The organism is Polyangiaceae bacterium (assembly GCA_020633235.1).
GTDB lineage: Bacteria > Myxococcota_A > Polyangia > Polyangiales > Polyangiaceae > JACKEA01.
Window position 1 is genome coordinate 202,698 of record JACKEA010000010.1, and the last position, 56,827, is coordinate 259,524.

The window sequence follows — 56,827 nt, forward strand, 5'->3', positions numbered from 1 at the left end:
ACGAGGTGGGGCTCATGTGGTCCCTTCCTTGATGGTCCCCACCAGTACTGGGCTGCCATGTCGAGAACGCAAGCCAAGGACGAGACGGCTAGGTGTAAGCGCGCCTCGTAGTTGAGCCCAGCCCGGCGATTGCTGGACCAGCTGCACGAGGTGCATCGCAAGCTGGTGCGCCCGCCGATCCGCACGGGGGTGTGCAACCGGGCGAGGCGGAGGTATGCGCCCGGTCCGAAGGAGAGCACGAGCCAGAAATGGTGACGGAGAGGGCGTTTCTTTGGACGGACCCGCCCTCTCCGTCGTGCTTCGGAACCGATTCGAGGAACACGAAGCCCTACGAGATTTGTCGCAAGCCCGCTCGGGATCAAGTCCTGGAGTGAGGGAATGCCGTCGTGTGCCGCTGCGAGGCCGAGTTCCTGCCCGTGTTGCGGGGCTGCGGCCCGGCCCATTGGCGGCCGGTTCCTGGTGGTCGGGCACGGCGTGGTCGAGCGCCAGGTGCGAGGTCCCGGCGCTGCTGGGCAGGCTCCGGAGCAGGAGGTGGTGCAGCTGCGGCGGTATCGCTGCCGGGAGTGCCGGGCGGTGATCGTGGTCGGCCCGCGCGGATTGCTGCATCGGCGGTGGTACGGAGCGGGGCCAGTAGCACAGGCTCTGGCGCTGTACGCGCGGGGTGCGACGAGCGCTGCGGTAAGGGTGGAGACGAGTCCGTCGCGAGTTGTAGGCACGTCGGCGAGGGAGAGGTGGATCACGCTCAGTCGGTGGATCGAGTCGGCGCATGCTCGCCGCGACCAACCGTGCACTCGTCCTTGCTACCGCCGAGGAACGTTGCGTCAGCGTCCCTGACGAGCTCGACGAGCTCTTGGTTCTCGACGACTGGCGGCACCCCGACGTTGTCAACGGTGAGCTTCCGAGCTCACCATGGACGAGGACTTCGGCGAGCTGGTTGAACGTCTTGGAAGAGGTTGCGCGCCGGACCTCTCGCCTATCCTCATCTGCGAGACAGGCCCCACGTAGCCGAGGTCATTCGACTCGAGGCTCGATTCGCGAACGAGGTGGATGAGCGACTCGACGTTGCCCTCTGCCGAGATTGCGCCCCACTTGTTGCGCTGCGCGCAACCGTCGAAGCCGTCGATCAAAGCGTCCCGCTCGCTCCAGCGTGCGGCCGGTGCCTCCAGGAACTCACGCGTCAAGACTGACTGCCGTCTGCGAAGGACCTGACCGCCTGATTGAGTGGATGCACTCCGCACTCCCGCGGCCCGCAATGCTCGGCTCTTGCGTCCGCGTCTGAACCGCACGACATCAGTGGCCTGCAGAACCACGCCGCGCAGCCCGAATGACATGAAGCGTCCGCCCTACCTCAGCCGGCTCAGGGTCGTAACAGAGCGCCTCCCGTCGGAGAGCTCGTTCCCGTTCTCACTCCCGTTCGTCGGGCAGCTGGATCTGACCTTCACGGCTCCCGTTACCTTCTTCGTTGGTGAGAACGGTTCAGGCAAGTCGACGCTGCTGGAGGCCATCGCTGCCCTCAATCGACTTCCCGTGTCAGGGGGCGCGCGCAGCGACCTCGGCGCGCGTCACGGTCCGGATACCGACAGCGCGCTCTCTTTCGCGCTGCGTCCTGCCTTCACGCGGCGCGCACCGGATGGCTACTTCTTGCGGTCGGAGTTTCATGCCCACTTTGCCTCTTTGCTGGACCAGCGTTCGGATGACCCTTGGTTCCGGATGACGGGCGATCCGTACGAGCACTACGGTGGCGGGTCCCTACACCGTCGATCTCACGGCGAAGCGTTCCTCTCGGTCGTTCTGAACCGGTTCCAGCGCGGGATCTTCTTGTTGGACGAACCGGAGTCGGCACTCTCGCCGCAACGTCAACTCTCGCTGCTGCTGCAAATGCGAACCCTGGCTCGGGCCGGCACAGCTCAGTTCGTGATTGCGACGCATTCCCCGATTCTCCTGACGTATCCCGGTGCACAGATCGTCTCGTTCGATCAACCATCGTTGCCGACGGTCTCGCTCCACGAAACGTCCCACTATCAGCTCACGCGACAGGTCCTTCAGGACCCAGAAGGATTCTGGCGCCACCTGCTCGTTGGCGGTATCCAGTGAGCCTGCGGCGGTCCGACTCATGGGCGGAATGATCCCGAGTGTGTTTGGCGTCGCGGCGTTTGCCGGGATGCGAGTTGCTGGATACTCAGCAGCATTCGTCGTCCTACGGCGCTTCTCGGACAAGCCAGCGCGCCTTCCGGTCTTCGTTGGCGCAAAGACCGCGCTGGGACTCGTGGTCGGAGCGACAGCGATTGGAGTACAAGCCGCCGTGGGCGCGACGAATTCGCAGGCCTGGGTGGCCATGTTGCCGCTGCGCCTCGTTGCCTGGTTTGCTCTCATTCTTCTCCTCCTCCGACCCCGAGGGGGCACGGTCCACGCGTTGGGGCTTGCTGTCTCTGCTGCGCTGTGGTCGTGCGTGCTCGACGGTGTCGCGTGGCTCGCCTTCGAGCATGTTCCAGGGTTCCTCATGCCCTGGTGCTGAAAGGGATCAGGCATCGCCTCACACTTGCACCTGCGGCAGAACCGCACGATGTTGGCTTGACAGCGGAAACCGATGCGCGTGTTCACAGGCGGCGAGACTTGGACGGGCGGGTTCTATGAGCTCGCGCTCGAGTACGAGCGTGACAGCGGTGGCGTAGTGGACGGTCTGAACGCGCTCTGGAAGCTCGAAGATATCGAGGGCTGCTACCTCGATAGCGCGGTGGAACCGACAGACCAACCGAGACGCACGTTCGAGCCATCGTTGCTTGCTGCCGGTCACCTCTACGGCGTCGCTTCTTGTCCTGGTGGCCTGCAGATCGCTTGTGGCTCGTGCACCGTCGAAGAGGCTGATGGTTCGGATTGGCTGGTTTTCTACCTCCCCATGAGCGCGCTCGGGCGTGTGTACCCCGTCGGTGGGTTCCCATTCGATGCGGCCGATCACGAGAGTTGGCGGGCGCCGCTGGACAACTGGTTGGTCGAAGTTGCTCGCAGGGTCTTTTCCCGAGCCCCCTTCGCGCTGGGCCTTGTTGGTTTCGAAACCTCCGGCGACGTTCATGCGGCGGATCTGGTTGCCTCCGGGCTCCCTGCCAAGAGACATCACGGATTGCTCGTACCCGTTACCGGCAGGATCGAGTGGCACCCGCGTACCGAAGTCGAGTGATCGAGACCGTGCGATCGGGGCAGGACAACGATGCCTCGAAGATGCCAAGCCCTGGCCCGAGACATGTCAGATTTCATGTAACTCGTAGCCGAGAGCCGTTGCGCGGCGCTCGACAAGCTCTTGCTCCCGGGGCTCCGCGGCTACGAACAGGAAGCTCTCGTTGGACCAAGCCAACGTTTGGAGCAACACGCCCGCCAAACAGTGTACTTTGACTGCCAGGAGCTGCGTGCACGCGTGCGCAATCCGCCATGAGTGCGACAGCGCCACGACCAACCATGACGACGCCCACCGCGCTTCCGCAGCGGCACGCTCGCATTGCGGGGGCTGCATATTTGCTCGTCATTCTCATCGGCGTTCTCAATGGCTTCCTGGTCGACGCACGTCTGGTCGTTGCTGACGATGCGACCACGACGCAGAACATCCTCGCTCACCCAGACCTGTTTCGCGTCGGCATTGCGGCGACGCTGGTGCTCTACGTGTTGGTGTTGGTGTTGGTGTTGGCGTGGGCGCTCTACGAGATCCTGAAGGTCGTGGAACCCCGCCTCGCTCGCCTGGCGCTGTTGTTTCGCGTGGCGGAAGCTGTGGTGGGCGTATCGACCATCCTCACGAGCATTTTCGTGGCCGACATGCTCGGTAGAAGAGGCCGCGTCTCGACTCTCGGCTCAGACCAGCTCTCCGCCCTGGTGGGCGCAGTGCTGGAGGCGAGGACCACTGGCATGGACCTCGTGTTGGTGCTCATCGGTGTCGGTGGGACGGCCTTCTGTGTTCTGCTGTTCATGTCGAGGTTGGTGCCGCGAGCGCTGGCGGGCTGGGGCGTGGTCACGTACGTCTCCATGTTGGTGCTGGGATTTCTGAGCCTTGTATGGTCCGCCCACCCCAAGGCGCTGGACGTCATCTTCTATGGGCCCGGAGCGCTCTTCGAGGCTTCCATCGGTGCATGGCTGCTGGTCAAGGGCGTCAACGAAGAACGATGGAACGCACTCTCGGCGTCTTGCGCAGCCGCGGGACAAGCTTGAGATCATGTGGCTGAGCCGCGTCTAGCGCACGATCACGCGCGGCTCGCCGAGCCCGGCGCGTGCTACGACGAGGCCGTGCACCTCGTCGCTCGTAGCTCAGCAGTCCGCCTTCGATCTGCCCTGCGCGATGGCGGCGTCACCCCAGCAACATTCGGCGCTGCTCTTTCCGAGGTTCCGCCCTGGGAGCACGACCAGTGGCTCGATCTGCTGTGGGACATCGACGAGATCCCTCTCGACGATCCCGATCTTGGTCCCGGCTGCGTGCCCTATCTGCCGTGCGCCGCAGCGTCCGTCCTGGACGCCATTGACCAAGCGAACGTCACCGTCGACGACATATTCGTCGACGTGGGGGCCGGTCTGGGAAGGAGCCGCGCTACTGGCACATCTCAAGACCGGTGCGGGTTGCGTCGGCCTGGAGATCCAGCCCATGCTCGCGCGCACCGCGCAGGCGCGTGCAGACTGGTTGGGGCTGACACGGATGCGCTTCCTTCAGGGCGATGCGGCGGAACTGGTCCGCTTCATCACCACGGGAACGGTCTTCTTTCTCTACTGCCCGTTCGGCGGGGCACGCCTCGAGCGCTTCCTCGACGGCTTGGAGGACGTGGCGCGCGCCCGGCCGATTCGCATCTGCTGCGTCGACATGGCCCCGTTGGACTCTCCCTGGTTGGCTCCCGTGGCCTCGACGTCGTCCCGCGTCTCCATCTACCGGAGCACGTTCCAAAGCTGACCCTACCCCTGCGGATTCGCTAGGCCGAATTGACGCGTTCCGCACGCTGGTGCGGTACCTTGCGTACGCAAATGAACGATGGACCTCCCGCGCGCATCCGGATCAACCATGACGATTACCACGCAAGCCACATTGGTACGACTTGCGACGGACGGCAGTTCTTTCTGACGCAAGCGTTCGTGCCGGGCGTTTGCGAGTACCTTGCCGCGTATGTCTTTGACGCCAATGGTGCACTTCTGGAAGCGCGAATTGACGACCTGGGGCCGCGTGAACAGGTCGACGAGGCTGCAGCCCGTGCGCTGTTCGCGGCGCGGCTTGCCGACCTTGGCGATGTCACGCTCGGCCCGATCGAAGTCGCACCCTTCCAGCTCGAGCGATTCGGAACCGTTTTTGGATTGGTTGCGCACCCGCCCGAGGAGGAAGACGAGGACTGGTGCGTGACGCTCGAGCCGGGAGACTTCATGTGCTTCTACCCGCCCTGGGATGGCGACTACGACACCTGAAACGCGAAGGGCGATTGAGCTCCCCGCGAGCATGACGTCCGGCTCGCCGCGCCGACCGGCGATCTCGATCGCTCTGCATCCGACCGGGCTTGCTGAGGTGGTAGCATCCGGAAAATTGTCCAGCCGGCAGCAAGCTGGTGGGGCAGAAAGGGAACGAGTGAAGGCCAATCGCTGGCTGCATCTCCGGCATCCGGACGGTTTCTCGCCCGAGATGTTCGAGCGCTTCCGCGCTGGCTGCGCCCTCTGGGAGGCGTTCGTTTGCACCAGTGTCCGCGAGTGGGAACGCCTTGGCGCACCGGACGGCGCGGTGAAGTACGCTTGCCTTCCTCCTGAGCTCTCGCTCGACCGGAAGGTCGCCACGTGCCCCCTCGTGGCAACTTCCACCATCGGTTCTCGCGCGAAGTACGAGAACGCTGGGTCGTATCTCCTTCGAGCGTTCTTACCCCCGAGCTTTCACACCGGACTCGAAGAGGGACTGACCGAGGACATCGGTGACGGTCGCGGACCACAAACAAGCTGGCGAACACCCGCAGATGTTCTGCTTCGCCCGCAGGTCCCGCCGTGGGAAACGGGATGAGCGCGTCCATAACGGAAGCGCTGCACGTTCGATGGGCAGAACGTAATGCAAGGCCACCTTGGCCATAGGCGATGTGGTCGAAGTCGAGGCACATCCGAGCAACGCGGCACTGCCCGAAATCAAGGTGCATGCATTCGCGGCCTGGCTCGCGTTGCCGAACGAGCTCTGCTTCACCTCATCGCCAAGCGCGGCTCGAGGCGCGACTGATGAGCTACCTCTACCTTGACGTTCGTGCTGACGCGATCCATTCGCGGACCAGAAGCACATCCGAGCTGCGCGCGTTTCTCCGCAAGGACGCCGAGCTGATCGAGCGTAGCGCGGTGGAGTTCGGCAACTCGGCGGGAGCACCGTGGCTCAGCCTGACCATGGTCAAGGCTTCACCCGAGGGGAACTTCGCCGTGTCCGGCATCGATCCCGGAGAGCTCAATCTCGTGGAATTGATCGGCTCAGCGAGCGAAGACCCCGCGGCCTACTGGCGAATCGCGGAACGGATCGCGGCGTTCCTCGGCTGGGAGATCGTGGACGTCACACCGTGAGCCCGGTGCTACACCTCGCCGATGCACACCCTCATCTTGAACGACGTCCAGCCCTATCACTGGGCGGTGGGCGGCGTCGGGGTCGGCCTCGTCACCTTGCTTCTCATCTGGCTCACCAACCGACGCTTGGGCATCTCCACCGGCTTCGAGAGCGTCTGCTCCCTGGTGATCAAGGCGCCTTACTTCCGTCGTCCGGAGCTCACGCGCTCCAACGCGTGGCGGTTGCCGTTGCTGCTCGGATTGCTGCTCGGGGGCGTGCTGTCCGCCGTGCTCGGTGGCGGTTGGAAGCCGACCTGGGAGCTGGGCATGTTCGACACCGTCATCGGTGGCGGGCCCGCGTTCAAGATCGCGTGGATGTTCGGCGGTGGCCTGTTGGTCGGCTTCGGTACGCGCTTGGCGGGCGGCTGCACCAGCGGTCACGGCATCTTTGGTCTTTCGAACTTCGAAAAATCCGGTCTCGTCTCCACCCTCAGCTTCATGGCGGCGGGCATCCTCACCACCACGCTGATCTATCGCGTGATCTTGGGGCAGTGAGCCATGTGGATCGTGTACCTCGTGTTCGGCACCGTCTTCGGTTGGACCCTCAGCCGCAGCGGTGCCGCGGACTACGACTTCATCCAGAAGATGTTCCTGTTCCAGGACTTCCAGCTGTACGGAATCATGGGTGTGGCGGTGGTGGTCACGGCGCCTGGGATCTGGCTGCTCAAGCGCCGGGGCAAGACGCTCTCCGGCCAAGCCGTGGACCTCGGTGAAAAGCCGTCGCACCGCGGCAACATCGTGGGCGGCATCTTGTTTGGCGTGGGCTGGTCCATCACCGGCATGTGTCCGGGGCCCATCTTGGTGAACATCGGCGAGGGCAAGCTGTACGCGTTGGCGGCCTTCGCCGGCACCCTCGCGGGCGCCGCGCTGTTCGGCTCCTTCTACCCGGCGTTCGCGCGGCGCTTGCGTTTGCCGGAGCTCGCGCGGGGAACGGGCGACGGCTGACGTGCGCCCCGTGCGCCTTTCCAACGTGATGGGCGTGGACGACGCGCCGTTCGCGCGCGATCACCGCGGCGACGTCGCCATCGTCGGCACCGTGTGCAGCCGCACCCGGCTGGATGGCGTGCTCACCGGCCGCGTGCGGCGCGACGGCAAGAACGCCGCGACGCGCATCGCGGACATGCTCGTCGGGTCGCCCTTCGACGAGCACGTCCAGGCCGTCGTCTTGCAGGGCATCGCCGTGGGCGGCTTCAACGTGGTCGACGTCCACGCCCTGCACGCGCGCGTTGGCCGCCCCGTGCTGGTCGTCGCGCGCCGCAAGCCGAACCTCGCGGCCATGCGCCGCGCCTTGCTCGAGCGCGTGCCGGGGGGGCGCGAAAAGTGGCGGCTGCTCGAGAGGGCGGGGGAAATGGAGCCGCTCAGCGGCGTGTACGTCCAGCGCGTGGGTCTCACCCTGCGCCAGGCCGAGGCACTGCTCGCGAGCACCACGCTGCACGGCAATCTGCCGGAGCCGCTGCGCTTGGCGCACATCATTGCGGGCGGTCTCGCCACCGGCGTTGGCCGCGGAGGGGCGTAGTCAGTCCCAGTGCACGTGGTAACCCACGTCGTAGATCGCGACTCCGTGCGCTTCGCCCGCGCGCCGCGGCGGCCGCCACTCGATCACGCGCTTGTCCGCGCCGCTGCGCGCCATCACTTCGTCCAGAAACGTCTCCGTGACCAGCTGGTACCAGCGCAGCACCGCTCCCGGCAATCCCCGACAGAAGCCCTCGACGCTGTGCTTGCTCTCCACGCGCGTCTCCACCTTCACGAAGTCGAAATAGGTGGCGTTGATCTGCGGTACCCGCGTCGCCAAGGTGGCGGGGCTCAGCATGCGCACCAACGCGCGTCGCACCAGCCCCAGGTCCTTCTTCACCTGGTGGCGCCCGCGCCGGCGCACGAACTCCTCGAAGCTCTCGTGGGTGGCGGCGCCGCAGGCGTGCCCAGCCTGCATCAAGGGATACACGTCGTACCAGCTGGTGGCGAAGAACGGCTGCTCGAAGAACCTCGCGAGGGCCGCGTTCTCGAAATGCGCGTTCTGTGCGGCCAGGCCGCCGGGGATCTCGCTCTTCACGTATTCCATGTGGAACGCGTAGGCGATGCCCTTCACCTTGAAAGGGGCTTTCCCCGTCGCGAAGGGCCAGGCGGTATCCATGACAAGAGTTCTCGATGATCGGAAACGGACGGGATCCGCGCCGCTCCAACAAAATAATCGAGGAAACGCTATTCGGAAGTGGCGAGCGTCGACTTGATCTTGGGAGCGAGCAGCGGACCTGACGGATCCCGGGTCTCCACCGGGGGCAAGGGTACCGCCGGTTCCGGCCGCGTTTCCGGCAGCATTCCCACGGTCATGGCCACGTGCACCGCGACCGCGTCCACCACCTCGGAGGCGCCCACCGCCAGCGTGTGCCCATAGGGGAACGTCGCCCGCGAGCGGGACGCGACCTTTTCCGTCGCAAGCGGCAGCCCATCTCGAATCAGCCGCCAGGAGCCTTGTGCCGAAGCGGACCAACCCGGTCCAGCGTCGTCGGGAGGCAGCGCATCCAGCTTCAGATCCACGAGTAGGATGTAGTCGCCGGGCGCGAGATCATCGCCCTTCTGCTTCACCCGCACTTCCGGAAAAGCCGGCCACAGCACGCGCTCCAGGGAGTAGGCGAGCTGGTCGTCGACCCCGAGAAAGCACAGCGGGCGCTCGCCGCGATCCACGCACTGCGAGCCTTCGGTGTAGCCCGCGAGCTCGATCCACAGCCGCCCGGAATGGCGCTCCATCTCCACCGGCGGTGGCGACAGCGGCGCCCGCGCCAGCCGCGCCCCATGGTGGTGGCTGCAGCCGAAGGTCGCGCCGAGCGACAAGATCAGACACCCCAGCAGACTTCGCGCATGCATCGCGACGGAACGTTATCGTGACGGGGCCATGGCGGCCCAGTTCGCGACCGATCTACAAGTACATGATTTCGTTGATCATTATGTCGGTCCGCCGCGGAACCCCCCGGCCCGCCAGCCTGGGGAGGAACTGTGGAAAACCTGACAGTCCCCCGGGCCGGCCCTATATTCCGCTCATGTCAACCATCCGGCACATCCATCAATACATGACGGATCGCCGGCGGGTTCTGCTCAAAGACGGAAGAGTCGGCAAGATCGTTCGAGTCGATACAGTCTTTCCCAAGCGGAACACGACGGTGTCCGTATGGACCGGAGACGGCCCCGGTGTCGCGAAAGTCGACATCGATAGCGTCGTCGGTCCCGCGCCCAAAGCCAAGTCGGCTTGAGGCAATGACGCTTCCGGCGCCCCGAGCCCAAAAGGCTCCGGGCGCCGGGCAAGCGGCGTTCGCTCAACCCGGAGGCAGCTTCGCGAGCTCGCTGTCGCAGTCGGCGATCAGCAGTCGATTGTCCGTCGAGACCGCCATGGTGCGGGCGAGCCCGAGCTCCCGGCGTGCGGCGCGCGCGTCGCCGCGCTCCAGATAGAGCTTGCCTAGCAGATAGCGTCCGGTGAGCACGTCCCAGGTCCAGCGCTGCATCTCCGCCTTGGCGATGCGCTGCACCAGCGTCTGACGCGCTTCGTCGGAGCCCTTCAGCGCGTCCAGGTAGGCCAGCATCATGCCGTTGAGGTTCACCATGCGCTCGGAGCCGATTTCCTCCGCTACGGCGAGGGACGACTGCAACACGGCGTAGGCGCGCGGCAGGTCGCCCACGCGCATGAGCGCGTCGCCCTGGTTGTGCAGGTTCACGGCCGCCTCGTGGATCAGCCCGCACGCGCGCATCTCTTCCGCGGCGTGCTCGCTGGCGAGCGCGCAATCCGCCCACTCGCCGCGGAAGCCGGAGATCAACGCGCGCATCTTGGCACGCTCGCCGCGGAGCACCGGATCGTCGGCGCCGGCGAGGCGCTGGGCGCGGTTCAGCGCGTCGAGCGCTGCATCGAGCTGGCCGGCTCCCGCCTCCGCCTGCGCCGTGGCCACCAAGATGCGATGCTCGTCGGCGGCGTCCCCGGGGCCCAGCTCTCGAGCCCGAGTGAGCGCCTGCACCGCGAGCTTGAACTCGCCCTGCCGCGTCGCGATCTCGGCTTCCGCGGTGAGCGCCGAACGCGACAGCTCGGGCCAGTGCGCCGCGCTGTCCGCGGCACGCTGCAAGAGCCGGCGCGCCTCCTTGTAGCGATGCAGCGCGGCCAAAGACAACGCGAGGTCGATCGTCATCTGCCCCCGAAGCCGCGCGTCGATGCCCTTTGCCAGCACCAGCCAGCCGCTGATGCGCTGGATCAGCGGCGGCAGCTCGGCGCCGGCGCGCACGTGGCGCACGGCGTTGGACAGCGCGGCGACCCACTCCGACAGCTGCGTTCCGTCCCGCCCGGCGAGGTCCGCCAGATCCAGGGCGCGGGCCAGGTGCAGCGCGGCGATGTCCAGCCGGCGCGCTTCCAGATGGAACAACCCACTGGTAGCGAAGAACCCTGCAGCGCGATCGCGCTCGCCGGCCTCCGCCAAATGGTGCCCGATGAGCGCGGACTGCTCCTCCGTACGCACGCCGAGGGCGACCTGATACGCGTTGGCGGCCTGCAGGTGCAGGTCCATGCGCACGTCCGGCTCAAGATCGCTGAGCACCACCTCCGGCAAGAGCGGCGACGTGAAAGCGAGGGCGACGGGCCCCTCGCGCACCACCAGCTGGCGCGCCGCCAGGGAATCCGCCAGCTGGTTCACCTGGCCGATGGGGGAAGCGAGCATGGTGGACAGCACCGAGAGATCCGCCGGGGCGCCCAGCACCGCCGCCGCGACCAGCAGGCCGCGCTCGGCGTCCGGCAGCCGTCGCACGCGATCCCCGAGCAACGCGCGCAGCGGGCGCGGCACCGCGATGGCGCCCTCCAGCGAGAGGCCCGCGACGCGGCCTGCCTTGACCACCACGGCGCCTGACTCCTGCGCCTCGAGCAGCAGCTCCTCCACGAACATCGGGTGGCCACCGGCGCGCTCCTGCACGAACGCGGTGAGGGCCGCGGGCACTTCCACCACGCCGAGACGCTCGGCAATCAAGCGCTCCACCTCCGCCGGTTCCAGATCACCGACGCTCACCTCGCTGTAGCTCGGGAGATCCCGGAAGCCCTGTTCGTCCAGGTTGCGCCCACACAGCGCGATGAGGACCCGGGAGCCCGCGAGGCGCTCGGCGGCGCTGCGGACGATGGCAGCGCTCTCGGCGTCCATCTCGTGGGCGTCGTCCCACACGAAGACGTGCAGGCGATCTTCCGCGAGGCTCGCCATGGCGCGGGTGACGGCGCTCCTCAGAGAGGTGTCGGCTTCTACGCCGCGGGCGACCCCCAAAGACGACAGCACCGCGCCGACCTCTTCGTCGCGCAGGCCGAGGGCGCGCAGCCGCGGCTCCATGGCCACGATCAGCTCCGGCGGATCGCCATCCCGCACGCCGCACAGGGTGCGGAGCATCGCCGCGATGGCGCTCTCCGGCAGCTCCCGCCCGCGGGGCGGGCAGGCGGCCATGTACACACCGATGTTGAACGTCCCGCGGCCCAGCCGTCGTTCGGTCTCGGTGACGAGGCGCGTCTTGCCCACGCCGTGGGGGCCCACGACGCCCACCACCTGCAGCTTCTTGCGCGAGGTCAGCGACAGGAGCTCCGCCATCTTGCGCAGCTCCGCGCTGCGCCCCACGAAGCGCCCCGCGACGCTGGCCGGTCGCACGTCGCCCACGCGCCAGCCGTCGCGTCCGCCCTTGCCCAGCGGTTCCAGGGCGAAGGCGCGGCGCACGTTGCGCGCGGCGGTGGCGGAGATCGTCACCCGCTGTGGTGACGTGCGCGCCAGGGTGCGCGCGGCTTGCACCAACTCGGCCTGGGAAGCGTCGTCTCCCGCCTTGAGGCGCCCCGTCTCCACGCCCACGCCCAGATCCGCCAGCGGTCCGAGGGCGCGAGTGAGCACCAGGCCGCAGCGCACGGCGTTCTCCGTGTCGCGGCTGTCCACCGGCATCAGGCCGAACACTGCCGCGACTTCGCCCTCTGCGGCCTTGGCCTCGCGGCCACCGTAGCGCGTCACGATCTCGCGAGCGCGTTCGCGTAGCGCGGCTGCGTCGCCGGAGAGCGTGAGCACCAAGCAGGACACGTCGCGCGCGCTGCCGAGCTCCCCGAGTTGCTTGAGCGCCGGCGCCGGCTCTTCTTCCGCGGGCGGCACCTCGCTCTGGATGGGAATGCGGTACAGCCCCGACGCGCTGTCGAGGGCCGTGGCCAGGGTCGCCTCGGGGACCGGCGCCGCGGGGGCTTCTTGGCAGCGCTCGAGCAGCTCCCCGAGCTCGCTCGAGCCAAAGCGTCCGCTCGCCGTGTAGGACAACGCCAAGAGCTCTTCGTGCAGCCGCGCCGCGCTCTCCGGTCGATCGTCGGGATCCAGCTCCAGACAATGGTGGATCACGCCGACGAGCTCCAGCGGCAGATCCGGCCGCGAGCGATGCAGCGGCTCGAACTGACCGCTGGCACCCCGGACCAGCGTTTGCTCGGCGCTGGCTTCGGCGAACGGGGCTCGGCCCGCGAGCAGCTGGTACAAGAGCGCGCCCAAGGAAAACAGGTCGCTCTTGGGGCTCAGCGCGCGTCCCGCGCACAGCTCCGGGCTCGCTCGTCCGAGCTTCTCTGCAATGCGGGGAAGCTCACGCTGGTCGCTCTGCGCCAGTTGGTAGAGCGGGAGCGCCACGCAGAAATCCGCGAGCTTCACCTCGCCGTCCCAGCTCAAGAGCACGTTGGAAGGACCCACGTCTCCGTGCACCACACTCTGGCGCCGGTGCGCGTGGTCCAGCGCCTTGCACAGCTCCGCTCCCAAAAACAACGCGAGCTCCACGCTGACCGCTTCGCGGCGCTCCGCCATGGTGGTGAGCACACGACCCAGATCCAAGCCGGCGACGAACTCGCCGGCAGTGAAATAGCTGTCGTCCACGCGCCCCAGGTCGAACACTTGCGCCACGTTGGCGTGGCTCAGGCGCACGGCCTCGCGGGTGTGTGCGACGAACGCTTCTACGAAGCGCGCGTTGTGGGCCAGCTCCGGCAGCAATCGCTTGACGACGAGGGTCTTCTCGAAACCCTCGACGCCGAAGCTCTTGGCTTTGAATACCTCACCGCTGGCGCCGCGACCGATGCGCCCGAGGAGCCGGTACCTACCGTAGGCCTCGCCTTCGCTCATGGCTCGGGCTCATCCCGGGTTCTCTTCTTCGCCACCGTACATCGCTTCTGCGATCTCGAAGGTGGCGTTCTCGAGCCGGGTGTAGGCATCACGGATCGTGTCCAGATCCGCGCCTCCGCCGAGGGCGGCCCTGAGCGCTTCGAGGTCTTTTTGCATCGCTTCCACGCGGTCCTGCTCCAGGAGGTCCGCGTACGCCTCCAAGGCTTGTTCCGTGGTGTAGATCAGCGTCTCCGACTGATTCTTGATCTCGGCCATTTCCCGGCGCAGGGCGTCGGCCTCTTTGTACTTGTCACCCTCGCTCACCAGCTGCTCGATCTCGCCCTGATTCAAGCCGCTGGTCGGGGTCACGTTGATGGCCTGGGTGCGGCCGGTTCCGAGATCTTTGGCCTCCACCGACAAGATGCCGTTGGCGTCGATGCGGAAGGTGACCTGGATCTTGGGCACGCCGCGGGGGGCCGGCGGAATGCCCGTGAGCTCGAAGTGCGCCAGGCTGCGATTGTCCGCTGCCATCTCGCGCTCGCCTTGCAGCACGTGGATCGGCACGAAGGGCTGGTTGTCCACGCTGGTAGTGAAGATTTCGCTCTTCTCCGTGGGGACGGTGGTGTTGCGGGGAATCAGCTTGGTGAACACGCCGCCGCCGGTCTCCACGCCGATGCTCAGCGGCGTGACGTCCAGCAGCAGCATCTCGTCGATCGCGCCGCCGAGCGCGGCGCCTTGGATGGCCGCGCCGACTGCCACCACCTCGTCCGGGTTCACGCCCTTGTGGGGATCCTTGCCGAACAGCTCCTTGACCGCCTTCTGCACGGCGGGCATGCGCGTCATGCCTCCCACCAGCACGACCTGATCCACCTGCTCCGCGTTCAGCTTGGCGTCCTTGAGCACCGCACGACAGGACTCCAGCGTGCGGTCGATGAGGTCCCGCGTCAGGATCTCGAGCTCGCTCCGCTTCATGGTCCGCTCCAGGTGGATCGGACCGCTCGGGCCGGTGGCGATGAAGGGGATGTTGATGTCCGTTTCCAGCGACGACGACAGCTCGTGCTTGGCCTTCTCGGCGGCTTCCTTCAAGCGCTGCAGGGCCATGCGGTCCCGGCGCAGATCGGTGCCGTGCTCCTTTTGGAAGTCGTCGGCGAGCTTGTCGACGATCCGCGTGTCGAAGTCCTCGCCGCCCAGGTGCGTGTCGCCGCCGGTGGCCTTCACGTTGAAGACGCCCCCGGCGATCTCGAGGATCGAGATGTCGAAGGTGCCTCCCCCGAGGTCGTACACCGCGATGCACTCGTCCTTCGTGTGATCCAGGCCGTACGCGAGGGACGCCGCAGTGGGCTCGTTCAAGATGCGTTTGACGTCCAGTCCCGCGATCTTTCCAGCGTCTTTGGTCGCCTGCCGCTGGGCGTCATCGAAATATGCAGGGACGGTGACGATGGCCTCGCTCACCGGCTCTCCGAGATAGCTCTCGGCGATCTCCTTGATCTTCGCCAGGACCATGGCGCTGATCTCGGGGGGCGACATGGTCTTGCCTTGGATCTCTGCCCAAGCGTCGCCGTTCTCGTGCTCGATCACGGTGTAGGCCACGGCCTTCACGTGGCGCTGCACCTCGTCGCTCTTGAACTGCCGGCCCATCAATCGCTTGATGGCGCTGACGGTGCTCTCGGGGTTGGTCGTAGCCTGGCGTTTGGCGACCTGCCCGACGAGCCGCTCTCCGCTACTGGAGAAGGCCACGATCGACGGCGTGGTGCGTGCTCCCTCGGTGTTCGGGATCACCTTCACTTCCGGCTCACCGCTGGCCGTAGTCCCCTCCAGCACGGCCACACAGGAGTTGGTCGTGCCCAGATCGATGCCGATGATCTTCCCCATGATCGGGCGCAGCATACCCCGAGAGGCGCGAGGCCGGGGTGCCTTACTCCGAGGCTTCCGCGGGTGGTCCCTTCGACACGACCACCATGGCCGGTCGGATCAGACGATCCCCGGCGCGGTATCCCGGCTGTACCTCCGCGGCGACGGTTCCGGCGGGATGGTCGGGCGTCTCCATCTGCTGGATCGCTTCGTGCACGGATGGATCGAACGGCTGTCCGACGGAATCGACCCGAGTGATGTCCATGCGGCCCAGGGTGTCCTGGAACATGCGCATCACCATGCGAATGCCGTCTTGCAACCCCTGAACATCGGTTGCCGCATCCGCGTGCTGGACCGCCCGTTCCAGGTTGTCGAAGACCGGCAGCAGATCCCGAAGCAGGTCGTCGCGAGCGCGCCGCTCGGCGTCCGTCTGCTCACGCCGCGCCCGCTTGCGGAAATTGTCGAAGTCCGCCGCGGTGCGTAGCAGCTGCTCTCGAAGCCGTGCGGCCTCCGCCCGGGCCTCCTCCAGGGGGTCCGCCGGCGGGTCGGCCTCGGGCGCGACTTCCGCTTCCGCAACCTCCACCGGCTCTTCGCTTTCGGGGCCTTCGTTCACGGTGTTGTCCGACTCGTCCGCCACGGTCGCGGTACTATAGTCATTGAGCCGGGCTTGCCAACGCTCGCACACTCGCTGGTGCTGCGGAGCAGGGCGCCTGGCGCAGGGCCCACAGAGATCCCCCGCTGGAACGGGCATCCACCTCGGATTCCGGGGGATTGGGCGCAAACCAGGTGTCCACCGGTGGCAGCGCCCAAAAGCGCTCGGCCCCCACCAGGGCGCGGACCTCGGCTGGGGCGCGCGCTCTCCCGTAGTGATTCTGCTCCAACCAGAAGCAGATGGCGCTCGCCGCGGGGGCCCACAAATGCTCTGCCCCCGGTCGGATCGTGACCTCGGCGTCGTAGACGACGCGACCTTCTGGGTTCTTGGCGGTCAACGTGTGACGGCCGGACGGGAACCTCAGGGACAAGCCGGCGGCGGGGCTCTCGGCGCTGGTGGGGTCGATGCTCACCAGAGTTTTGCCGTCCACCGACACGATCAGCCGCTCCGGGGTGAGATTGAGCACCCGCACCCGAGGGTGGGTGAAGGTCCAGCCCACTGGGGCCGCCACCAACGCCAGTACCACCCCGGCGTACACCCATGGCGCCGGCGCCGGGTGGGGAACCGCGCGGGGTTCGCTGCGTCCGTCGTTGGCCCGCGCAAGCTCGTCGGCAAACCGGGGGTGGGTGCAGGCCAGCCCTTCCGGCACCCACCAAACCGCGCGTTCCGTGGCCGTGTGCCCATCCCCGCGCCGCGGTCGCCAGAGCCAACGCACCAAGATCGGCAAGACGGCCACCCCCATCACCATCACTGTGTGGGCAAAGAGGGACAGCCCTTCGAAGGTGAGCGGAAGTGCGATGGACGCAGTGGCCGCAAGCAGACAGCCGGCCAGAGACGCAGACAGATCTCGCGTCAGACCTCGCGTTGCATGTCGCAGGCAGCCCTCGCAGTAGGGTACGATGAGCGATTGGCCCGAGCTGGATTCGACGCGACTGACCCCTGCGACCGCGCCGCAACACGCGCACTCTGGTGGTACCAATGCACCGCCGGAGGAAATCACCACGACCCGGGCACTGATTCCGCCCGGCCGGCCGAACCTGATAGACTGAAGATGGGGAACGCTGCCTGCGTCATCCCCGGGGTCGACTCCGACCATCTCGGCTAGGTTTACACGTTACGAACCCCTGATGCTGGTGGAACCCGCAACCGGTCTGCTCATTGCCGGCAAGTACAAGCTGCTGGAGCGCATCGGTGTAGGCGGCATGAGCGAGGTCTACCAGGCCGAGAACGTGCTCATCGGTCGCGTCGTGGCCCTCAAGCTCCTGAACCCGGCGCAAGCGGGCGACCGAAACCAATCGGCCCGCTTCTTCCAGGAGGCGCAGTCCGTCAGCCGCATCCGTCATCCGGGCTTGGTCGACATCCTCGACGCCGGGCAAGGGGAGACCGGCCCCTACATCGTGATGGAGTACCTGCGAGGGGAAAGCGTGGCTCGGGTGCTCGCCCGCCTGGGCAAGCTGACCGTCGCCGCCGCGGTGGGCACCATGCTTCCGGTGCTCGACGCGCTGAGCGCTGCCCACGAGGCGGGCATCATCCACCGCGACCTGAAGCCCGAGAACATCTTCTACTCGATCGACGAGCGCGGGGAGCTGGTGGTGAAGCTCCTCGACTTCGGCATCGCCAAGATGCTCTGGCCCGCGGCGCCCACGCCCCGCACCAGCACCGGCGTGGTGTTCGGCACTCCGGACTATCTTTCCCCCGAGCAAGCCAACGGCGAGGTCGTGCTGAATGGGCGCAGCGACCTATTCGCCGTGGGCGTGGTGCTGTACGAGCTGCTCACGGGAACGCGTCCGTTCCACGCGCCCACCACGGTAGCCACCGCTTACAAGATCGCCCACGCTCGCACCCCACTGCTGCGGGACAACGGTGGGCCGAACGAGCCCACCATCGACGCCATCTTGCAGCGCGCCTTGGCCAAGCGCCCGGACGAGCGCTACCCGAGCGCCGCCGAAATGGCGCGAGAGATCGCGACCTTGTGCACGCCGCAGGAAATGGAGCGCGCGCTCCTTTCCGTCGTGGAGCCCGCCGCCGCCAACAGCGTCAGCGGCGTCCGGTCGCGGAACGATTTCCAAGTGGTTCCGAGCCGCACCAACAAGGGGATCGGCGAGAGCTGGAGCGAGCCGCCTCCGGCCGAAAACCCGCGCATCGGCGACACGCGCCCTTCTCTGGACTTCGTGCCGCGTCGTCCGACGCCCCCGCGGCTCTCGCGGCCTCCGGCGGAGGTGCCCACGCGAGAGTCCGCGCTGCACACGCCCACTCCCACGCCGGCGTCCCTGGGCCGGTCGTTGCCCGCTCGCTTCGTGGGCCAGTGCCACGCCCGGGGCATCGTGCTGCGCGCCTTCGATCAGTACCTGCTGAAGAGCTTCGGTCCGGTGAGCCGCAATGGAATCATCGAGTCCTTGGGCCCCGCGGCGGTAGACGACTTGGTGCAGGGCACGGTGCAGGCGATCGTGTATTACGACCTGGATCTGGTGACGCGTTACATCGAGCGCGCCACGACCAACCTGTGCCGAGGCAATCCGGCCTGGTGTCGCATGGCCGGTGAAGCATCCGTCACCGGGGAGCTGGCCCAGGTGCTCAAGATGGCGCTGCGGCCCGATCACTTCTCCACCATTCTCCGCCGGCTGGTCCCGGTGCTCAGTCGCCTGTTCGACTTCGGCATCTGGGAAGTGGAGGGTGGTGAGAAGCTCAGCACGGTGCGGGTCGCGGATTTCGAGCCCGCGTCCCTGGGACTTCGCATGTGGCTCGTGGGCGTGATCGAAGGCTCCCTCGCCGCCTGTGATGCCAACACGCTGGTGACGATTTCCCGCGGTGAAGCGGCCTTCGCTCCCCAGCTGGTATTGGACGTCTCTCCGCGCTATTGACGGGTGCGTCGCGCAAGCGGCCTCCGTCATCATGAACGAGCTAGCTCCGGAGCTGAACGAGCCGCAAGCCGAGGCGGTAGCCCACGCGGAAGGGCCGCTCCTTGTGTTCGCCGGTGCGGGGAGCGGCAAGACGCGGGTCATCACCTACCGCATCGCCAATCTGCTCGCGAACCACCGCGTACCGCCCTATCGCATTCTGGCCGTCACCTTCACCAACAAGGCTGCGGGGGAGCTCCGCGGTCGCCTCGAGAAGCTGGCGGGCGCGGACGTCACGCGGGACTTGTGGGCGGGCACCTTCCACTCCGTGTGCGCTCGCCTGCTCCGGCGCCACCACGAAGAGGCCGGTCTGGATCGCGGCTTCGTGATCTACGACGACACGGATCAGAAGGCCGTGATGACACGGCTCCTGAAAGAGATGGGCCTGGACGAACGCCGGGTGCCACCGCGCTACGCGCTCTCGCGCATCCACGCGGAGAAGCGCGAAGGGCGCCTGCCCGGCGAGGTGGACATTTCCCACGGCTTCGACGAGCTCTTGGTCGAGGTCTTCGAGCGCTACGAAAAGGCGCTGGCCACCATGAACGCGGTGGACTTCGAGGATCTGATCTTGAAGGTGATGCGCCTGGCGGAAGATCCGAACAGCCACGCCGGCCACGATCTGCGCACCCGCTTCGATCACGTGCTGGTGGACGAGTTCCAGGACACCAACATCACCCAATACCGCCTGGTTCGCGCGCTCTCCGCACGCACCCGGAACTTGTGCGTGGTGGGGGACGACGATCAGTCCATCTACCGCTGGCGGGGCGCGGACGTGCGCCTGATCCGGGGCTTCCGTCGCGATTTCCCCGACGCCACGGTGATCAAGCTCGAGCAGAACTACCGCTCCAGCGCCAACATCGTGGCCGCCGCTCTGGGCGTGATAAAGCCTTCCCGCGATCGCGAGCCGAAGCGACTGTGGACCGCTTCCGAGGCGGGGGAGCTGGTGCAGCTCCGCGCCGTGCGCGACGAGCGGGAGGAGGCCGCGAACGTGGTGGCCGCCGTACGGCAAGAGCTGACGCGCGGCGTGGAAGCCAGCGACATCGCCGTCTTCTACCGCGTGCACGCTCAGTCCCGCGTGCTCGAAGAAGCGTTCCGCGTCGAGAACATCCCGTATCAGATCGTGGGCGGCACCAAGTTCTTCGAACGCGCCGAGGTGAAGGATCTGCTCGCCTACCTGCGCTTGGTGGAAAACCCCAAGAGCGACGCGGACCTGCTGCGCATCATCAACGTTCCGGCTCGCGGCATCGGTCAGAAGACGGTGCAGAAGATCTTGGACGTTGCCGCGGAGCGCGCGCTGTCCGCCTACCGCGCCCTGGAAGCTGCTCTCCGCGACGACGAGCTCGGCACCGGCCCCGCGAAGAAGCTGCAAGCCTTCTACGATTTGATGGAAGGCCTGCGCGACGCCGCGATGCGCCTCGGCCCGCGGGATCTGGCGGCGGAGGTGCTGGAGGCCACCGGCTACCGCGACCGCCTGCAGAACGACGACAGCGCCGAGAGCGACGCGCGCCTCGAGAACTTGGAAGAGCTGCTGGGCTCCATCGCCGAGTACGAGGAAGAGACCCACGAGGCGGGGGAGCCGCCCACGCTCTCCGGCTACCTCGAGCGCGTGAGCTTGGTCACCGCCGTGGATTCGATGAAGAACGTCCCCAGCGTGAACCTGATGACGGTGCACGGCGCCAAGGGGCTCGAGTTCACCACCGTTGCCCTCACGGGAATGGAGGAGGAGATCTTTCCGTATCGCGGCCTCGGAGCGACGGAGATCGAGGAGCTCGATGAAGAGCGCCGCCTCGCCTACGTGGCCATCACCCGCGCGCGCCAGCGCTTGCTGGTGACCTACGCCAACACGCGCACGCTGTTCGGGCAGACGCGCTACCTCTCGCCGAGCCGCTTCTTGAAAGATCTGCCGCCGGACGTCGTGCGCCACGAGGGCGCGCCGAGCTTCGGTCGTAGCTTCGGCCAGCCGTCGTGGACGCCGCCGCGCTCCGCGTCCAAGCCGCGCCCGCGCCCCGGAGAGCGCGTCGTGGATCGCGACGCCTTCGACGACATCCCGCCCGACATGGACGGCGTCGTGCTCCGCCCCGGGGATCGCGTGCGTCACCGGCGCTTCGGTCAGGGCATCGTGGAATCCGTCGAGACCGGAGGCACTCCCACCGTCGTGGCGCGTTTCCCCGGCGTCGGCAGCAAGCGGATCCTGGCCGAGTACCTGGAGTTCTGAAGGTTTGTTGGTTCGGCGCGGAAACGACCCGCTCGCGACAAACTCGGTTATCGTCTCTCTACCGCCATGCGCGCTTGGATCCCCTTGATCGGACTTCTGTGGGCGTCGCCGTGCTTCGCGCAAGCGCCGCCGCCCGGTCCGCCTCAGCCTTACCCTCCACAACAGGGCTACCCGCCGCAGCAGGGCTACCCTCCGCAACAGGGCTACCCGCAACAAGGCTATCCGCAGCAGGGCTACCCGCAACAGCAGCCGTACCCGTACGGCTACCCGCAGCAGCAGGGTTACCCGCAGCAGCAGTATCCGTACGGTCACCCGCAGCAGCAGGGCTACCCACAGCAGCAGGGCTACCCCCAGGCGCAGACTTGGCAGCAGCCGCCCGTGGTGCCGGAGTCCGAACCGCCGGACTTCGCATCCTCCATCGGCTTCAAGTTCTTCGCCGGCGGCAACCTGTGGACCAGTCCCGACGCCATCGACCCCGGCTACGACGCGGCGGGCTTCGCCGGCAGTGCCGGTGGCTTCGGGTGGGGCGCGGCGCTCTACTACGAGGCACGCATCGTTCAGTACCTCGGGATTGAGCTCGATCTCGGCTACGACCACTCCGTGCTGCAGCGCGATCTCACCTACGTGATCAACGGCCAAGCGTTTCAGGTGAACGAGAAGGTCACCGCCGCCGGGCTCCGCTGGGGCTTCTTGTTCAAGGGCATCATCCCCGTGACCTTCGGCCGCGTGTGGTTGGGCCTGGGGCCGGAGTTCGTGTCCGGCAACCACGTGGACGGGACGGTAGAGGTCCACGACGGCAACCCCGACGCGGATCTACGCAAGGAGATCGAAGACTCCATCGCCGTGACCAGCAAGACCTCCACCATGCTGACCATGGCCTTCGGCATGTCCATCGACCTCGGAGATCACCTGGAAATACCGATCGATCTACGCGCCGCGCGGAATCTGTCGCAAGAGAGCGCGTGGAAGGACCGCGTGGACACGACGCAGCTGTTCGATACGCCGTCCCACTACGATGTCACGGTGCAAAGCTCCTGGGATTTCCGTCTCGGGACGGGGCTCGGCTACAAGTTCTGAACCGCGCCGGCGCGATGCGCTCGGTTCCGCGGCGGACCAACACAATCATGAACCAACGAAGCGAACGTTCGGTATCCGTTCTGGAAGGCTACGCCCAGTGGGCGGAGAGCTACGACGCGGCGGACAACCCGGCGAGAACGATGGCCCTGCGGGCCTTGGGGGACGGGCGGCACGATCCCGTCGGCTTCTCGGTGGTGGAGCTCGGCTGCGGCACGGGCGACAACATCAAGACGTTGTGCAGCTTGGGCATGACGCAATATCTGGGTGTGGACGCCTCCGGAGAGATGCTGGCGGAGGCGCGGAAGCTGGCAGCGAACATGCCGTCCCACCTGCGGAACGTGGAGGTGGAACTCGCGGAGCACGACGTGACCCAGCCATTACCGCTCTCGCGCGAGTTCGACGTGGCGCTCATCAGCTTGGTGCTCGAGCATTACGAGAACGTGCGTCCGGTGCTGGAACAGGCGACGCGCTTGCTGCATCGCGACGGGCAGATGTGGATCCTCGAGATCCATCCTTGGTTTCACGAACGGACGGGGGGAGCGCATCTGGAGACGGCGGCGGAAACGCTGCGGCTTCCGAGCTACGCGCACACGGCCGAGGAGATCCTCGCGCCGCTCGTCGAGCTGGGGCTGGAAGTGGAGCGGGTCTCCGAGTGGTACCCCACCAAGATCAACGCGCAGTCGTGCCGGAAGCTCGAACGCTACCTGGGCAATCCGGTGCTGCTCGACGTGCGAGCACGTCGAGCGAGTTGACAGGTTCCGGGGCGCGGGGCAGAACCGAGCGAGATGGGCTTAGGGGATCGTACCGCCGACCTGTCCATGAGCCTGGGCGGCTCGGGCGTTCGCGCGAAGCTCGTGGTGTTGGACGGCCCCGACGAGGGGCTCGAGCGCGCTCTGGACGACAAGCTCGTGGTCGGGGCGGACGCGGCGGCGGATCTGGTGCTTTCGGACGAAACCGTCTCGCGCAAGCACGCGGAGTTCTCCATCGAGAATGGTCGCGTGCACGTGCGCGATCTGGGCAGCCGCAATGGCACCTTCTTGGGCTCGGCGCGGGTGGTGGAGGCGGAGGTCACCCTCGGTTCGGTGCTGCGCCTGGGCGCTACGCCCATCGGCGTGCACCCCCGCTGGCACGTGCGCGAGGTACAGCCCGGGCAGCATCGGCAGTTCGGTGAGCTGCTGGGCGAGTCCGTCGCCATGCGCGAGCTGTTCGCCATGCTGGAGCGCATCGCGCCGACGGACGTCACGGTGCTGGTGGAGGGCGAGAGCGGTACCGGCAAGGAGCTGGTGGCGCGTTCGATTCATGGCGGGTCGGAGCGCAGCGGCGCGCCCTTCATCGTGTTCGACTGCGGCGCGGTGCCGGTGAACCTCGCGGAGAGCGAGCTCTTCGGTCACAAGCGCGGCGCGTTCTCCGGCGCCATCAGTGATCGCGCGGGGGCGTTTCAGCAAGCCCACGGTGGCACCATCTTCCTGGACGAGATCGGCGAGCTGCCGCTCGACTTGCAGCCGCGCTTGTTGCGCGTGCTGGAGACGGGACAGGTGCGGCGCGTCGGGGACGACACCATGCGCCGCGTGGACGTGCGCGTGGTCGCGGCCACCAATCGAGATCTGCACGCGGAAGTGCGGCGCGGCAATTTCCGCGGCGACCTCTTGTATCGGCTGGACGTGGTGAAGCTCCGCATTCCGCCGCTGCGCCAGCGTCCGGAGGACATCCGCCCGCTGGCACAGGCCATGCTGCAAGGTCGCATCACGGACGGTGACGAGCTCGCGGGGGAGAACCTCCGCCGGCTGCTCGGCTACTCCTGGCCCGGCAACGTGCGGGAGCTCCGCAACGTGCTCGATCGCGCGGTGGCGTTGGCGTCCAAGAAGCCCCCCGCGTTCGCGGATCTGGTGTTCAACCTGGGCCCCGCCGCGGACAGCCCTGCGCTCTTGGGCATGGCGTTCCCGGGGGTGCACTACCCGCTGCCCTTCAAGGAGGCGAAGCTCCAGCTCTTGGCCAGCTTCGAGCGCGCCTACATCGACGCGTTGATCGACCGGCACAAAGGCAACATGTCGCAGGCGGCGGAGGCGGCCGGGCTCTCGCGCAAGCATTTGTACGAGCTATTGCGCAAGGTTCGCGGAGAAGACCCGGAAGAGTGAGCCGCGCTTTGCGCGCTGCGCCGCTTTGGCTACGCTCCCGAGCGGGATGGCGCGTGTGACACGCTCGCTCTCGCCAGCGGGCGAGGACCTGGGGACCTCGCCCACCATCGCGGCGACGGACTCCTCCGCCGCGCCTCTGAGCTTCACCATGGGTACGGTCCTCGCGGACAAGCTCAGCGTGGTGAAGAAGCTGGGGGAGGGCGGAATGGGCGCGGTGTATCAGGTGCAGCACCTGCACACCAAGCACGAGCGCGCGCTGAAGGTGCTGCACCCGGCATTCGCCCAGCGCGGCGACGTGGTCGAGCGCTTCCTGCGGGAGGCGTCGGCGGCGGGGCGCATCGGTAGCCCGCACATCGTGGAGACGGTGGACGCGGGGTGGCTCGCTTCCGGCGTGCCCTTCGTGTTGATGGAGCTCTTGCGTGGGCAGTCTCTCGAAGAGCTGCTGGCCGAGCGCGGGCGCATTGACGCGGCGGAGGCCAGCGCCCTCGTGTGTCAGGCCTGCCAGGGCGCCCAGGCCGCCCACGACGCGGGCATCATCCACCGGGACTTGAAGCCTTCGAACTTGTTCGTCGTCACGCGGGCAGGGCAGCCCTTCGTCAAGCTCCTGGACTTCGGCATCTCCAAGTTCGAAGCCGAGGAGCACCTAGGGCTGACGACGGAAGGTACGCCGCTGGGCACGCCGTACTACATGTCGCCGGAGCAGCTCTCCGGACGAGCGGACGTGAACGCACGGGCCGACGTCTACGCCCTCGGGGTGATCTTGTACGAGTGCGTCGCAGGGCAGCGGCCCTTCGAGGCGAAGTCGCTCTCGGAGCTCAGCATTCGCATCCACGAGGGCGACTACACGCCGCTGGAAACGTTGGTGAAGGACGTGCCGGCGGACTTCGTGCAGGTGGTGCGCAAAGCGATGCATCATCGGCCCGAAGAACGCTTTGCCTCGGCGCGGGAGCTTCAGGCCGCCCTCGAGGCCGCGCCCGTGGCCGAGCGGCCACGCCGGCGGATGTTCTGGTTGCTGCCGGCGGCGGGCGTGCTCATCGCCGCGGCGGCTTATGCCGCCACGCGCTCCGCGCCCGAGAACGCTGCACCCCCAGAGCCCACGCCGGCGCCGTTGGCCTCCGCTCCGCGGCCGGCGCCGGCGGTTTCCGAGAGCGCGCTGCCCGAGGTCTCGGCGGAGCCGCCGCCCTCCGCCCAGCCTTCTCTCAGCGCGAAGCCCAGCCCCACCCGGCGCAGCGTGAAACAGAAGCTCCAGACGGAGAATCCGTATTGAGACACCTCGCCGTCGTCGCCGCCCTGCTGTGCACTTCGGCCCAGGGCTGGGCCCAGGCGGACACGACGCGGACGGAGGCACGGGAGCGCTTCGACCGCGGGCTGAAGCTCTTCGATCAGGGCGACGACGAAGGCGCGTTGGCGGAGTTTTCTCGCGCCTACGCGCTGATCCCCAACGCGCGGGTGCTGTACAACATCGGCCTGGTGCAGGCGGCGTTGCACCGGCCGGTGGCCGCCGTGGACACGCTCGCTCAACTCTTGAAGGCTCCCGGGGATCTGCCCAAGCCGCTGCTGGACAACGCGCGCGTGGTGCACGACGAGCAGGCCAAGCGCATCGCCACCTTGAACGTTACCGTGAACGTGCCGCGCGCACGCATCGAGGTCGATGGCGTCAACGTGGCCCGGGCGCCCCTCGACGCGCCGTTGCGCTTGGCGATCGGCGCGCACCACGTGGCGATCGTGGCGCCTGGGCATCGTCCGAGCTGGCACGGGCTCACCTTGGCCGGGGGTGAGAGTCAGACGCTGAACGTGGAGCTCGAGGCGATCGAGGGTGGGCTCGGAAATCTGGAGCTGGACACCTCCGTCCCGGGGGCGCAGCTCTATGTCCGGGGCAAGATGGTCGGCACTGCGCCGCTCTCCGGTCCCATCGCGCTGACCCCTGGGCGCCACGAGCTCGAAGTGCGGCGCGACGGCTATCGCACGGTGAAGCGCACGGTGGTCATCCGCGACGGCGAGGTCACTCGCCTGTCGCTGAAGCTCGAGCCCAGTGCGTCTCCCGCAGCGAGCGGCCGTCTGTCCCTGAGCATCGCCGAAGCGGGTGCCGTGGTGTTCGTGGATGGCGTGCCCACGGCGCAGCACGGCTTCGCGTTGCCCTCCGGTCCGCACCGCTTGCGGGTGGAGCGCGACGGCTTCTTTCCCTTCGAGCGCGGTGTGGAGGTACCCCGCGGCCGCACCGCGAACGTGGCCGTGGAGCTCGAGCCCACGCCGGAGTACCGCGCGCGCTATCGCGACCGCGCCGGCAGCCAGCGCTTCTGGAGCTGGGTGGCCATCGGCGGAGGCGCCGCGGTGCTGGGCGGGGGCGTCGGCTTCTTGGTCTGGAACACCAACAAGCGAGACGACGCGCAGGCCGCTTTCGATCGGGAAGCGCCGCGCCACGAGTCCACCGGCGATTGTTGGCCCGGTTCGGCGAGCCCCGCGAACGATTGCAGGGATCTGGAGACCCTGGCGAACGACATCGACGCGGCGAACAATCGCTTTGGCATCGGCTGGGGGCTGGTGGCGGTGGGCGCCGCCAGCGTGGGGGCCGGCACGTTCTTTTTGCTCAGCGGAGACGATCCGGAGCGCTACGAGCCGCGGCCGGAGAGCGACGTCTTCGGCCGCGTGCAGCTCACCCCGGTGCTGACGCCCCAGAGCGCCAGCGTCGGAGTGAGTGGCGCGTTCTAATGCGGAACGCCGAGCCCCTGGTTGCCGCGATCGTACAGCTCTTGGATCTGCGCGCCGGTGAGCGCCACGTCGTAGAGCACGACCTCGTCCGCCATGCCGAGGAGCTTGCCGCCCAACGTGCTCGCGTCACCGCCGATCCACGCCGTGCCCGTATACGGGGCCATGCTCGCGACGTTTGCCTGTGTCGCAACTTGCGCGCCGTCCAAGTACAGCACGACCATGGCGCCGTCCCATGTCCCGGCAACGTGGTGCCAGGTATCGGCAGCAAACGTGAGGCCGGGTTTGCTCGCCGACTTGTTGCCAATCACCATGCCGAAGTCGTTCGCGCCCGAGGGGCCCCACAACTTGTAGCCGTTGCCGCTGCCTTCCTTGTCGAAGAAGGGCGTCCGCACGGTGGTGTTATCCAAAGTGCTCTTGGGCTTGACCCACATGGCGACCGTTAGGGAGCTGGTCGGGTTGAGCGCGTTGGTGTTGGCGATCTCGATGAAGTCTCCGTCGTCGAGGAACTCGGCGCCCATTCCGACCTTGGCATTTGCCCCCACACAGCCACCCTTGGCAGTACCGTTGTTGCCGCCGACCACGTCCACGATGGTCGGATCGACGCTGTCTTCCATTGGGTAGTGAGCGAAGGGCTGAGGACACCCGGAACAGCTGGGCACCGAGGTGCTGGCGTTGCCGGCGGAATACAGCTGGCCGACGTCGCTCAGCGTCAGGCCGCTGCTGTAGAACGAGACTTCGTCGATGGCGCCGATGAACGGCGCTCCGAACGCTCCCGCGGAGCCGATGGTAACCGCGTTGTTGGCGGTGTTGATGGAGCCCGGTCCTACCGCGCTCTTCACCTCCGCACCATCCAGGAACAGTCGGATCATGTTGCCGTTCACCACGTCGTAGCTCCCCGCGACGTGGTGCCAGGTACCGACTGCGAGATCGACGGGATATGAAACCGCGTGATTGGCGAAGGCACCATCCACGATGTTGAACTGAATGCCTCCGTTGGAGTAGCGCAGATTGAAGCCGTTGCCGCGAAACGCGATGGTGCGATTGCCCGCGCTCGAGTTGAGCATGATGTCTGGGCGGATCCAGGCGGAGACGGCGAATGCCGTTGGCGTGATCAGTGCCGCTTCGAAAGGAACTACGGCTTGCTGATTCGTGGCTCCGAGGTTGACCTGCAGCGCTGAGCCGATCTTGCCGTTGGTGTCGATTTTCGGCGAGTTCTCGAAGGTCCCCTCCAGGTCGCCCACCGCGTCTTCCATCACACCGCCCACCGTCTCGATGGGCCAATACGCGACGGGCATGGGCAACGTCGTCGAGCCGCCACTGCCGGCCGCACCGCCAGCGCCGGCCGCTCCGCCAGCGCCGGCCGCACCGCCACTCCCGGCCGCGCCACCACTGCCGGAAGCGCCGCCGCCGCCCGACGCGCCGCCGGTTCCCGCCGTCCCGCCGGTTCCCGACGTTCCGCCGGTTCCCGACGTTCCGGCCGTGCCACCTGTGCCCGCCGTTCCGCCCGTGCCCGACGTCCCGCCTGTGCCGCCGTCCCAGCCAATCAGATGTCCGTTCTCCACTTCGTCCGGCTCGGCACACACCGAGTCCACGCACAGCTGGTCTTTCAGGCAGTCGCTCTCGTCGGTGCAGAAGTCGCGGCACTTGCCATCCAGTGCGCACACCTGCTTACCCGGGCAGGCCTTGTCTGCGTTGCAGGCGAGCTCTTCGTCCAGCTGACACACGCCCACGCCTTCGTCCCACTTCACGCAGCGCTGGGGCTTGGGACAGTCCTCGGTGGACAGGCACTCGACGTGACAGCGCTCGAACACGCACACGTACGGCGTCTCACAGTCCGAGTTGATGGCGCAGCCCTCACCCAAGTGCTTCGCCGTGGCGTGCTCGTCACTCGTGTCCGACCCGCAGGCCCACAGCAAGAGCCCCACCACCATCCATGCGCCCGCTCCGAAGACAGTCTTCCGCTTCATGTGACAAGCCCCGTTTGCAAGAGAGACCACTGCGCCAAAGCGTCGCGACGCCCCGACGTCCCGCATCCACGCTGCAACGGATGTACCACGACGCTCGAACTGTAGCCTGCGGGAAAAGCCTCGCCGGCCCGGCGGTCGAGGTAACAGGGGACCCCCGGCCGACGACCTGGAGGTAACAGTTCCGAGGGGTTGTTGGTCCGCCGCGGAACCGGATCGGCTCGCCGTCCCTCCCGCGCCAGGCTAAGCTCCGCACGTTCGCGACTGCCGTCGATGAGAAAGTCGTTCGTTCGTACTCGGGATCCCAGCGCTTTCTTCGACGAGCCCGCGCGTCGCTACATCGTCGGGGAGTCGTTCTGTTTCTGGCAGGACGACACGCGGGCCTTCGGCAGCATGTACTGGGGGCGCCCCCGGCCGCCGGACTTCGAGCTGATGACGCGGGTGTTCGAGGCCGCGGCGGATCCTCGTTGTGCGGGGCACGCATCCATCACGGACATTCGTGCGCTCGAGGGCATCGACTTCGCGGCGCTGGAAGGAATGATCCGTTTCCTGGTGGAGCGGCGCGCGAGCTGGGGCGCGACCATCGGGCGGCAGGTCCTGATCCATCGCGGCGGTGCCATGGGAGCGACCATCGCGGGCGTCTTGATGTTGGCGCGCCTTCGTTACCCGGTGGAGTGCTTCGACGCGGATCCGCGCGGCGCCTTCGAGTGGGCGGGCGCGGGTGACGTCTTCGAGGACATCGAGGCCATGCGCGAGGAAATCTTGGGCACGCCGGAAATCTTGCGCGCCGTTCGCGAAGCGTTCCGTGAGCACGGCCTGGTCGGTGTGGACCGCCTCGCGGTGCTGCTGCGCACCAGCTCCCGGTCACTGCAGCGACGCCTTCACGAGGCGGGCACCTCGCTGCGGGAAGAGCGCAAACGCTTCCTCGATCACGAGGTCGAGCGGCTATTGTCCGGTACGGATCTGGACCTGGACGCGATTGCCGCAGCCGTGGGCCTGAGCTCCACGACGCACTTGGTGCGCGCCTTCAAGGCCAGCCACGGTGTGACGCCCGGTGTGTGGCGCGCACAGCAACGTCCCAGCAAACGCTGAGGGCGTCCGCGGCGCGACGGGGCTCGCGCCGGACCGACAAAACCAATCAGCCGTCGCTGGAGGCGAGCTCGCGCTCGATGGCCTCGAGGTGCGCGTTGACCTGCGGATCCTTGGCGCGCAGCGCTTCCACCCGGCGCACGGCGCTCATCACGGTGGTGTGATCCCGATTGCCGAAGGCGCGGCCGAGCTCCGGGAAGCTGCACTTCAGGCGCTGGCGGCACAGGTACATCGCCACCTGCCGCGCGAAGGCCACGCTCTTGTGGCGATCTTTGCTGAGGAGCTCCGAGTTGGACAGCCGGAAGTGGCTGCAGACGGCGCGCTGGATGTCCTCCACGCTCATCACGTCCGGGCGCTGCGGAGCGACACGGCACAGCTCGCTCTGGGCGAAGTCGAAATCTATGGAGCGGTTGGTGAGCGACGACTTGGCCGCCAGGCGAATGAGCACGCCTTCGAGCTCTCGCACGTTGCTCTTCACGCTCTGGGCCAACAGCACTGCGACCTCGTCCGCGAGCGGGATGCCCTCGAGCTCCGCCTTCTTGCGCACGATGGCGACGCGCGTTTCCAGCTGCGGCACCTGGATGTCCGCGACCAGACCGGAGGTGAAACGGCTCACCAGGCGTTCCGGCATGCGCTGCAGCTGCTGCGGGTACTTGTCGCTGGTGACCACGATGGGCCTGTCCGCATCGCGCATGGCGTTGAACGTGTGGAAGAACTCTTCCTGCGTCTGCTCGCGCCCGGCCAAGAACTGAATGTCGTCCAAGAGCAGGAGGTCGCACTGCTGGCGATAGCGATTGCGGAACTCCTCCATGCGGTGGTTCTGCAATGCTTCGATGAACTCGTTGGTGAAGCGCTCCGCGGAGACGTAGATGACCCGCGTTTCCGGGCGCTCCTCCACGAGCTTGTGGGCGATGGCGTGCATCAAGTGGGTCTTGCCGAGACCCGTGCCGCCGGCGATGAACAGGGGGTTATAGCGGGGGCCGCCGCCGCCGGCGGAAGCCAGCGCGGCCGCGTAGGCGAGCTCGTTGGAGGGCCCCACCACGAAGTTCGAGAAGGTGTGCTTCGGGTTGAGGCTGGCGGAGAGCGCCGCGCGCTCCGCCGCAGGCACGGGGACCGAACGCGGCGGCACCGAAGAGGTGGGCGCATCGGTGTCGACCCGACGCCGGGGACCCGTCTGGTGGCGCACGCGAGGGGCGTGCTCACAAACGGGATTCTCGATCTCGGCGGAGATCCGCCAAGCCACGGTGAGACCGGGGGCGACCGGCTCGATGTGGCTGATCAGGTCGGGCAGGAAATGGGTCTTGACCCAGTCCCGCACGAACTCGTCCCTCGCCGTGAGGGTGAGCACTCCGTTTTCGAGGCCATCGAACTGAACGCTCGAAAACCACTGCTCGAAGGACGCGGGGGAGCGGCTCCGCGTCTTTTCCACTGCCTGCTGCCAGAGACCCATGTCGGTTCGCGAGCTCCGCATCTCGTTATTACTGAGACTGTCTGCGACTTGAGTTGCCAATAGAAAAAGGTTCCCCCAAGTTATCCACAGGCCTGTGGATATCTCACGCTCGACCTGATCTCCGGTGTCCCCGGTAGGAGATGGCGGGCGAGCAGTCCCGCGCCAGAATGGGGCACGGAGGCCCCGCTATGTGCCTTGGAAGACATTCCATGGCTCTTCATTGGGTGGATGGGGTTGGCCCACACCACCTTTGAAGTCGAGGCGCCGCGACCGAAGCGACGCCCCCACAACAGAGCGCGAGCTAGCACCGGTTTGTCACGGAGTTCAACCAACGATTTTTCTTCAACCGAAACCGGCTGAAAAATCGCCGGGTCAAGAATTTCGTTTCTTCTCGTGCTCGTGTTTTGCGGTGTCACGCTTTCGGCGCGGTGCAGTAACCACGCAGACACAATGCACAAACCGGTACCGCGCGAGCGAGCCCATTCTTCTCCCGCGTCAACTTCCGTGAATTCGTTCGTCAAGGGGCGCGGACGTTTTTCTGAGCGGCTCAATGATGTCCGACATCGCTGATTTGTTGCCCTCTTGTCGCACGTGGCGGTAGGCCTCGACCGGGTGTCACCAAACCGAGCTCACTCAGCGTGCCTCACGGGCGCAGTTCGTCGTGCCGTGGTGCTTCTTTGTCTCGTGAGCGCATGCGCCATCGCGCGGACCGCTCGCGCCGACAAGAGCGATCTGCCGCCGGAGGTGGGCTGGAACTACGGTGAGATCGAGACGCCCCGCAGCGCCGCCATGGGCGGCGCGCTGCGTGCCACCAGCAACTCCGTGAGCGCGTTGTTCATCAACCCGGCGAACATGGCGGTCACGCGCATCTATCACATCGGTGCACTGGCTCAGATCTGGCCGGAGGCCAATCGTCAGAGCTACGGCGGTGCGGCGGTGGACTCCATCGTGAGCAGCGCGCACCTCGCCGGTGGTCTCGGTGGCACGTGGACGCTTCAGGATCCGGACGGGATCGATCGGCGCGCAACGGACCTTCGCTTCGCTCTCGCGTTCCCGTTTTCCGATCAGTTCTTCTTGGGCGTTGGCGGGCGCTACTTGTGGCTCAAGCAAGATGGCTTGGGCCCGCTGGGAGACAGCGTGGTTTCCGGGGGTTTGAAGGGGGAAAACATCGTTCGTGGTTTCGCCTTCGATGCCGGCGCGACGATCAAGCCGTCGGACTTCTTTTCCATCTCCGTGGTGGGCAACAACCTGAACAATCCCGGTAACGGTTTTCAGCCGAGCAGCGTGGGCGGTGGTATCGGCGTGGGCACGGAAGACTTCACCGTGGAAGGTGACGTGCTCAGCGACTTCACCACTTGGGACACGACCAAGGTGCGCGCCATGGGCGGCGTGGAGTTCCTGGCGGCGAACAACTACCCGCTTCGTGTCGGCTACCGTTACGACGACGGCGCCGTGAGCCACACCGTCAGCGCCGGTGCCGGCTACGTCGACCGGTCCTTCAGCGCGGAGCTGGCCGTCAAGCGCGTGGTCTCGGGGGACGCGGCCACCGCCATCATCTTCGGCTTCACCTACCATCTCGAGTCGACGGGCCTGACCCCCTCGCCCGCGGACTCGTTCTAGTCGAAGCCCGGAGCCAACAGGCGACGGAGCGCCGCGCGGCCGCGATCCAGATCGGCGTCGCTCACCGTGGTGGCGGGGGGCAGTCGCGTCTCGGCGCGCAGTTGATCGACGGCGCGGGGATTGCGATACCAGTCTTCGTCGTGCTGCTCGGTGAGCTCTTCGTGCTTGGCTGCGGCGGTCAAGAGCCCTGCGTAGCGCTGAGCTGCGTCCACGTGCACGTGCCAGAGGGCGCCGGCGATGCGCGCGTCGGGGCAGAAGCCGAAGGCCTGCGCGCTCGTCTCTTCGAACGCTTCCACGAACGCGGAGCTTCCGGACAGCGCCGCGGTTCGGAGCTTCGCGCACAGCGCACGCGTTCGGACCTCGATGAGCATCGCTCGTGACAGCGCGCGCAGCTGGGTCTCACGCCGCTCGCCCGACAGCCCCAGGCCGCGGCGGGCAAAGGCGGGGGTCAGGGGCAACAGGGCGAAGAGCGCCGCGAGCTCGTGCTCGCGGAGCCGGAAGGGGTCCACGCTCACACAAAAGGGCTGATCCGCGGGGCCCGCCGCCCGCGCGAAGGCCGCCCCCAAGGTCGAGAAGGCGCGCAGGAAGCTGGCCCCGCCGTAGAGGCCGGGCAGGGGGTCTGGATCGAGCGGAAGGCCTTGGAGCAAGGGAGTCTCGCCGAACAGGTCGGCGAGGTTTCTGAGGGTGAGCCGCGCCGGCCAGCCTTCCGACGCGTCGCCCGCGAGGGCGCACGTGACGAGGGCGCCGAGATCGGGGGTATCGAGCTGGTCGGCCAGCTCCTGGGTGTGACGCAAGAGCTCCGTGGCGTGCTCCGCCGGATCGATGCCGGGCAGGGCGAGGCTTCCGTCTTCTTCGAGGCGCCGCGCGACTTCCGCCCGGCGCTGCCACAGCTCCCGGGTCAGCTCCGCGCACGCGCGGGCGCGAGCCACGAAGGCCGCGAGCCAGTCCTGCCGCCGCGCGGGCTCCGCGAGGGCGCGCGACAGGAGCTCCGCCAGCGTGAAGCGACCGTACTCGGGGCGCTCCACGACGTGCTGCTCGACGCGTCGCGACGCTGCCACGAGGGCCAGACCGCGGGCGTTCACGCGCTGCTCCAACAAACAAAAGAACCAGCGCCGGAGCGGAGCGCGCAAGGGATCGTAGTCCGGCAGATCCGTCAGCTGCTGGAAGGTGTCCTTGCTGACGAGCTCCAGGTACGGCTGGAAAGGATCTTCGCCGAGATGATGACGCCGCAGCCAACGGCGCCAAGCGCCGGCCACCACGGCCAGTTTGCGATCGACGGAGATGGGCTCCAGCATGGTCACAGCTCGGAGCCGAGCAAGATCGTGAGGCGAGCGCCAACGAAGATGAAGGCGTTCAGGTGGCCGCCTTCGTCCTTGGGCACGTCGATGCAGTCGCCGCTTCCACCAGCGCGACAGCGGCGGATCTTGTCGACGAAGACATGGGTGTAGCTCGCCGCGGGGCCGAGCATGAGCCCTCGGCTCAAGAAGAAGTCGATGCCGCCGCCCATCTGCAATGCCGGGCCTGCGCCGGTTTCCTCGTAGGTTTCGCCGGTGGGAACGTCGCCCGTGGTGCCCAAGGCAGCGCCGCCCAGACCGAGCTGAATGTACGGATCGAGGGCGCCTTCCGATTGGAAGTAGAAGCGACCCAGGAGGCCCAACCACGCCGCCGCGGCCTGCGTGTTCTTCAGCTGCACCCTTTCGGGCGGCTCGTAGCGAAAGCCCGCGAAGGCGAAGCCTCCGCCCCAAGCGAAGTGCGGCGTCACGCGCCAGAGCGCATCGAAGGAAAACAGCCCGCCGCCCTTCACGCCATCGCAGCGATCACTCGACTGGCTGCCCGCGGCGCAGTGAGGAAACACCAAGCCCAGAGACGGCACCAGCGCCACGGCCCTTCGCTCGTACTCGGGGCTCGGGGCCGGCGGCGGCGGCGGCGGCAGCAGCATGGGCGGAGGCGGTTGGCGCGGTGGTGGTTGCGGTGGCGCCGGTGGTGGTGGTGGCGGACCGGGAGGGGGCGTGGGCGTCGGCTCCGTCTGCGCCAGCTCTCGAGTCCCACTCTCCGCTGCGGCCGACGCGTGCGCGATCAGCAGTACGGCGACGAGGATCCGAGGGACGTGCGGCATACGGGTCTTTTAGGCTACACCAAAGTGGACGCGGGCTCTCCGCCGCCCCACGCTTCGCCCGTGGTTCGCCGACTCCCCGTGCTGCAGAACTCCGCTCCGGAAGACGCGGCCGCAGCGGAGCGCCCCAAGGGGCAGTGGATCGCGATCGGTGCGGGCTTCGTGTTCAGCTTCTGGCTACCCCTCGCGTTGGTGGCCGTGTGGCTGGGGCGGACTCTCGCTGGAGGCATCCTGGATTCGGGCGATCCGGAGGCCGTGGCCCAGGCCGGAGCCGGGGCGCGGGCGGCTTACGCGGCGGCGCTGGTGGTGCCCGCGTTGCTTTCGTTTGGATTTGCCTGCTGGGCCGGGGGCGCGGTGGTGGGTCGCTTCGGGGGGAGCTCCGGTGCTCGAGAATCCGCCTGGGCCGCCACCTTGGCCGCCCTGCTCGCTGCAATAGTGGCGGCTCTGGGCGGGGGTTTCGGGAGCTGGCCGGTGGCCATCCTCACCGCAATGGTGCTGGCGGGCCTCGGTTCGCTGTTCGGATGGCTAGGAGGACGCTGGGGCCTCCGGCGCCGGCCGACATGACATTTGTCGGCGCGGGGCAGGGTGGAATGCCTGGCGGAGGTGGACCTGGTCCAGGGTGAGGACTAGGCTTTCCGCTGACATGACCCGCCTCGACGACGAGCTGGAACAGGCCCTGGAACAGTCGGAAGCCGCCAAGGCAGAGGACGATTCGGCACCCCCGGTGGTGCGCTCCACCGAGACGCCCACCGCGGATCCCGCGAAGCGTCGTCGGATGCAGAACATCGGCCTGTTGGTCGCGCTGCTAGCGATGGGTGGCGGCATCTTGACCCTGGTCATGACCAGCTTCGAGGACGCGGCCGTGTACTCCAAGGGCGTGGACGAGCTGCTGCGGGACAAGGACCGTCTGGATGGTCGCAGCGTTCGCGTGGCGGGCACGCTGGTGAAGGGCACCCTGAAGAAGCGCGACGACCCGTGCGAGTACCGCTTCAAGATGCAGAAGAACGACGCGGTGCTCGACGTCCGTTACGCGCAGTGCGTGGTGCCGGACACCTTCCGCGACGTCCCCGAGACCAACGTGGAAGTCACGGCCGAGGGCAAGCTGTCCGAAGCTGGCTACTTCGAGGCATCGCAGATCATGGCGAAGTGCCCGTCGAAGTACGACATGAAGGACCAGCAGAAAAAAGGCGTGGGCATGCCGCACTCGGTGATGCCCGCCTCGGCTCGGAACTGATAAAGCCCCAGACCCATGTGGGATCGATTTCTCCGCGCCTGCCGGCGTGAGCCCGTGGACGCGACACCGGTCTGGTTCATGCGCCAGGCGGGTCGCTACATGTCCGAGTACCGCGCCATCCGCGAAAAGCACACGCTGCTCGAGATCTGTCGGCAGCCGGAGCTGGCCACGGAAGTGACGCTGCAACCCGTGCGCGCCCTCGGCGTGGACGCCGCGATCTTGTTCGCGGACATCTTGCTGCCGCTCGAGCCCATGGGCGCGCCGTTCCATTTCGCCGCCGGCGAAGGCCCGGTGTTCTCGGAGCCGGTGCGCACCAAACAGGACGTGGACAAGCTCCGCGTGGTGGATGCCGAGGAGGGCTTGCCCCACGTGCTGGAAGCCATCCGCATGATCCGCAAGGAGCTGGATGGCAAGACGCCGCTCATTGGCTTTGCCGGCGCGCCATTCACGCTCGCCAGCTACTTGGTGGAGGGCGGCAAGAGCTCCGGCTACGTGCGCACCAAGCAGATGATGTACCGCGAGCCGGAGCTGTGGAACGCGCTGATGGGCAAGCTCTCGGAGGTCGTGCGTCGCTATCTGCGCGCGCAGATCGAAGCGGGTGCCCAGACCGTGCAGCTGTTCGACTCCTGGGTGGGCGCCCTCAGCCCCACGGACTATCGCGAGTACATCCAGCCCCACGTGCGTCACATCTTGCAGGACGTGATGACGGCAGGGGTGCCGGTGATCCACTTCGGCACCGGTACCGCCACCTTGCTCGAGCTGCAGAAGGAAGCCGGCGGCACCGTCATCGGCGTGGATTGGCGCACGCCCTTGGCTCAGGCGCGCGAGCGCTTGGGGAATGACGTGGCCGTGCAGGGCAACCTGGAGCCCATCCTCTTGGGCGCGCCCAAGCCGCTGCTCGAACGCCGAGTGATGGAAGTGCTGGAGGCCGCCGGCAAGGCGCCCGGGCACATCTTCAACTTGGGTCACGGCATTTTGCCGGACACCCCGCCGGACGCCGTGAAGTGGGTCGCGGAGCTGGTGCACGAGCGGACCGCGAAATGACCGCGAAGCGCGCCGTCGTCGTCGGCGCCGGGATCAGCGGGCTATCCACCGCCTACGCCCTGAAACAGGCGAAGCCGGATTTGGATGTTGTTGTCGTTGAGGCGCGGAACCGCGTGGGCGGCAACATCGTCACGGAACGTCGGGAGGGCTTTCTCATCGACGGGGGCCCGGACTCCTTCTTGCGGACCAAGCCCCAGGCCGTGGAGCTGTGCAAGGAGCTGGGCATCGACGGTCAGCTGATTGCCCCGCGGGAAGAAGCGCGCAAGGTGTACCTGGTGCACCAGGGGGAGCTCGAGCTCATGCCCGCGGGCATGGCGCTGGCGGTGCCCACGCGTGTGCGCCCCATGCTCACCACGCCGTTGCTCAGCTTTCCGGCCAAGCTGCGCATGCTCGGCGATTTCGTGAAGAGCGCACCCAAAGAGCAGCCCGAGGACGAATCCGTCGCGGACTTCGTCGGGCGGCGCTTCGGACAGCAAGCCGCGGAGAAGCTCGCTTCTCCCTTGCTTGGCGGCATCTATGCAGGGGACGTGTCGGAGCTCAGCATCATGAGCACCTTTCCCCAGCTCGTGGACTTGGAGCGGAAGTACGGCAGCCTGATTCGCGGCTTCCTCACGATGCAGCTGAAGCGCGCACATCCGGAGCAGAACGGTGGAACGCCGGGCATGTTCCAGCTGCTCTCCGGCTGGCTCAAGGAGCCCACGGAAGCCGCACCGAGCCCATTCCAAACGCTGCGTGGCGGAGTGGGCACGCTCATCACCGCGCTCACGGAGCGCTTGCCCCGAGTCAAGACGGGCCACGGCGTCACCGCCATCACCCGCGAGGGCGACCTGTGGCGCGTGGTGCTCGAAGGCGGCGAGACGATCGACGCGGACGGCGTGGTGCTCGCCGCGCCGGCGCATGCTGCGGCGCGCATGGTGCCGGACGAAAAGCTCGCGGCGGACCTGGGCGGCATTCCGTATCTGTCCACCGCCACGGTGTTCTTCGCCTTCGACGAGCGCACGGTGGAGCGCGGCTTGGACGGCAGCGGATTCGTCGCGCCCAAGGGTGAGGCGAAGATCCTCGCGGGCACCTACGTGAGCAGCAAATGGGACGATCGCGCGCCGAAGGGCAGCGTGCTGGTGCGGGCGTTCCTGGGTGGCGCGCGCAACGAGGTGGACGTGAAGAGCGCGAGCGACGACGAGCTCGCCGGCGTGGCCAAGAGCGAGCTCGAGCGGCTGATGGGGCCGCTGGGCAAGCCGCTCTTCAGCCGCGTGTTCCGCTACGTGGACTCGAATCCGCAGCCCGTCGTGGGCCACGCGGCGCGCATGGCGCGCGTCCACGCGCGGCTCGCGGACATGCCCGGCGTCGTGATCGCCGGCGCGGCCTACGACGGCGTCGGCATTCCCGACTGCATCCGCCAAGGCCGCACGGCCGCCGAGAAGCTCGCCGCGCGGCTCTGAGCGCCGCCCTCGATTTTTTTCGGGCCCGAGCGCGGATCCGTGTCTAAACTGCGCGGCCCGATCCGGCGTCGTCTAAAGGCAGGACAAGGGACTTTGAATCCCTGAATCATGGTTCGAATCCATGCGCCGGAACCACTCGGAGATTCGCCAAGGGCGAATCTCCTCGCAGAGCAGGTTCGAGTCCGAGTTTGACGGTGGAGCTTGCGCTGGGCGCGGTGGCTGAGCGGGACGGTACCGCGGCGGACCAACAAATGATTTGGGGAATCGCGTTGGGATAACGGTGACTTGGGGCTTGGCTCGGGGGAGGTGGTGGACACGTTCTTTGGAATCCAGGGTTCGGTTTGCTAACGGTCGAACCATGGGAAGGCTCTTCGAGGGGAGTGGTGCGCTCTGCACCCTGGTATTGGCAACCTTGCTCGGTGGATGCGCCGGGGAAGTAATGGACGACGGCGAGATTCGCGCGGAAAGCGCTGAGATCTCGGCGGACTGCGATCCCGCTGCGTTGCCGCCGGGATTGAAAGTGCTGTGCGAGCTGAAGCGGCGGGCGGAAGGCCGGCGCTTGTTCGACCAGGAGACGTTCGGCGGCAATGGTCGCACCTGTCTGACCTGTCACTCGGTGCAGACGGGCACGGTGTCGCCGGAGGACGCGCAAGCGCGGCTTGCGGCGGACCCAAACGATCCGCTGTTCGTCCACGATGGCCTGGACTCGGACGGCGTGGGCACCACGCGTATCACCACGGACGCGACGGTGGGCATCACGCTGCCGCTGCCCTGGTACGTGAAGCTCAAGAACGACCCGAGCGCCACGCACATCACGGTGTTTCGCGGCATCCCCACCACGCAGAACACGCCGGCTCTCGACCCGGTGCTGATGACGGACCTGCGCAACACGACGCTGGAAGAGCAGGCGCTCGGCGCCATCCACGGCCATGCGCAGAACACGGTGGAGCCCACCGAGAACGAGCTGGAGCTGATCGCGGAGTTCGAGAGAGAGGGCCGTCGCTTCTTTTCTTCGCCGAAGCTCGCGCGCTACGCCCGCGGCGGGCCGCCGCCCAAGCTGCCCAAGGGTCACACCGCGTCACAGAAACGCGGGCGTGAGTTCTTCGAGGACGCGCCCTTCAATCCGCCCAGCAAGAAGGGCGTGTGCGCGCTGTGTCACAGCGGGCCGATGCTCAACTTGACCAACGAGTTCGGCGCCCAGGTGTTCCCCGCGCCGGTGGGCACGCGCTTTCATCCCATCGACGTGGATGGCGTCAACGCCAACAACTATCCGCTCTATGATTTGTTGATCGACGACGGCATGGGCAACGTGGTCGAGGCGCAGACGCCGGATCCGGGCGCGCTGCTCACCCCGGCGGTGCTGCCGCCGTTCACGGTGCTGCATCCGTCCACCTTCGTGGGCGCCTTCAAGACACCGCAGCTGTGGGGCGTGGCGGACACGGCGCCGTACTTCCACGACAACTCCGCCAAGACGCTGGAAGACGCCATTCGGCACTACCAGTTCTTCTTCGACAACGACCCGTTCCTGGCTGGTTCCGGCATCGTGTTCACGGATCAGGACGTGGACGACATCGCCGCGTTCATGCGGCTCTTGCGGTAGCGAGACGGCTCGGCATCGAGTGATACTGGGGCGATGTCGAGCCTCACGCGCACCCTCGTGATCCTGCTGGGCGTGGCGGCGACGGCGTGCTCGCGCTGCTCACCCCCGCAGGAGTTCGAGTTCTACGTCGAAGGCGTGCCCCACACGGTGGACGACGCCGAGGACATGGACGACCCGCCGGACGTGGAGGTCACGGTGAAGAAGGGCCAAAAGGCCCACTCCGGCAACGTGGCTTGCGGGCACTCTGCGGTGTGCATCATCGTGTTGCCGTTCGTGGTGGGGGAAGCGATCTTTCCCGAGCACTACCGGGTGGTGACCGTGAAGAAGAGCGGCGCCGTGTGGTACTCGGGGCTGTATCGCGGCAACGGTGAGTTCATGCACGGTGTGATCACCGAGAAGGGCCAGGCCCGGCGCATCGACTTGGTGAACGCCAGCTACATCGGGCGCAAGGTGGTGGTGGAAACCGCTCACGGTCCGCTGGGACCGGACGGCAAGCCTGGCAAGCTGGAGGACAGCTCGGTGCAGAAGCAGGTGGACCTCCTGTCCGAGTACGAGAAGGTGCTGGCCCTCGGCTGGCCGGCGGACAAGCGCGGGCGGGCGCTGGCAGAGGCGCTCCGGATCCTCCACCACGACGCAGTGCCGCTCGCCAAGAAGCAGCTCGCCGAGCACCCGGAGTACGCCTTCCGCGCGCCGGTGATCCGTAACGTGTGCAAGGACGAAACGCCGGCGCTGAGCGCAAAGGCGGATCGCGACGCAGTGATCGATGCCGTGCTGGCGTCGAAACCGGATGCCGCCACCGCGCTGGCGGCGGCAGAGTGCTACCGCCAGGACCTGGGCGACCCGCGGGCAGCGAAGCTCTTGCGCATCGTGCTCACTGAGCTGTGTGCGGAGCCCAAGGAGGGGACGTTCAACAGCTTCCAGGCCTTTGCGCTGGGCGACGTGGACGCGAAGACCCTTCCGCCGCCGGGCAAGGATGCTCGGGCGGACTCCGTGCGCAAGGTGGTGGCTCCGATGCTGGCCGAGTGCGGAGATCGCGGAGTGCAGGCGTTGCTCCAGCGAGTGCTCGGGCTGGGGGATGCCGACGCCGTCAGGGTGGCGCTGGCGGAGACCCCGCCGTGGGGGCAACGCATCGCAGCCTTTACCCTGGATCCCAAGGACGCAGACGACCACGCGACGTTGGTGTGGGCCTTGGGGCAAAAGAGCGTGAGCTTCGCGACGATCGTGAAGCGACTGGATCTCTCCGACGTGACGCCGGATGACGCGGAAACGACGGCTCTCGTCGACCGTTACCGCGAGAGCAAGGGCGAAGTGGGCGAGCGCATTCCCGCCCTGCGCCGCGTGGGCAAAGCGAAAGATCCGAAGAGTGCACGCGCGCGGGTGAGCCGCTACCTCGCGACGGAAAAGGACGCGAGCGAGCGCATTGCGCTCCGCGCGTTGCTCGTATCCCTGCAGGGCAAGGAGCACCGCGCGAAGCTGATCCGCGAGAGCGTGGACGAAGTGTGCCGCGCGCCGTCGGTGCCAGCCGCGGCGAGCGGTTCCGGCGCGCCGTCGGCCGCGACGAGCGGTTCCGGCGCGCCGTTGGCCGCGGCGAGCGGTTCCGGCGCGCCGTCGGCCGCGACGAGCGGTTCCGGCGCGCCGTCGGGCTCCGCCGCGCCGGAAGTGGCCCAGTGCGAGCTGGATGTGGGCTTCACGCCGCCGGATCTCGCCAAGAAGGTCGGCGAGCTGGCGTTTCATGCATTGCGCGACAGTGGGTGCACGTTCAGCGAGGTGCGCGCGGCGTACTCCGCGGCCCGCGCCAAAGAGACGCTGCCGGAGCCGCTGTGTGAAGCAGCGGAGCCGTGACCGCGGCGGACCGACATCAAGATGAAAACGGACTCAGTGGAGCGTGCCCCATGCGCACAGGTGGCGATCACTGGTGGCGGCGACGCTGAGCGCTGGTAGCCCGGCGGCGCTCAGCTGCGCTCGCACTTCTTCCACCGTGAAGGCCGCATGGAGGCTGGCGAGGAAGTCGCGCTTGAGCACCTCCGGCTCGTTCGCGGAATACTGCTCCACGATCGCGCGCGCTGAATCCGGGGTGTCGGGGCGCGCGAGGTCCATCACCAACACGCGGGCACCGGGGGCCGCGAGCTCTCGCACCGCGGTCCACAGCAGCTGCGGGTCGTGCAGGTGGTGGAGCAAGCTGTTGCTGAGCACGAGGTGGTAGCTGTGCGCCTTCAGCGGTAGCTCGCCGAGGCGCGCGCAGTGCAGCCGAACGCGAGCGCCGCTCGCCTTGACGGCACCCGCCCCGCAATCGAGCATGGCCCGAGAGCCATCCACGGCGTCGATCTCGAAGCCCGGATGGCGCAGCGACAGGCGCAGCGGGATGTCCGCGGGGCCGCAGCCGAGATCCACGACCTTGGCCTGCTCCGGAAGCGGCGCGAGCTTGGTCTCGACGAGCTCCACGAACGCCTGGTTCGGCTCCGCGAAGTCCGCTTCCGCGTAGGCGCGGGCCTGCTCCGCGTCGTCCATCAGCTCCGGTTCGGGGGTGCGCTCCATGGGGGCGAGAGTGTGCCTCATTTCCGTGGCATGCCGTAGATGCAGGTGAGGGCGCGCACGCACTTGGAGCCGACTTGCTTGCAGCGGTGCTCTCCCGCGCTGCAGCTTCCGCGTTGCCCTTTCCACAAGCACACTTCGTCGCGCAGGCAGTCTGACGCGCTCAGCTCCTCGCAACGGGTGATGCAGCCGATGGCCGGGCAATTGCTTGCGAAACAGCGGTCGTCGGTCATGCACGCCGCTGCGCTCTCGCCACGGTAAGAGAGCGCTTCGCACTTCGGATCGGCCTCACACGCCTTGGCGTCGGTGTGCTTGGCGCACGGGTCGCCGCTCACGGCGGTGCACCAATCGTCTGGGCGTTCTCCGCAGCTGGCCTTGCTCGTGCTTCGACACGAAAGCAATGCCGCGGCACACACGAGGAGCCCCGCCAGCGCCCGCATCAGTGCTCCACCACGCGGCGCGTGTCCACTTGCCAACCGCCCTTCTCGAGCTCGAAGGTGGCGCTGGCCGTCACGCCTTCCAGCGCATAGCCGAGCTCCACCTCCGCGCTCGGCGGCTTGCAATCGAGGCGCGTGATCACGATCGCGCTCTTGTCGTCTGGCGGTACCAGCTTCACGGCGACGTCGCGCTTCTTCAAGTTGCGTCCGTCACACGGCGAGCCTTTGGCCAGCTTCAGCGGGACCCGTGATTCCAGCTCCAGGTGCAGATACGGCTGTAGATCTTCCAAGTCGAGCACGCGCTGGCACAGCGAGGTCCACATTTCGTCCGTGCACTCCTTCGGCATCTCCGCCGTGGGCACTGCCTCTGCGGTGCGCAGGCTGCGACGCTCCGGCTCGTAGTAGGTGTTGTCCGTGCACTGCGCTCCGGGCGTGGCGGACTGGCAGCACCTGAGCACGTGGCGCTCTTCGCTATCGTCCTGGCACACCAGGGTTTCGTACTGCGCGCAGCTCGTGCCCAGAAACTTCGCGCACTCCGGGAAGCGGCCGGCCGCACACCAATGCTCACTGTTCTGCCAGCCTTTGCACACCGTGATGGGGCGCAAGCGGCCACTGTCGTCACAGACGTTGTACGCCGTCACGTCCTGGGATCCGAATAGCGCGCGGCAGTTCGCCAGCACGGGGCACGCCATGGCGTAGTCACCGAACAGCTCGCAGCGCCCGCGCGACGCCGAGAACGCCGACGGCGTGTCGTGACTCGGGCTGCTCAGGGCTCCGCTCAGCAACTTGCCCGCTGCGTTTGCCGCCTGACTTCCACCGGAGGTTCCGCACGCCCACAGGGCCAGGGCCGCCAGCATTGGCGCCAGCCTCTCAGCCGAGCTTGCCACGCTTGTCTTCTCGAATGGCATCGCAGCGCGCTCGGGTCCGCTCGAGGAGCTCGTTGGAATTCTGGGGGTCGACGTTCGTCACGGTGACGCCGCCAGGAGCAATCGCGAGCTCGAACACCACCGGTTCCGGGCACTCGTCGTCCCAGATGTACGCGCCCCAACCCTTGCCGCCATGCCGCCCGGCTTCCCACGCCAGCAAGGTGTACGCGTCGAACCAGCAGTGGAAGCTGTCGTGGCTCTGGAAGTAGGCATCGAGCTCCAGGCTGCCGCCGCGCCTGAGCGAGTAACCGAGATACTGATCGTCTTGCGCCCCCAAGTACGCGAGCAGCTCGCTGACGGTGCACGGATCCTCCTCCGGCAAGTAGCCGTCGGCGTGCGGTACGAGGTCCGTTCCCAGTTGAGCGCTCGGCCACCCTTCCGGGCGAATCAAGCGCGTCGCCTCGAACGCCGCAACGCGATCCGCGTCGAGTTGCAGCGACAGCATGCCGAACACGCCAGACCGTTCCAACTGCATCAGCTTGCTCCCCAGCATGGGTTTGTCGGGGCGGCGCGGAACCACCCGCTCGCTACTGGCACAGCGGACAACCGATGGGGCACGTCTTCTGGTTCGGCGTGGGAGTGAAGCAGATGGGCCCCATGGACGGACCGGGACCCTGGACGTCGCAGCACAGCTGCGCGTCGGTGCACACGTGCGTGCCGCAACAGAAGCCGGCGCTAGGCGGTTGCCCGAAGCAGGGCGGCTTTCCGCAAACGCCGCCGCTGCAATACTGCGGCGCCACGCCGCACACGTTGCCGCAGGTGCCGCAGTTGTGCGGATCGTTCATCAGGTTGACGCACTGGTCGTTGCAGCACGTCGTGCCCAAAGGGCACCCCGTGGGGCCGCAGTTGCCGGTTCCGCCTGCGGTGCCGCCGGATCCGCCGGAGCCCGTGCTGCAGTCCCACACCAGCGCGTCCGTGCAGGTGCACGAGATACTGCTGCCGCCCCCCGACGCGCTGGCGCAACCCATTCCTGGTTCGCAACACAGCGCGCCGCTCGGGCCGCACCCCGTGCTGGAGCAACCGCCGGCATTGCCGCTGCCGCCCATGTTGCCCATGCCGCCCATGCTGCCACCGACGTTACCAGTGCCGGCCATGTTGCCCATGCCGGCCATGTTGCCCGTGCCGCCCATGTTGCCGCCGGCGTTGCCGCTGCCGCCCACGTTGCCCGCGCCGCCCGTGTTGCCGCCGTTGGCCGAGCCACCGCTGCCGCCGTCAAGGTCGACCTTTTCCGTGGAGCCGCCGCACGCCGCCAGCATGCCGAGCACCGTGAGCCCCAACGCCACCGTGAGCTTGCGCATGCACCAAGCGTACGCCTCGGTTCCACGTCGGACAACTCCGGCGCCGACGCGCCGGGCATCGCGCCGGACCGACAAGAAGCGGCGGGTGTGACGCGGGCTCACAGGCGTTGCGCTCGTGGCACTCGAGTCGAGGTGAGAGCGCAACGCTCGGCTTGATTTCTTCGCGCATGGGCCTCGGCACGCACGTTGCAGCCTGCCAAGCATGGACTTGCCGACCGTGGCTCGCGGCATCGGTGCGCGCGCGGGGCTCACTGCCACGCCCATTTCCTTGGGCTTCGAGATCACGCACCTGTGCAACTTGGAGTGTGCCTACTGCGACCGGCACACGCCGCGACCACGGGAGATGACGCGAGAACAGATCCTCTGCGTGCTTTCGGACTTTCACGCGTTGGGCATGCGGCACGTGTCGCTGGACGGCGGCGAACCCCTCGCGCATCGCCACGTGGACGAGGTGGTGGCGTTCTTGGTGCAGCGCAAGGTGCGCGTGTACATGAACACCAACGGCATACTGGCGCCCAAGAAGCTGCCAACGTTGCGGCTCTTGTCCAAAGTGAAGATCAGCCTGGACGGACCGCCGGAATGCCACGACGCGATGCGAGGGCAAGGCGCATGGCACAAGGCGATGGCGGGCGCCCGGGCGGCTCGCAGTGTGGGAACCCAGGTGGAGCTCACCTGCGTGGTGGGTCGACACAATGCCGCGCACATCGAGGAGCTGTTGCAGCTGGTGGAGGAGGCGCGCTTCGTCGTGGTGTTTCAACCCGCGCGGAGCAGCCTGTTCTTGGGCGGCTCTCGCGACGGCTCGTCCTTCCAGCTGGAGACCGACGAGCTGCGTCGCGTGTTCCGGCTGCTGGAGGCGAGGAAGCTCGGAGGTAGCCCCGCGATCGGGAATCGCTGGGCGAGCCTCCGGCACTTTCGTTCGTTTCCGGACGACACCAGCGTTCCCTGCGCGGCGGGCACCATCAACGCGACGCTCGATCCCGAGGGCAATTTGTTCCACTGCGGGCAGGTCGAGCGCAGCGATGGTCGAAACGTGCTCGAGCTCGGAGTGCGTGAAGCGTTCGAGCAGCTCCCGCGTCAGGGTTGCACGCAGTGCTGGTGTGCCCGCGTCGTGGAAGAGAACTACGCCTGGGGCGGTCGTCTCGATCGCATGCTGCCGCCGAAGGACGTGAGCGCTCCCGAGCCGCTGCCGCCGCGCCGGCTGAAGGTGGTGGCGTGACCATGGGCCTGAACGCCGTGCCTCTGCCGGAGCTTCATCCCGCTCCGGCAGGGTCGCTGCAGATCTCGATCGACTGCAGGTACGTGCGCAAACAGGCGAGCGGTATCGGCGCCTACGTGAAGGCCCTGGTCGATCGGCTTCCCCTGCTGCGCCCCGCGGCGCGCTTTCACCTGTGGGTGGATCCCAGTGCGCCGCGACCGCTGTCCGCCGAAGACAACGTGCGGGAGACGGAGGTGCGCCCTCCGGCGAATGGCCTCTCCACGCTGTTCGTGCCTTCGCGGCTGGTGGATCTGGAAGACGCGGACGTGCTCCACGAGCCGTTCAACATCCTCGGGCGCGGCATTCCGTGCCCCACGGTCGTCACCATCCACGATTTGATGTGGCTCGAGTCGCCGGCCCACGCCGAGGGGCTCTCGCTGGCCACGCCGTTCAAGGCGGCGTTCTACGCCGATGGCATCCGCCGCGCGCTGCGCGACGCCACGCGCCTGGTGGCCATCTCTCGCGCCACGGCGGACGTCATCCGGCGTGTCGATCCCGTCGCTGCGCGCAAGGTGCGGGTGATCCCTCATGGCATCGAGGTGCGCTTTCGTCCGCCGCGCGACCGCAGCGCCGCGCGCGCCGTCTCGCTCGAGCGCCTCGGGATCCGCGGGCGCTATCTGCTGGTGGTCGGCCAGAACACGCCGAGCAAGAATCACCGCGCCGTGCTGGAGGCCTTCGCCGCGGCGCGCCTGCCCGAGAGCGTGCACTTGGTCATGCTGCAGCGCCTGTACCGCGGGCGCCGCCTCGGCGTGTTGAACGCCACGCCGTTGGATCAACGCGCGCGGGAGCTCGGCATCGCATCCCGCGTGGTGTTCCCCGAGCACCTCTCCGACGACGCCGTCGTTGAGCTCCTTCAAGGCGCAGAAGCGCTGATTCAGTTTTCCCGCTACGAGGGCTTCGGCATGCCCGCGCTCGAAGCGCTCGCGTGCGGCACCCCCGTGATCGCGAGCGACATCGCGCCCTTGGTGGAAGTGCTCGGCGGCGCTGCGCTGCACGTCCCTCTCCGCACCGGCCGTCTCGCCCTCGCCCTCGCCCTCGAGCGCCTGCTCCGAGACGCCGCCCTCGCCCACGAGCTGTCCGCCCGCGGCCCCGAGCGCGCGCGCGACTTCTCTTGGGAGCGCTCCGCCGCCCTTCACTTCGACGTGTACCGCGAAGCCGCCACCGAAGGCTGACCGCGACGCACACCGACGCCCGACTTCGTCGTGTTTGTCGGTCCGCCGCGAGCCCGTTGGGAACTCCACTCCTTAGGGTATCGCGAAGCGCGTTCAGAGGAGGGGAACCTCGCTCCCTGTCCCAGTTGCGAAAGATAGGATGTACGCATCCTATCTTTGCGCTGTGCACCCCCCACGATCCGCGGGGAGCGCGAAAACATAGGGCAACATTCTGCTCAGATCCGTGATCATTCGGAGGGGATGCTCGACCATGTACCCTCGAATGATCACCTTTCTGAGCGTTTTTTCGAGGCACTCGCGGCAGACCGACAACCTTCGGCTTCGCTCACTTGGTTGCGGTGATCCTGTTCGCAGTCAGCGGGCCTTCGCTCACTTGCTTGCGTCGATACCGAGCTTGTCGAACCAGCTCCGGACCTGTTCGGCCGTTAGCTCGGACTCGACGAAGGCGTCGGCCGGGAGCGCCGCGAGGTGCGGATTGAAGAAGCCGGAGTCCCAGCTCCGGGATCCGAGCAGGGTCGGCCACAGCAGGATGACTTGCACGTCGTCGACGAAGGGGATCGACCGCGCGGGAGCCTCGCCCCAGATCGATGCGCCGATCTCCGCCGTGGGCGAGCGCGGGTCCCCAAAGTGCCACCAGGCGGCGTCCGAGACCGACTGATCGGAATGGCCTCGCGCCGCACCAGCAACATTCGGATCAGGCTCCTTCCCTCCTGGAATGCGCGTCCCAATCGCGGTCTGGATCAGGGAGAAGAGATGAAAGCAGTGGTGCACGTTCTCGTAGCGTAGGCGGAGACCCTTGCCGGAGGGCGGATGCAGCACGACGAGAGTGCCGCTGGTGCGAAGCAGCGTCTCGCGGACCCAGGTCGCGCCCCAGCCGTAGGACTCCAGCTCTTCTAGCCGGGCAATGAAGGCGTCGTCGCTGGCGAGGGCGCGGCGTGTGTCCGGCATGTGCGCGAGGTGCGCCACGACGGCGGTGCAGATCTCCGGAAAGGATTCGAGGAGTGCGGCCTGCTCCGGGGTGGGCTCGGGGATCGGGTCGTCGTCCTCGCCCGGGGGCACGTGCGGCAGCGTGGACATCCAATGGCGGAAGTGCTCGAGGAGCGTCGGTCCGGCGATCTCCGGGCGGGCACCTTGTTCGATGGCAGTGCCCAGCGTGAGCGCAACCCACGCGGCGCCTGGCGGCGGCAACTCCCGCGCAGTGGCGGCCAGTTGCCGGAGCGCGTCGGGCTCGGCGTTTGCGTGCGCGAGAAAGCTCCGCGTGGATTGCACGAGATCGTCGTTCACGCTGGTCCCGGTGCGCGCACGGCACGCGTTCAAGAGCTGAGTGAGCATGGCGCCGGGAGTATTGCCCACGTGGGGGGCCGCGAGAACCGCGTCCTTCGGGCTACTGCACCCAGCGCAGGTTCCGCAGCAGCAAGAAGCTCAGCAGCTTGTCGTTTGGGGTTCGGTACACGGCTTGCGCTCCGAGCAGCCGCGCGGTGACGGCGGACATTTCCCAGCCATCCGTCTCGCGTGCGGGCCACATGGCGCAGGCGAGCTTGAGCAGCCGATGCTCCTCGCCATAGTCGCGAACCTGCTGAGTACTTTGCTTCAAGCGCGCGTCGTCCGAGGTGTTCGCCCAGGACCAGAGCCAGGTGTCGGAGTTCTTGGAGATGCTCCCGATGAAGTCGAAGTCGGCGCGCACGACATCTACACCGCGGTTGGAGAACACGATCTGCCCCGTGCCCTGCTCCCAGTAGAACCGTTCGTGCTCGGTCAGGCGAAACTCGCCGATGACCTCGTCCTGGCGTTCCTGGAGGTACGCGATGGACTCTTGGATCAGCTCTTCTTGATCCGCGAACGTGGCACCGGGCCAATTGAGCCGCCGGCGGTCCATGTAGCAGCCGGCGCAGAGAAGTTGGATGTCCATTGCCGCCTTCAAGCGCTCCGTCCACCCGTCTTCTTCTTCGAGGACGGCTTCGCAGGCGTCACACCACGCATCGGGAAACATCGCGTCCGGATCGTCGTCGTCGTACCCGTGATGGAAGCCCTGCCCTACACCCGCCACGAGATGGATACAGACGAAGGTGCCGTCCTGGTCGCCATGCTCGGCGCACTCGATCTTCTTGTCGGAGGTCATGCCGCAGTCCGCAACCTGCCACGGCGCGCGCTGGGCTGCACCGGGTTCACGGATCGAGCCTGCGGGAAGCCAGCCAGTCCGAAAGCTCCGTCTGATAGCGCTCGTCGAGGGCGTACAAAGACCCGTCAAACCCATGTCGAAGGGGCAGCAGGTCGAGGAGCGCCGCACTCTGACTCGTCGGGGCGATGAACCAATCGCACTGGTCGGGCGTGTCCCAGAGCAAGACTCTCCCCATGGGGCTCGAGAACCGGAGATTTCTGTCCCCGGGCCAACGGTACGTGGCGGTCCCCAGCTCGAAGTTCTCCCGCAGCTTTTGGAGCCACACTTCGGACAGTGCCTCGAGGTTTCCCGCGAATCGCGCCGCCTCCACGAGCTGATGGTCTGCGATCTGGCACATCACCCACTCCGACAGACGGTCGGCGCAACGACACCAGCCTTGCTCTCTGCCGTCTTCCGCCGCAACGAGTACGGGTGGGTCCGAGGGCCCGGCCAACGGAATCGCCCAGTGGCACACGTTTTGGTTCTCGTGCATGAATACGAGCAGCCCATCGCTCGCGGAAGTGCGTAGCTCGTCGATGGGAACGGGCCAATCGGAGTTGCTGTGCCGATGGAGCAGGGCGGGCCACCCTCCGTTCACGAGCAGCTCACGAAAGCACGCCGGCAGCGGAGAGCCGAGGTCCCGCTCCAGCACCTGCACCGCCGCCTCTGCCGCCACATCCCGAGCGCCGGCTACGCCAGCCAACGCGAAAGCCGCGTCAAGGAACTGCTTGGGTCGCTCCATCACTCGCAGCCTGCGGGCGCAGTTCGCGCGACGTAGAACATGCGCTCCACGATCAACGCGTGGGGGTACATGCCGAGATGGCCGTAGCGGCCTCTGGGCGAAACGTTGCCGTTCAGCTCGACATAGAGGCCCGCTTCGCTGCACTTAGCCACGTCGCAATCATCGTACATCGCTGCGGCTTCGCTCAAAGATGGGTCATCTCCCTCAATGGCCCACGCCTCCTTCGCGCCACATTCCCGATAAGACATCGGCTTCGAATCCGAAACTGAGGAACCCACGATGCCTGGCGCGTGGGTCTTGTTGCCCAAGCGGACTGGTGGTGCTGCATGCTGCGCTCACTGCCAGGAGCGAAACAACGAAGACGCCGACGACCCGCATGCCCACCCGAGGCACAGAGTAGCAGACGAGCGCAGTGTGCCGAAATCAGTTCGGATCCGAACGACCTTCTCGATACGGGTCGAAGTCGCTTCCGCGCCCTCGCGCGGGGCGGCGGGAAGGATCGATGGGGATGCGGCGCGCGGGCAACAGCACGTCGTTGTATTCGGGCGTCAAAGGCTTTAGCGGGTGGCGCCGCTGGAGCTCTTCGAGCTCCGCCTCACGCGCGCGGTACTCCGCCCGGAGTCGGGCAAGCTCCGCCTCCGTCTGCCGGCGGGCGTGCTCGAAACGCGCCCTGCGCCGCTCTCGAACGCGGTGGAGCTGTAAGGCGATGCCGAGCACGAGAATCGATGCGCCCGCCGCCACGAGAACGTTCCGGAGCTTCCTCCCGCGTGCCACCCGAGAAGGATACGCGCGATGCCCATCACGGGCGAGCTAGCTCCCACGTCGTGTGATCGGCACGCCGCTGCGCCGCAAGAGCCCGGCGCACAGCAAGAGCAAGAGCCAGCTGGTGCTCGTGTGCCCACTTGCGCCGGAGCTACAGCTGCAGCCGCTTTCCGGCTCACTGGCGTCAGGCGTCGAGGCCGCCGCGCCACCGGCACCCGCTGCCCCCGCCGTGCCACCGGCACCCGCCGCGCCGGCGACGCCGCCATCCAATGCGTCGCATTGGAGGAATTCGCCGCAGTCCGTGCTGCAGCTCGTTCGCTCGTCGGCGTCGCACACGCCGTCGCCGCAGGTTGCCGGGGGGCAGTCCGTTGCGCAGTTTGCCGCGTCCTCGCTGGGCGGGCTGCACACGCCGTCCCCGCAGCTGGGGGCAATGTTGCAGAGCCTCTTGCTCGGCCACTGCGCTCCACACAGGTCTGCGAGAACGGCCTGCACGTCGCTGCTCCCGCTCCATTGGGGAACGGTGACTCCGGAGTCCGGCGGGACGCCTTCGTCCGTCTTCACCGAGGGCACGCTGCAGCCGCCAGGTCCGGTGGGCACGTAGTCGCCGGTCCCCACGTTGTACACGCCCGCCACCTGTCCGAGGGAGTCAAAGGTGCCGCTGCCCGAGTTACCATTGAACCCGTCGCAGTTGGTCTTCAGGTCGCTGCCCGAGATGGCCTTGACCTCACAGCCCGCCGCGATCTTCATCGGCAAGCCGCTGGGGAAGCCGATGAACGCCATCGCGTCGCCGGCAGCAGGCGCAGCGGGAGCAACGGGTGCCGGTTCATAGGGCGGACCAACGGGGCGATCGAGCTGGATGACCACGGCATCCAGGTTTTCGTCTTGGAAGGCGCGCCGGCGGCAGGAGTACACGTTGTCGAGTGGGATCGGCTTCACGCCTTCCCCGGCGAACATTCCGTAGCCGAACACGAAGTGCATGCCGCTGCACGATCGCTCCGGATAGTCCTCGTCCACGCAGTGCGCCGCCGTGAGCACCAGGTCGTCGTCGATCAGCGTGCCCGAGCAGTCGGAGGCCAACGGTTGGTCCACGAACCGCTGGTCGGGGCACACGTTGAAGTGTTCTTGCAGCGTTTCCGCGTGGACGGGCGTCATTGCTCCAGCACACAGCTCCCACTTCGGCAGCCGTGGCTTCAGAAGTGCAACCACGGACTTTTCCGCTCGCTCACGCAGGGTGCCATCCGGGTGTTCGTAGACGTCTTCCCGGTCGTCCTGTCCAAAGATGGACCGCTGTGCAGCCGTGGACAGTTGCTCGTCGGGGCCGTGGCCGCAGGCAGCCACCACGACCCCGCACAGAGCAAACCAACCACGCCGGTGGGGCGAGGCAGTCATGGGGAACCTCAGATGACGCCGTTGCCGCCCGTGACACGGATGGTGGAGTTGTTCGTGTAACCGAACACGCCCACCAAGTCTGCCCAGCTGTAGGGCGTCGTGGCCGAGTTGCTCCAGAAGTCCACGCCGGTCTTCTGTGTGTCGTTGCACACCAAGAGACAGATCGACTTCTGGTTGTTCGCGTCCGGCGCCATGCGAACGCTGACCACGATGGACTCGCCCTGCTGGAGGGTAACGGGCGTCGTCAGGTTGACCGGAATCGTCACCTCGGGTCCGGTGGCGCCGCTGTCCGGCGGCATGTCGATGGTCTCGATGATCGTCGGCGTCGCATCCAGGGTGCTGCTCGTCGTCTTGAAGATGTCGACGGAGTGACCGAGGGAAGGATCACACTTCTCGGCGGCTACCAGATCGTATGCAATGCTGGTCACCGTGAAGGGATAGGTCGGCGGCGTCAGGATCGTCGCATAGCGGTGGTTGGCCTCGTCCGGCAACAGCGGGCCGACCAAGTTCTTGCTCGCGCACGCGGTGCCGTAGTTGGTGTTGGCGATGGTCTGCGGCCCGGTGCCGCCGGTGCCGCCGGTGCCTGCCGCGCCCGCCGCTCCTGCACCACCCGCAACCCCCGCAACGCCACCGCCACCCGCAGCTCCGCCCGTCGAGCCCGCAGCGCCACCGCCGCCCGCGGCACCCCCACTGCCCGCAGCGCCGCCGGTCGAGTTGCCCCCGGAGCCGCTGGTGCCCGCAGTGCCAGCGCTGCCGCCGGTGTTGCCATCGTTGCTGCTCGAGCTGCACGCAGCAACGCCAAGCGAGAAACAAACCAGAACAAGCAGTTGTGACTTCATGATCGTGTCTCCAAGCAGATGGGCAGGGCTTCGCGTTCAGTGGATTCGATCTCGTTCGCGTAGCTGCCAACGAGATGCGCAACACGCCTGCCGTCCGTGCTGGCACGCGCGGCTTAGCGTCCGCGTGCGCACCGAGCTAGCGAAAGCATCGTGTGAACGCGCTCAAATAATGCCGCGTAAGATCAGCAAGCATCCGAGCGGGGATCGTCCGTCGAAATAATGTCGAGTAAGATCACTCGCCGCGCGCGCATGACGACGCCAAGCCGCATGCGTCAGGGAGAATGCGAGACACGACTCGTCGTGCAGCCGCCGACCATGGGCCTGAATGTTGCCGGTCCGCCGCGGAACCTCGCGCAGAAGAAGCACGTCGCGACCGCGCGCGGAACGCGAAGACTCGCGCCGAGCCAACATCAATCGGCAGAGAACGCCGAACGCTCGCTACGCGAAGTTCCAGTGTGCGGGCAGGTCGCTGCCGCACTCGCCGCATTCGGGCATCTCGAGCTTCAGCAGGTTGATGCCGCCGCACTGAGGGCAGCGACGAAACTCGAAGGAGTGGGTCAGCTCTGTGGGAGGGCAAAGGCCCGCGTTCACGAGCGCCGGGCGCACCGCGTCCCAGCAACTGGCCTCGGGGCAGTACCCCGTCGACTGATTGGTGACGCTCACGACGGCAACGCCCTGCGCGGAAACCTCCAACACCAACTCGCCCGCGCCCTGTACGCGCGCCCCTTGGGCGCACGCAACGTGCTCCGTTCGCCGATCGGACAGCCAGAGCCTCCCCTGCGAGTCGACGACGTACGTCAGCTCATGCTCCCCGTCCGCCAGCCAATCGCGAATGTTGTCAGCGCTCTGGGGCTGCAGGCGGTCGATCGGCGCGCTTGCCATCTTCCCGATCTCCGCCGGCCCGACGTACTCGTACTCGCGCTTCATGTAGCCATCATACCGCCGCAAGGTCGAGCCGAGGTTGCGCGGCGGCGACGAGCGGATCGCACTTCACGACGTTGGGGAGCACCCCGTCGCGATCGGGCCAGAAGATCTGAACTGCGCGCAGCGCGTCCGGGCGCCCCACGAGGCGGTAGTATCCCATCGCATAGCCGAAGTACGTTTCGAGCTGCGACGGGTGCACCGGCCGGATCAGGAGCGGAAGATCGCCGAGTAGATCGGGATGCACGCCGGTCTTCTCGAAGCTCTCGTGCTTGCGAATGCGATGGATGAGGGAGCTGACGACGGAGTGTGCCGTTCGCGCGGGCAACCCGAAGACAATCAGCTCCGGGTGGTTCCAGCTGCTCACCAGACCGATGGTGTACAGGAGCTCTGGCGCACGCTCGGACTCTGGTACCGCAATCGCGTGCCAGCCGTGCTCTTCCACGGAGCGCCGGATGTCCTCGTCTTCGCTCATGATCCGATAGGGGTGACAGCGCGCACGTCGCCCTTGCACTTATGGCACACGCCGCCGCGAGGATTCTATCTGGTCGCGATGCGAAATCGCCATCGACTCCCGAAGCATCCCATCGCTCACTTGCGAGAGCTCGAGAAGAGCCGCGAAACGCCGTCGACGATGCGTGCGAGCATTCCCATCGGGAGGTTGGACTCGGCGACGTCCATGGCAACGTGATCGACGCGGCCGGAATGTCGAACGCCACGTCTCCACAAGATGAGCTCGTACACGCCCGCGGCAGCCAGCAAACACGCTCCAAAGCCGCAGAAGCCGAGCAGTAGTGCAGCGGCGGTGCCGACATCCTCCATGCCGATTGCGAACTTCAGCCCCAAGACCACCAACGTGACACCCACGCCGGTCAATCCCAGAGAGAGCGCGTGTGACTCCGAGCGCTTCCGATCGGCCGTCAGGTCAGGCAGCGCGCAGCTGGAGCAGACGAGGGTTCCCGACGAATCGAACTGGACCGCGCTGCTGGGAACCGCGCGCGCACATTTGGGACAAGTCACTACCCCCGACATGACAGCTCTTGCCGTCCTTTCCGGCCGTCGCCGGCACGCATGATACCTCATTCCTCCAGCTAGGAGAGCCGGCGGCGCAACAGGACCAGGTCAGCGTTGGTGAGCCCGCTCCGGAGGGAACACAATGAGCGAGGCTCGATGGCTGTTCCGTGCCCAAGCCTACCCAAGAGGACGTGTTCCGCGGCGTCCTCGGTCCAACGGCGATCGAGCTGGTTCGGAGAACGGCGGTTCGTCGTACACGCGCGGATCGAGCTCGAGCTCGGCCGCCAACTCGCGAAGATGCCCTCGCGCCCGCGACAGCGGGTGATCCGGGAACAGCTCGTCCCAGCGTTCGTCGTCCGCGCGGTTCCTGAGCAAAGAAGAGAACGGTGTCTCTGGGCGATAGGGATCAGACGCCCAGCCCTGCATCACGCCCTCGTCGTCCGGCGCGAACTTCTCGCCCGCGCCCATGAGCTTGTTCAGGACGATGGTCTCGCGAATGCCGGTCATCCCCGTCTCCACGCACTGCACGCGCACCACCAAGCTCGCCTCGCGAAACGGAAGAGTGATGCCCGCAAGATAGACGCGACCCCGCTCTTGGCCTGGGATTCCCAGCTTGA

General features: G+C 67.1%; 54 protein-coding genes and 1 tRNA gene (2 of these 55 only partly in view). 29 read left to right on the forward strand and 26 right to left on the reverse strand.

The window, feature by feature from the left end; all coding sequences use genetic code 11:
* The 10 genes from H6717_40400 to H6717_40445 all read left to right on the forward strand — a co-directional run.
* Positions 1-32: the 3' end of a hypothetical protein gene (locus H6717_40400; protein ID MCB9583364.1), read on the forward strand. 436 nt of this gene lie to the left of the window's left edge; 32 of the gene's 468 nt are visible here — the last part of the coding sequence; its start codon lies off the left edge, out of view; it ends in the stop codon at positions 30-32.
* Positions 33-1,329: 1,297 nt separating this feature from the next.
* Positions 1,330-2,094: an AAA family ATPase gene (locus tag H6717_40405; GenBank protein MCB9583365.1), complete on the forward strand. Its 765-nt coding sequence runs from the start codon at positions 1,330-1,332 to the stop codon at positions 2,092-2,094.
* Between the two features lie 499 nt (positions 2,095-2,593).
* Entirely contained in the window at positions 2,594-3,175 is a 582-nt protein-coding gene (locus H6717_40410) for a hypothetical protein (protein ID MCB9583366.1), read from the forward strand.
* A gap of 275 nt (positions 3,176-3,450) precedes the next feature.
* Positions 3,451-4,191 (forward strand): DUF4386 domain-containing protein, encoded by a 741-nt coding sequence (locus H6717_40415; GenBank protein ID MCB9583367.1) that lies wholly within the window; start codon positions 3,451-3,453, stop codon positions 4,189-4,191.
* A gap of 304 nt (positions 4,192-4,495) precedes the next feature.
* On the forward strand, positions 4,496-4,918 hold the full coding sequence (locus H6717_40420) for a hypothetical protein (GenBank protein ID MCB9583368.1): 423 nt from the start codon (positions 4,496-4,498) through the stop codon (positions 4,916-4,918).
* Positions 4,919-4,989: 71 nt separating this feature from the next.
* Positions 4,990-5,421 carry a hypothetical protein gene (locus H6717_40425; GenBank protein MCB9583369.1) on the forward strand — a complete coding sequence of 144 codons (432 nt, stop codon included), beginning with the start codon at positions 4,990-4,992 and terminating at the stop codon, positions 5,419-5,421.
* A gap of 783 nt (positions 5,422-6,204) precedes the next feature.
* On the forward strand, positions 6,205-6,534 hold the full coding sequence (locus tag H6717_40430; protein ID MCB9583370.1) for a hypothetical protein: 330 nt from the start codon (positions 6,205-6,207) through the stop codon (positions 6,532-6,534).
* A 21-nt stretch (positions 6,535-6,555) separates the two neighbouring features.
* Positions 6,556-7,068 carry a YeeE/YedE family protein gene (locus H6717_40435; protein MCB9583371.1) on the forward strand — a complete coding sequence of 171 codons (513 nt, stop codon included), beginning with the start codon at positions 6,556-6,558 and terminating at the stop codon, positions 7,066-7,068.
* Positions 7,069-7,071: 3 nt separating this feature from the next.
* Entirely contained in the window at positions 7,072-7,518 is a 447-nt protein-coding gene (locus H6717_40440; protein MCB9583372.1) for a YeeE/YedE family protein, read from the forward strand.
* Positions 7,519-7,546: 28 nt separating this feature from the next.
* Positions 7,547-8,089: a DUF99 family protein gene (locus H6717_40445; GenBank protein MCB9583373.1), complete on the forward strand. Its 543-nt coding sequence runs from the start codon at positions 7,547-7,549 to the stop codon at positions 8,087-8,089.
* On the opposite strand, the gene H6717_40450 is transcribed toward H6717_40445, so the two are convergent.
* Together H6717_40450 and H6717_40455 are read right to left on the reverse strand one after the other, a co-directional pair.
* The gene (locus tag H6717_40450) at positions 8,090-8,704 is read right to left on the reverse strand and encodes a hypothetical protein (GenBank protein ID MCB9583374.1); all 615 of its coding nucleotides are present in this window, start codon (positions 8,702-8,704) and stop codon (positions 8,090-8,092) included. It abuts the gene before it with no gap.
* A gap of 68 nt (positions 8,705-8,772) precedes the next feature.
* Positions 8,773-9,435: a hypothetical protein gene (locus H6717_40455; protein ID MCB9583375.1), complete on the reverse strand. Its 663-nt coding sequence runs from the start codon at positions 9,433-9,435 to the stop codon at positions 8,773-8,775.
* A gap of 173 nt (positions 9,436-9,608) precedes the next feature.
* Here H6717_40455 and H6717_40460 point away from each other — a divergent pair, with 173 nt between their 5' ends.
* Positions 9,609-9,818 carry a hypothetical protein gene (locus tag H6717_40460; GenBank protein MCB9583376.1) on the forward strand — a complete coding sequence of 70 codons (210 nt, stop codon included), beginning with the start codon at positions 9,609-9,611 and terminating at the stop codon, positions 9,816-9,818.
* Between the two features lie 63 nt (positions 9,819-9,881).
* Here the strand turns inward: H6717_40460 and H6717_40465 are convergent, their stop codons facing one another.
* From H6717_40465 to H6717_40480, 4 genes are read right to left on the reverse strand one after another with little or no spacing between them, the layout of a single operon-like run.
* Positions 9,882-13,697: a protein kinase gene (locus H6717_40465; GenBank protein ID MCB9583377.1), complete on the reverse strand. Its 3,816-nt coding sequence runs from the start codon at positions 13,695-13,697 to the stop codon at positions 9,882-9,884.
* Positions 13,698-13,706: 9 nt separating this feature from the next.
* Positions 13,707-15,548 (reverse strand): molecular chaperone DnaK, encoded by a 1,842-nt coding sequence (gene dnaK, locus H6717_40470; GenBank protein MCB9583378.1) that lies wholly within the window; start codon positions 15,546-15,548, stop codon positions 13,707-13,709.
* Positions 15,549-15,591: 43 nt separating this feature from the next.
* Positions 15,592-16,278, reverse strand: coding sequence for a nucleotide exchange factor GrpE (gene grpE / locus H6717_40475; protein MCB9583379.1), 687 nt, complete (start codon positions 16,276-16,278; stop codon positions 15,592-15,594).
* Positions 16,181-16,915 carry a hypothetical protein gene (locus H6717_40480; GenBank protein MCB9583380.1) on the reverse strand — a complete coding sequence of 245 codons (735 nt, stop codon included), beginning with the start codon at positions 16,913-16,915 and terminating at the stop codon, positions 16,181-16,183. The genes grpE and H6717_40480 overlap by 98 nt, the downstream gene beginning before the upstream one ends.
* 391 nt (positions 16,916-17,306) lie before the next feature.
* On the opposite strand from H6717_40480, the gene H6717_40485 reads away from it, so the two are divergent.
* From H6717_40485 to H6717_40515, 7 genes are all read left to right on the forward strand, one after another.
* Positions 17,307-19,040: a serine/threonine protein kinase gene (locus H6717_40485; protein MCB9583381.1), complete on the forward strand. Its 1,734-nt coding sequence runs from the start codon at positions 17,307-17,309 to the stop codon at positions 19,038-19,040.
* Positions 19,041-19,071: 31 nt separating this feature from the next.
* Positions 19,072-21,291: a UvrD-helicase domain-containing protein gene (locus tag H6717_40490; protein MCB9583382.1), complete on the forward strand. Its 2,220-nt coding sequence runs from the start codon at positions 19,072-19,074 to the stop codon at positions 21,289-21,291.
* Positions 21,292-21,357: 66 nt separating this feature from the next.
* Positions 21,358-22,368: a hypothetical protein gene (locus H6717_40495; protein ID MCB9583383.1), complete on the forward strand. Its 1,011-nt coding sequence runs from the start codon at positions 21,358-21,360 to the stop codon at positions 22,366-22,368.
* Positions 22,369-22,415: 47 nt separating this feature from the next.
* Positions 22,416-23,120: a class I SAM-dependent methyltransferase gene (locus H6717_40500; GenBank protein MCB9583384.1), complete on the forward strand. Its 705-nt coding sequence runs from the start codon at positions 22,416-22,418 to the stop codon at positions 23,118-23,120.
* Between the two features lie 66 nt (positions 23,121-23,186).
* Positions 23,187-24,503, forward strand: coding sequence for a sigma 54-dependent Fis family transcriptional regulator (locus H6717_40505; GenBank protein ID MCB9583385.1), 1,317 nt, complete (start codon positions 23,187-23,189; stop codon positions 24,501-24,503).
* Between the two features lie 46 nt (positions 24,504-24,549).
* The gene (locus H6717_40510) at positions 24,550-25,770 is read left to right on the forward strand and encodes a serine/threonine protein kinase (GenBank protein MCB9583386.1); all 1,221 of its coding nucleotides are present in this window, start codon (positions 24,550-24,552) and stop codon (positions 25,768-25,770) included.
* The gene (locus H6717_40515; protein MCB9583387.1) at positions 25,767-27,212 is read left to right on the forward strand and encodes a PEGA domain-containing protein; all 1,446 of its coding nucleotides are present in this window, start codon (positions 25,767-25,769) and stop codon (positions 27,210-27,212) included. Before H6717_40510 ends, H6717_40515 begins: the two co-directional genes overlap by 4 nt.
* Here the strand turns inward: H6717_40515 and H6717_40520 are convergent.
* Complete coding sequence (locus tag H6717_40520) at positions 27,209-29,179, reverse strand: LamG domain-containing protein (protein ID MCB9583388.1); 1,971 nt, start codon at positions 29,177-29,179, stop codon at positions 27,209-27,211. The two genes, H6717_40515 and H6717_40520, sit on opposite strands and share 4 nt — an antisense overlap.
* 270 nt (positions 29,180-29,449) lie before the next feature.
* On the opposite strand from H6717_40520, the gene H6717_40525 reads away from it, so the two are divergent.
* The gene (locus tag H6717_40525; GenBank protein MCB9583389.1) at positions 29,450-30,268 is read left to right on the forward strand and encodes a helix-turn-helix transcriptional regulator; all 819 of its coding nucleotides are present in this window, start codon (positions 29,450-29,452) and stop codon (positions 30,266-30,268) included.
* Between the two features lie 46 nt (positions 30,269-30,314).
* On the opposite strand, the gene dnaA is transcribed toward H6717_40525, so the two are convergent.
* The gene (dnaA, locus tag H6717_40530; GenBank protein ID MCB9583390.1) at positions 30,315-31,736 is read right to left on the reverse strand and encodes a chromosomal replication initiator protein DnaA; all 1,422 of its coding nucleotides are present in this window, start codon (positions 31,734-31,736) and stop codon (positions 30,315-30,317) included.
* Positions 31,737-32,381: 645 nt separating this feature from the next.
* On the opposite strand from dnaA, the gene H6717_40535 reads away from it, so the two are divergent.
* A complete protein-coding gene (locus H6717_40535; protein ID MCB9583391.1) occupies positions 32,382-33,335 on the forward strand; it encodes a hypothetical protein in 954 nt (317 codons plus the stop codon).
* Here H6717_40535 and H6717_40540 read toward each other — a convergent pair.
* Both H6717_40540 and H6717_40545 read right to left on the reverse strand, forming a co-directional pair.
* Positions 33,332-34,630: a hypothetical protein gene (locus tag H6717_40540; protein MCB9583392.1), complete on the reverse strand. Its 1,299-nt coding sequence runs from the start codon at positions 34,628-34,630 to the stop codon at positions 33,332-33,334. The genes H6717_40535 and H6717_40540 overlap by 4 nt on opposite strands.
* A 2-nt stretch (positions 34,631-34,632) precedes the next feature.
* Positions 34,633-35,451 (reverse strand): hypothetical protein, encoded by an 819-nt coding sequence (locus tag H6717_40545; protein MCB9583393.1) that lies wholly within the window; start codon positions 35,449-35,451, stop codon positions 34,633-34,635.
* A gap of 60 nt (positions 35,452-35,511) precedes the next feature.
* On the opposite strand from H6717_40545, the gene H6717_40550 reads away from it, so the two are divergent.
* The 7 genes from H6717_40550 to H6717_40580 all read left to right on the forward strand — a co-directional run bounded on the left by H6717_40550 (position 35,512) and on the right by H6717_40580 (position 42,607).
* Complete coding sequence (locus tag H6717_40550; protein MCB9583394.1) at positions 35,512-36,012, forward strand: hypothetical protein; 501 nt, start codon at positions 35,512-35,514, stop codon at positions 36,010-36,012.
* A gap of 79 nt (positions 36,013-36,091) precedes the next feature.
* Positions 36,092-36,682, forward strand: a complete 591-nt coding sequence (locus H6717_40555; GenBank protein ID MCB9583395.1) for a cytochrome c maturation protein CcmE — start codon at positions 36,092-36,094, stop codon at positions 36,680-36,682.
* A 15-nt stretch (positions 36,683-36,697) separates the two neighbouring features.
* Entirely contained in the window at positions 36,698-37,726 is a 1,029-nt protein-coding gene (hemE, locus tag H6717_40560) for a uroporphyrinogen decarboxylase (GenBank protein ID MCB9583396.1), read from the forward strand.
* Entirely contained in the window at positions 37,723-39,165 is a 1,443-nt protein-coding gene (gene hemG / locus H6717_40565; GenBank protein MCB9583397.1) for a protoporphyrinogen oxidase, read from the forward strand. Before hemE ends, hemG begins: the two co-directional genes overlap by 4 nt.
* Positions 39,166-39,226: 61 nt before the next feature.
* Positions 39,227-39,300, forward strand: a tRNA-Gln gene (locus H6717_40570).
* Positions 39,301-39,523: 223 nt separating this feature from the next.
* Positions 39,524-40,765 (forward strand): hypothetical protein, encoded by a 1,242-nt coding sequence (locus H6717_40575; protein MCB9583398.1) that lies wholly within the window; start codon positions 39,524-39,526, stop codon positions 40,763-40,765.
* 33 nt (positions 40,766-40,798) lie between these two features.
* Positions 40,799-42,607, forward strand: coding sequence for a hypothetical protein (locus H6717_40580; protein ID MCB9583399.1), 1,809 nt, complete (start codon positions 40,799-40,801; stop codon positions 42,605-42,607).
* Positions 42,608-42,640: 33 nt separating this feature from the next.
* Here H6717_40580 and H6717_40585 read toward each other — a convergent pair whose 3' ends face one another.
* Genes H6717_40585 through H6717_40605 form a run of 5 tightly spaced genes read right to left on the reverse strand, consistent with a single transcriptional unit; the run spans position 42,641 to position 45,958 of the window.
* Positions 42,641-43,300: a class I SAM-dependent methyltransferase gene (locus H6717_40585; GenBank protein MCB9583400.1), complete on the reverse strand. Its 660-nt coding sequence runs from the start codon at positions 43,298-43,300 to the stop codon at positions 42,641-42,643.
* A gap of 17 nt (positions 43,301-43,317) precedes the next feature.
* Positions 43,318-43,737, reverse strand: coding sequence for a hypothetical protein (locus tag H6717_40590; protein ID MCB9583401.1), 420 nt, complete (start codon positions 43,735-43,737; stop codon positions 43,318-43,320).
* The gene (locus tag H6717_40595; GenBank protein MCB9583402.1) at positions 43,737-44,591 is read right to left on the reverse strand and encodes a hypothetical protein; all 855 of its coding nucleotides are present in this window, start codon (positions 44,589-44,591) and stop codon (positions 43,737-43,739) included. The genes H6717_40590 and H6717_40595 overlap by 1 nt, the downstream gene beginning before the upstream one ends.
* 13 nt (positions 44,592-44,604) lie before the next feature.
* Positions 44,605-45,135 carry a hypothetical protein gene (locus H6717_40600; protein MCB9583403.1) on the reverse strand — a complete coding sequence of 177 codons (531 nt, stop codon included), beginning with the start codon at positions 45,133-45,135 and terminating at the stop codon, positions 44,605-44,607.
* A 52-nt stretch (positions 45,136-45,187) separates the two neighbouring features.
* Entirely contained in the window at positions 45,188-45,958 is a 771-nt protein-coding gene (locus H6717_40605) for a hypothetical protein (GenBank protein MCB9583404.1), read from the reverse strand.
* A 202-nt stretch (positions 45,959-46,160) separates the two neighbouring features.
* Here H6717_40605 and H6717_40610 point away from each other — a divergent pair, with 202 nt between their 5' ends.
* Both H6717_40610 and H6717_40615 read left to right on the forward strand, forming a co-directional pair.
* The gene (locus H6717_40610) at positions 46,161-47,174 is read left to right on the forward strand and encodes a radical SAM protein (GenBank protein ID MCB9583405.1); all 1,014 of its coding nucleotides are present in this window, start codon (positions 46,161-46,163) and stop codon (positions 47,172-47,174) included.
* The gene (locus tag H6717_40615; protein ID MCB9583406.1) at positions 47,171-48,385 is read left to right on the forward strand and encodes a glycosyltransferase family 4 protein; all 1,215 of its coding nucleotides are present in this window, start codon (positions 47,171-47,173) and stop codon (positions 48,383-48,385) included. Before H6717_40610 ends, H6717_40615 begins: the two co-directional genes overlap by 4 nt.
* Positions 48,386-48,754: 369 nt before the next feature.
* On the opposite strand, the gene H6717_40620 is transcribed toward H6717_40615, so the two are convergent.
* From H6717_40620 to H6717_40670, 11 genes are all read right to left on the reverse strand, one after another.
* Positions 48,755-49,717 carry a hypothetical protein gene (locus H6717_40620; GenBank protein MCB9583407.1) on the reverse strand — a complete coding sequence of 321 codons (963 nt, stop codon included), beginning with the start codon at positions 49,715-49,717 and terminating at the stop codon, positions 48,755-48,757.
* 52 nt (positions 49,718-49,769) lie between these two features.
* Positions 49,770-50,504, reverse strand: a complete 735-nt coding sequence (locus tag H6717_40625; protein MCB9583408.1) for a hypothetical protein — start codon at positions 50,502-50,504, stop codon at positions 49,770-49,772.
* Positions 50,505-50,550: 46 nt separating this feature from the next.
* Entirely contained in the window at positions 50,551-51,285 is a 735-nt protein-coding gene (locus H6717_40630) for an SMI1/KNR4 family protein (GenBank protein MCB9583409.1), read from the reverse strand.
* The gene (locus tag H6717_40635; protein MCB9583410.1) at positions 51,285-51,437 is read right to left on the reverse strand and encodes a hypothetical protein; all 153 of its coding nucleotides are present in this window, start codon (positions 51,435-51,437) and stop codon (positions 51,285-51,287) included. The genes H6717_40630 and H6717_40635 overlap by 1 nt, the downstream gene beginning before the upstream one ends.
* Before the next feature lie 271 nt (positions 51,438-51,708).
* The gene (locus H6717_40640; GenBank protein ID MCB9583411.1) at positions 51,709-52,059 is read right to left on the reverse strand and encodes a hypothetical protein; all 351 of its coding nucleotides are present in this window, start codon (positions 52,057-52,059) and stop codon (positions 51,709-51,711) included.
* A 36-nt stretch (positions 52,060-52,095) separates the two neighbouring features.
* A complete protein-coding gene (locus tag H6717_40645) occupies positions 52,096-53,436 on the reverse strand; it encodes a trypsin-like peptidase domain-containing protein (protein MCB9583412.1) in 1,341 nt (446 codons plus the stop codon).
* Positions 53,437-53,444: 8 nt separating this feature from the next.
* Positions 53,445-54,275 carry a hypothetical protein gene (locus tag H6717_40650; protein MCB9583413.1) on the reverse strand — a complete coding sequence of 277 codons (831 nt, stop codon included), beginning with the start codon at positions 54,273-54,275 and terminating at the stop codon, positions 53,445-53,447.
* 438 nt (positions 54,276-54,713) lie between these two features.
* Positions 54,714-55,202, reverse strand: coding sequence for a hypothetical protein (locus tag H6717_40655; GenBank protein ID MCB9583414.1), 489 nt, complete (start codon positions 55,200-55,202; stop codon positions 54,714-54,716).
* Positions 55,203-55,209: 7 nt separating this feature from the next.
* Complete coding sequence (locus H6717_40660) at positions 55,210-55,671, reverse strand: DUF4262 domain-containing protein (GenBank protein MCB9583415.1); 462 nt, start codon at positions 55,669-55,671, stop codon at positions 55,210-55,212.
* Between the two features lie 116 nt (positions 55,672-55,787).
* Positions 55,788-56,072 carry a hypothetical protein gene (locus H6717_40665; protein MCB9583416.1) on the reverse strand — a complete coding sequence of 95 codons (285 nt, stop codon included), beginning with the start codon at positions 56,070-56,072 and terminating at the stop codon, positions 55,788-55,790.
* Between the two features lie 315 nt (positions 56,073-56,387).
* A protein-coding gene (locus tag H6717_40670) for a hypothetical protein (GenBank protein ID MCB9583417.1) crosses the window boundary here: on the reverse strand, positions 56,388-56,827 show its 3' portion. 256 nt of this gene lie beyond the right edge of the window; 440 of the gene's 696 nt are visible here — the last part of the coding sequence; the start codon falls outside the window, past its right edge; it ends in the stop codon at positions 56,388-56,390.

Bases quoted from the DNA above. Each gene is read 5' to 3' on its own strand.
- H6717_40405 (MCB9583365.1), top strand. From the start codon at position 1,330: ATGAAGCGTCCGCCCTACCTCAGCCGGCTCAGGGTCGTAACAGAGCGC.
- H6717_40415 (MCB9583367.1), top strand. From the start codon at position 3,451: ATGACGACGCCCACCGCGCTTCCGCAGCGGCACGCTCGCATTGCGGGG.
- H6717_40425 (MCB9583369.1), top strand. From the start codon at position 4,990: ATGAACGATGGACCTCCCGCGCGCATCCGGATCAACCATGACGATTAC.
- H6717_40430 (MCB9583370.1), top strand. From the start codon at position 6,205: ATGAGCTACCTCTACCTTGACGTTCGTGCTGACGCGATCCATTCGCGG.
- H6717_40435 (MCB9583371.1), top strand. From the start codon at position 6,556: ATGCACACCCTCATCTTGAACGACGTCCAGCCCTATCACTGGGCGGTG.
- H6717_40440 (MCB9583372.1), top strand. From the start codon at position 7,072: ATGTGGATCGTGTACCTCGTGTTCGGCACCGTCTTCGGTTGGACCCTC.
- H6717_40445 (MCB9583373.1), top strand. From the start codon at position 7,547: ATGGGCGTGGACGACGCGCCGTTCGCGCGCGATCACCGCGGCGACGTC.
- H6717_40450 (MCB9583374.1), bottom strand. From the start codon at position 8,704: ATGGATACCGCCTGGCCCTTCGCGACGGGGAAAGCCCCTTTCAAGGTG.
- H6717_40455 (MCB9583375.1), bottom strand. From the start codon at position 9,435: ATGCATGCGCGAAGTCTGCTGGGGTGTCTGATCTTGTCGCTCGGCGCG.
- H6717_40460 (MCB9583376.1), top strand. From the start codon at position 9,609: ATGTCAACCATCCGGCACATCCATCAATACATGACGGATCGCCGGCGG.
- H6717_40465 (MCB9583377.1), bottom strand. From the start codon at position 13,697: ATGAGCGAAGGCGAGGCCTACGGTAGGTACCGGCTCCTCGGGCGCATC.
- dnaK (MCB9583378.1), bottom strand. From the start codon at position 15,548: ATGGGGAAGATCATCGGCATCGATCTGGGCACGACCAACTCCTGTGTG.
- grpE (MCB9583379.1), bottom strand. From the start codon at position 16,278: ATGCCCGTTCCAGCGGGGGATCTCTGTGGGCCCTGCGCCAGGCGCCCT.
- H6717_40485 (MCB9583381.1), top strand. From the start codon at position 17,307: ATGCTGGTGGAACCCGCAACCGGTCTGCTCATTGCCGGCAAGTACAAG.
- H6717_40490 (MCB9583382.1), top strand. From the start codon at position 19,072: ATGAACGAGCTAGCTCCGGAGCTGAACGAGCCGCAAGCCGAGGCGGTA.
- H6717_40495 (MCB9583383.1), top strand. From the start codon at position 21,358: ATGCGCGCTTGGATCCCCTTGATCGGACTTCTGTGGGCGTCGCCGTGC.
- H6717_40500 (MCB9583384.1), top strand. From the start codon at position 22,416: ATGAACCAACGAAGCGAACGTTCGGTATCCGTTCTGGAAGGCTACGCC.
- H6717_40505 (MCB9583385.1), top strand. From the start codon at position 23,187: ATGAGCCTGGGCGGCTCGGGCGTTCGCGCGAAGCTCGTGGTGTTGGAC.
- H6717_40510 (MCB9583386.1), top strand. From the start codon at position 24,550: ATGGCGCGTGTGACACGCTCGCTCTCGCCAGCGGGCGAGGACCTGGGG.
- H6717_40520 (MCB9583388.1), bottom strand. From the start codon at position 29,179: ATGAAGCGGAAGACTGTCTTCGGAGCGGGCGCATGGATGGTGGTGGGG.
- H6717_40525 (MCB9583389.1), top strand. From the start codon at position 29,450: ATGAGAAAGTCGTTCGTTCGTACTCGGGATCCCAGCGCTTTCTTCGAC.
- dnaA (MCB9583390.1), bottom strand. From the start codon at position 31,736: ATGCGGAGCTCGCGAACCGACATGGGTCTCTGGCAGCAGGCAGTGGAA.
- H6717_40540 (MCB9583392.1), bottom strand. From the start codon at position 34,630: ATGCTGGAGCCCATCTCCGTCGATCGCAAACTGGCCGTGGTGGCCGGC.
- H6717_40545 (MCB9583393.1), bottom strand. From the start codon at position 35,451: ATGCCGCACGTCCCTCGGATCCTCGTCGCCGTACTGCTGATCGCGCAC.
- H6717_40555 (MCB9583395.1), top strand. From the start codon at position 36,092: ATGACCCGCCTCGACGACGAGCTGGAACAGGCCCTGGAACAGTCGGAA.
- hemE (MCB9583396.1), top strand. From the start codon at position 36,698: ATGTGGGATCGATTTCTCCGCGCCTGCCGGCGTGAGCCCGTGGACGCG.
- hemG (MCB9583397.1), top strand. From the start codon at position 37,723: ATGACCGCGAAGCGCGCCGTCGTCGTCGGCGCCGGGATCAGCGGGCTA.
- H6717_40575 (MCB9583398.1), top strand. From the start codon at position 39,524: ATGGGAAGGCTCTTCGAGGGGAGTGGTGCGCTCTGCACCCTGGTATTG.
- H6717_40580 (MCB9583399.1), top strand. From the start codon at position 40,799: ATGTCGAGCCTCACGCGCACCCTCGTGATCCTGCTGGGCGTGGCGGCG.
- H6717_40585 (MCB9583400.1), bottom strand. From the start codon at position 43,300: ATGGAGCGCACCCCCGAACCGGAGCTGATGGACGACGCGGAGCAGGCC.
- H6717_40590 (MCB9583401.1), bottom strand. From the start codon at position 43,737: ATGCGGGCGCTGGCGGGGCTCCTCGTGTGTGCCGCGGCATTGCTTTCG.
- H6717_40595 (MCB9583402.1), bottom strand. From the start codon at position 44,591: ATGCTGGCGGCCCTGGCCCTGTGGGCGTGCGGAACCTCCGGTGGAAGT.
- H6717_40600 (MCB9583403.1), bottom strand. From the start codon at position 45,135: ATGCAGTTGGAACGGTCTGGCGTGTTCGGCATGCTGTCGCTGCAACTC.
- H6717_40605 (MCB9583404.1), bottom strand. From the start codon at position 45,958: ATGCGCAAGCTCACGGTGGCGTTGGGGCTCACGGTGCTCGGCATGCTG.
- H6717_40610 (MCB9583405.1), top strand. From the start codon at position 46,161: ATGGACTTGCCGACCGTGGCTCGCGGCATCGGTGCGCGCGCGGGGCTC.
- H6717_40620 (MCB9583407.1), bottom strand. From the start codon at position 49,717: ATGCTCACTCAGCTCTTGAACGCGTGCCGTGCGCGCACCGGGACCAGC.
- H6717_40625 (MCB9583408.1), bottom strand. From the start codon at position 50,504: ATGACCTCCGACAAGAAGATCGAGTGCGCCGAGCATGGCGACCAGGAC.
- H6717_40630 (MCB9583409.1), bottom strand. From the start codon at position 51,285: ATGGAGCGACCCAAGCAGTTCCTTGACGCGGCTTTCGCGTTGGCTGGC.
- H6717_40645 (MCB9583412.1), bottom strand. From the start codon at position 53,436: ATGACTGCCTCGCCCCACCGGCGTGGTTGGTTTGCTCTGTGCGGGGTC.
- H6717_40650 (MCB9583413.1), bottom strand. From the start codon at position 54,275: ATGAAGTCACAACTGCTTGTTCTGGTTTGTTTCTCGCTTGGCGTTGCT.
- H6717_40655 (MCB9583414.1), bottom strand. From the start codon at position 55,202: ATGAAGCGCGAGTACGAGTACGTCGGGCCGGCGGAGATCGGGAAGATG.
- H6717_40660 (MCB9583415.1), bottom strand. From the start codon at position 55,671: ATGAGCGAAGACGAGGACATCCGGCGCTCCGTGGAAGAGCACGGCTGG.